Genomic DNA, 57,121 nt, shown 5'->3' with positions numbered 1-57,121 from the left:
CCTGCCCTTGCCAGGTTGACGCAAGCCGCCAATCCCACCATCAGCCCTGCAGCGGCAAAGACCTTGATCTTGAACGTCGTGACATTGATGCCGACCAGGCGGAGAACCTTCTCGTTGCCTCCAACGGCTCGCAACTGTTGACCAAAAACAGTCCTCTCATAAAAGGCCCACATAAACAGCGCGACAATCGCCGCGAGGATGAAGATCGCGGGGAATTTGCCCATCGACAGAAGCCAAGGTGCTGCGACAGACGAGATGTTGGTGCCGCCTGACACGCTATCGTCCGTTATATAAATCGCCGTGCCGTCTGATGCGATAATCACAACGGCGCGCACGATGATCAGCATTGCCAATGTTGTCACAAATGATGGGATCTTGAGCAGTGAAATAATCAGGCCGTTGACCATGCCAACAAGGCCACCTGCGACAATTCCCAGGATCAAGCCCACATCCCCGAACCAGAGCATTCCAAGTGCACCCAGAAACGCCGAAAATGCCAGGCTTGACCCGATGGAGATATCAATTGAACCAGTTGTCACGATCATCAACTGCGCGAATGCCAGTAACATCAAGACAGGCGTTTGCTGCGCAATGAACGTCCAGTTGCGCATCGACATGAAGCGGTCGCCCGAGATCGCCCAGAACAACAAGATTACCAGAACAATGGCAATGAAAGGCACATAGTCTCGCAACATTTCGGCGCGTTTGGGCGTCAGGAATGGGCGGGAGGCGGTTGTTTCGGTCATGTCGTTCTCCTCATTCGCCGAGAGTTATGGCCTTCACGAGCCGGTCCGAGGTAATCTCGTCGCGTTTGAATTCGCGCGATGTGACCCCGTGATGGGTCACTACGATACGGTCAGCCAGGCGGCGCACCTGATCGAGATTGTGGCTTACCAAAAGGAATGACGTGCCCTGCTTGTCGCGCACATCCTCAACCAATCGCTCAACTTCCGCCGTTTCATTCGGTCCAAGTGCGGCGGTCGGTTCGTCAAGGATTACGATGTCGCTCCCCCAGGCAATTGCGCGCCCGATCGCGATACTTTGTTGTTGTCCTCCGGACATGGAGGAGATTGGTTGCGACAGATCCTGAACGGTGGTGACATTGAGCTGCGCGAGGGCTTCACGGGTTTTTTCGCGCATCTTTCGTTCATCCACAAAAATCCCCCATTTGCGGGGGATGCGCCCCAGAAACAGGTTGTAGGGCGCCGTCATATTGGGAACCAGTGCCAGATCCTGATAAACGACTTCGATCCCGCATTCCTGCATATGCGAAACACTGTGCTCAGCCCGGGATACTTCCTTGCCATTGATGATGATCTGTCCGCCGTCCGGAACATGGGCCCCAGCCACAACCTTCATCAACGTTGATTTTCCGGCACCATTTCCGCCCACGATCGCGACAACTTCACCGCGATGAAGATCAAAGGAGCCGTCACGCAATGCCTGGACACCACCAAATGACTTCGAAACGTGTTTCACCGAAAGAAGAGGTTGAGCCGTCTGGTCATTCATAGTGGGTTCTCCTTCATTCCTATCCGCTTGCTTCAGCAACAAGGGCTTCTGGCTCGGCTCTGGGAGAACCGAGATAGGTTTGTGCAAGTACGTCCAGAAAGGCCCCGCGCAGCACAGTATCTTCACTTTGCTGGCTCAGCTCGATGTCGACGGCATCGTAGATGCTTGGCAAAACCGTCGCTTTTACATGGGTCTTGATGTGTTCCAGAAACCTTTGACCGAACCCGGCATATTCATCTCCGATCACAACCAAATCCGGATTGACGAAGTTGATGCAGTTGGTGATGCCTTGCGCCAGATAGCGTGCAACCCTGTGCACCTCTTCGCTGGCAAGCCCGTCTTCCGCTGCGTATGCGTCAAGGACCTGAGAAAAATCAGCGTCTGAAGTCAATGTTGTACTGCTGACGTTCTCTGCGCGCTCCCGTATGGCACGCAGTAGCGCAATGCGCGACGTGAAGAGTTCCAGACAGCCTCTATTTCCACATTTGCACTGCTCGCCATCAACGCTGATGGACGTATGCCCCAATTCACCTGCAAGACCTTGCGCACCCCGGTGCACATGGCCATCCACGACAAGCGCCGAGCCGATCCCCTGACCGGCAGACACGTACAACATGACCTTGGCCCCCAGCGCCCGGCCATGATGGCGCCATTCAGTCAAGGCTGCTGCCTTGGCGTCGTGTGTGGAGTGAACAGGAATGTCAGGATAGCGGGAGCGCAGCTCGGGGATCAGATCGAAGCCCTGCCATTGAGGGCTTTCAGTCATGAGGATGACACGTTCATCGCGCTCCAGGAACGGGCCAGGAACAGCCACGCCAATGCCATCGACCTGTTTCAAATTGCCAATCTGGCGATCCAGTGTCTCGGAGATCTCCTTGAAAGTCTGCTTGGCGGACCCGTCCCGTGCGATGGGGAATTCACTGGTCTCCAGCAGGTCACCGCGCAGATTAAATGCAGCAATGGAAAAGCTACGGCGTTGCAATCTAAGACAGAGGATGTATCGCCCGGAACCAACAAAGCTGAGGTTGATCGATCGCCGACCACGCCCCCCACGAACAAGTCCCACTTCCTCAACGATGCCATTGTCAATAAGTGGTGCTATCGCACGTGTGACAGTCGCCTGATCCAATCCGGTGGCTACGCTGATTTCCTTGCGCGAGCATTCTCCCATGTCGTGCAAAGCTGCAAGGATGGCGCGCCTGTTGTGGCCTTGAATACCTTCGATCGACAAGCCTTTTTGAGCAAGTTTCATGTCCGAACCCCAATTTTTTCAATTTGGCTCAAACATAGCGAGTTTTGCTTGCAACCTGCAATCAACTCTCGGGTGCTACGCATCGACGCCCTCCTGAAACAGGATGTCGGCGAATGTAGCACTTTGTCGGATCCTCTCCGCGTTGGGCATGTCGGTCTTGGTGATCTTTTCCCGCGTCTCGACTTCACCTCTGCCGCCACGCTCGTGGCGTCGCTTCAAGCGCTGCTTCAGGAGTTCATCCGGCGTGTCTACAAAGATACGCAGGTCGAAATGCGATGCCGCTCGAATCCAAGGCGCTTCATTCATCAGAATGTAGTTGCCCTCGACTATGCAAAGGGCCTCGTTTCCTTCGATCCTGGCGCCTTCTGGGACCGGGTCATGTATGTGCCGGGAATATCGCGGCCACCAAAACGCATCTCCCCTGGACAAACGTTCCACCGCGTGGGCAAACGCGTTGCCATCAAACGTATCGATACGGCCTTTCACGCTTCTAAGCCCTTCGGCCTCAAGCTGGGCGTTTGTTTTGTGAAACCCGTCCATCGGGCAGTAGGCAGCGATGTGCCCGGCAGCGCGTAGATCCTCGGACAGCCGCTCGGACAGCGTAGACTTACCCGTCGCCGGAGGCCCTGCAATTGCTACAATGAGCGGCGGTTGACCTGCACTTATCCGCTTTTCAATTGCGCCCAGAAGGCTGGCATAGTCGGCGAGGTGCTCAGGCATCCATCCAACTCCGCGTACCCGCATGGGTGCATGACTTACCCGCGATCTGGTTGGCGATATTCAACGCATCTACAAATGACCCGGTCTCGAGATACGCGTGGCAGAAAGCGCCGTGATAAATGTCTCCTGCGCCCAAGCTATCGACAACGTCCACCTCCAAAGCGGGTATCTCGCCCCGTCGTCCCTGATCATGCCAGACGACCCCAGCGTGACCCCGTGTCATTGCCCAGCGTTGGATGTCCAGTTCCTCACACATATTGGCAAAGGCGCGCAGTCCCTCGGGACAAAACACGTCGCTGACAATTGGAATATCGGCCAGCTTTAGAAAATCCGGTGACCAGTCTTTCCAGCCGCCGCCATCCAAAATGATTGGCCCTTCAAACGCACGTAAGGCGTCAGCGTGCGCCGCAACAAAATGCCGTTCGTACTGGTCGATCTGAATCAACCCGTATCCTTCCGTCAGGATCAGACCTTCTTGAGAACGCACCTTTTCGCACTCATCCCCTGCGCCATTGACAATCATCCTGGCCCCAAGGCTCCGGGTTGAAACAACTGTCGAAAGAGGGATGCGATAGTCCGGGTCATTACTGATGTCGTGCACCGTAACGTTCCTGTCCTTCAGATCGGACGTCAGCATTGTCTTCATTGGGCCCGGCGCGCCCAGCGATGTGGCCAGCGCCGCCGTTCCACCAAGATGGGCGAACGTAACGGCAGCGTTCAAAGCAGACCCGCCCGGGATCACATCATTGCTCAAAGCCTTGGTCTTCCCGTCCGGACCCGGAAAATCCTCAACAAGCGCGGTGACATCCATCACCGAGCGGCCTATGAACAGCGCCCGGCTCACGCGGCCTTCCGGGATGGATCGAGCCCGCCATCAGCATACCGCTTTGCCATTTCTGCAACTGGGATCGGCTTGATTTTACGCCCGTGGCCCGCCACCCCGAACCTCTCGAACCTGTCACGGACCAGCGTTTCAAGCTCCGCCATCCCGGCCAAGATAAACGCCCGAGGATCGAAATTCGATGGGTTGTCCCGGGAGAAGCGCCGCATTGCGCCGGACATGGCCATGCGGCAATCGGTGTCGATGTTGATTTTTCGAACACCATGCCGGATCCCGCGTTCGATCTCTTCGACGGGGACGCCCCAGGTTTGTGGCATTTCACCGCCAGAGGCGTTTATCAAGTCCTGCAAACCCTGTGGCACAGAGCTCGACCCATGCATGACAAGATGGGTATTCGGCACGCGACGATGGATCGCCTCAATCTGGCTGATGGCCAGGATGTCGCCATCCGGTTCCCTTGTGAATTTATAAGCGCCATGAGACGTCCCACAGGCTATCGCTAGCGCATCGACCTTGGTTGTAGCAACAAACTCCGCTGCCTGATCGGGATCGGTCAATAGCTGATCGTGATCCAGTTTGCCCTCTGCCCCGGACCCGTCTTCTTCACCCGCCTCGCCGGTTTCAAGCGATCCAAGAACACCCAGCTCTCCTTCGATTGAGGCACCCGTCCAATGTGCGATCTGTGCAACGCGAGCCGTGATATCGACGTTGTGGGCATAGCTGGCGGGTGTCTTGCCGTCGCCCATCAGGGAGCCATCCATCATGGCCGAGGTGAACCCCGCAGCGATGGCGCTGACGCAGGCCTGCTCATCATGGCCGTGGTCCTGATGCAGACAGATTGGGTTGTCGGGATACATGGACGCCAGTGCGTTCACTATAGCGACGATCATCCGATCTCCGGCATAGGCCCTGCGAACATTCAAGCTGGCTTGCAGGATCACCGGTGCATCGCAGGCGCGCGCAGCGTTCATGATCGCAAGGCCCTGCTCCATATTGGAGATGTTGAACGCCGGCACACCAAATCCTTGATCCGCCGCATAATCAAGCAATTGTCTGAGGGTTATGAGGGGCATGGCGAGGCCTTTACTTGCGGAAGTTGAGATTGTGGAATTTCGCCGAGCCTTCCTGAACAAAGAGACCCCAGGCATCGGTATTGGAGATGTCATAGACCCTGAAGGATGCAACAACCTGCCCGGCCACAAAGCACTCGATGGCCGACCCGTTGCGCAGGATCTGGACCCGGTAACACCCATCCTCCGGTGTGAAGGCGAGCGGACGCTCGACCAATGGGCTGTCGATCTCCTGACGGACCTCAATGCCATGCCGCTCATTGAGCACCAGGCTGTCCCAAAGTGGATCCATCGCGGCAGGCCAGCGATCAAACAGGACGCGCTCCTTCATGGGCTCGATTGAAAGGCTGTAACCGCTGTCCAGATGATCGCCGCCTCGGGGTTCGATGAGAATACCCACAGCTTCGGTGGCGGGATCAGGTTCAATCACTACATCGAGCAACACGTCATCCCGGTTCGGACCGTCGATGAACGCGTATCCGTATGATCCTGTCGCATCACACCGAGGGTCTGCATCGCCGGTCCAGTCTCCCAACATGGGGCGCAGCTTGTGGGGCACGGTCTCTGCGTAACTCTGGTCCACGTTATCGGGCAATTTGCAGGTCAGCGTGCCGTCTGGCAGCGAGACAAGTTCGCGCGGGCTGCCCAGTTCTCCGCCCCAAACCCAGCTGCGCTTGGGGCCATGATGCTTGCGGAACGGTATCCATGCGAAACTCATGCGACGGTCGCCATCGCTGGCCGATTTGGCAGCGTAAAATCGACGCCCGTCAAGACTGTCGAGCTTGCGGCTTTCCCAAGGACCATCCGGGGATTTTGACACCCGATACACTGTTTGCATTCGTTCCGAGTAGCGGCTTTCAACCAGATACCACCAGTCGCCCAACTTGAAGATTTCCGGGCATTCCGGGCAATGCGTCAACATCGAGGACGCCAGCGGCGGGCCAACCTCCCAGCATTCCAGATCATCGGACGTGGCAACGGCAACACAGCCCCGGCGAAACTGCGGACCTTCCTTGAGGCGCGCTGAGATCAGCATCTTGAAGCACCCTGCCTCTTCGTCGCGGTAGACAAAGGGGTCGCGCCAATCGACGGTTTCGTACCAGCGGTGATCGGGGAAGATCATCGGGTTGGATCCGGATTTCTCCCAGGACTTGAGATCAGTCGATGTTGCCTTGCAAATTGACTGCGGTGAAGCAGATTGACGATTGTAACCTGTGTAGAAGAAGTGAAACACGCCCTTGTGCTCAATGACAGAGCCGGTCCAGATCCCATCGCCGTCGCACTCACCGTGCGCGCCGGGGCCAAAAGCGTCGGGCATCACCTCCCAGTTTACGAGGTCATCTGACCGAAGATAAGCGGTCGAGACGCGCGCCCGCTCAACATATTCCCACGCGCCCACAGGGGGTTGGGAAAAAAACAGATGCCACGTGCCATCGTGGTAGAATGGCATTGTATCACCAGCGGCAGCACCGCGCTCCGGAGCGTATCCGAAAAGTCTCATCTGCGGACCTCGAAAAGAGTTTGGTTTTTTAGTCCCCCGACCCATTGAACCGGGGGAGGGCTCGCTGCGTGCAAGGGGAGTTATTGCACGTAGTCTTGCCAGTTTGCCTGCCACGCGTCGATGAAACCGGGCAAATCAGCGTCGGGATTATGGACCTTGCTGAGGCTGCGAACGGTTTCCGGTGAAAGAATACATCCGTTCAGAAGACTGTTGGCATAGGTATCCACATTGTCGGCTGTTACCGGAATGAGGCCGACCCGCGGCTGGGTGTCTTCAATCGGGTGACCGTGCAAGTAGTCATAGAGTTGGATAAGGCCGAACCCGCCAACCATCCAATGGCCACCGATCGAGAAACTCAGTTTGCCATCCTTGATGAATTGAGCGACCTGCTCGTCAATGTCGGTGGTTATGATGGCGATGTCGTCACGCCCTGCCTGTTCCACCGCAAATTGACTGCCGAGACCGGCGACCGCGCCAAGCACGATGATCGCGTCAATCTCGCCGGGTCCGAAGCGGGCAATGAACTGCTCGGCATATTTCTGGCCATTCTCCCGGTTCAGACGATCCCAACTTTCAGCGATCACTTCGACCCCTGCCGCGTCCAATTCCGATTGAACTCCCGCCCAGATTTCTTCCGCAGAAGTCACACCTTTCTGGTTCCAGACCATCGCGACTTTCTTGTGTCCGAGATCTGCGGTGGCTTTGCCGATTGCCTGACCCCAAGTGTCATTGTTCTGGGTCACCTGCGCGATGAAATCCTCACCTTCATAGTCATCGTCATAGCTGGACACCACCAGTCGACCGACGGCAATACCAGGAATATCATTCTCTTCGAGAAGACGCGCGACCTGGATACCGGCCGGCGACGTCAGCGGGTTGAAGATCAGCCCGTCCGGGCCGCTTGCGATGATGGATTCAGCTTGCGCCGCGTGCTGTTCTTCCGAGTTCTGATCGTCAAACTCCTTCAGCTCGACACCCAGCGCTTCAGCGACGCAGCGTTCAAAACGATGGCGGTTGATAACCCAAGGGTTTGTTTCCGGCTGGCCAAGGTCAGCGATTACCAGATCGGTACGAGCTTCGCTTTGAGCCGTTGCCACGCTCGCAAGCGGCAACATGGCTGCTGTCACAAGCAAAGGCTTGAGCATCTTGTAGGTCATGATCTCCTCCCTGGAGAGTTTTTCGCGTTGATTGCGGAGAGGTAAACTCCTATTTAATGCGTACTGCAATTAAATGCAGTTTGCAAGTATATATCCAATCCGCTGAACCAACCCGGGAACTTTGAGGTTGCGAAGTGGCAAAAATCCAGGCTTTACGGCTCAAGCAGTCAAGGCATCAAGTTCCGCGCGAACCACGCGGTACGGCAGGACCCGGTGTCCTGACTCAGGTTCCGAGCGGTGTGGATGCCCTGGGCGTGGTCCTCGTAATAATCGGCGTAGTCGTTCACAAATCCGCGCAGATGTCGTCTGCACCTGTCAACGGCGACTGAAATCGGCCATTCGCTGCAACCTGAAGAACGAGCAGGTTGGGCTCGAAGCAGTCATTCGCTGCAACTTGCTTGAACGACTGCTACGCGGACTCTCCAGACATTGGCCTTTGGGCATGTTGCTGACGCAGCATCCGTTTGCATCTGCGGCACGTTCGATGTGGCAGCGCAGCGCAAATCACCGAAGCAGCCGCTCGACAGCGCGGATTTGGCTGAGACCGAAACTGTAGTTTCGCCGCAGCCTGGTCTGACAACTCAGACGCGGATGGGGTGGATGGCGCCTGCAGCCAACCGTCGCGCTTTGCGGCATACTGTAGAAGTCATCTTCTGACAGGAAAGGAACCCCACCATGGAAGTTACAACAGTTGGACTGGATCTTGGTAAGGACGTCTTCCAAGCTCACGGCATCACCGCAGACGGGGCGATTGTTTTCAATCGAACAATTCGACGCAAGCAGTTGCTTAAGTTCTTCGAGAAATTGCCGAGTTGCCTTGTCGGGAAAGAAGCCTGCGGGTCGGCCCATCACTGGGCGCGCGAGCTGACCGAAATTGGTCATGATGTGCGGCTCATGCCTGCGGCCTATGTCAAACCGTATGTCACGCGCCAGCCCGTGCCTGCGGCGAAGCCAAGCTAGCCCGTGCAGAACTTGGGGTCGAGTTTATAGTGGACGCGGCCTACGATTGATCTGTTGCGGGTTTCGGCTTCGCTCAATCGCACCGGCAACAACGTCAACCAGATTGCGCGGCGCTTGAACGAGGCGAGCGGTGTGCTGTAAGCGAAGTGCTGCGATTTTGTAGATTGGCGCACCTGTCATCAGATTGGGACCTTCTCAATCTGATGACAGGAGGTTCCGATGGTGGAACATTATGTACCCGCGCTGCGCAAGTGCTTTCTCGAAGACATGCGGACCGCGGGGCTCAATACCTGTCGATCAAGTATTCCGAGCGCCTTGACGAGGCGAAGGTCGGTGCCTCGGTCGGCAGTAGCGGGGACAGTTACGATAACGCCCTCTACAAGGCTGAGGTCATCGAACACGAAGGCCCGTGGAGTGGCAAGAAAGACGTGGAAATGGCAACCCTCAATTGGGTCAATTGGTGCAACGAAAAGCGCCTCTTCGGCCCGCTCGGGTATATCTCACCCGCACCAGCAGAAAGGAACTTCTACAACGCAGATTGCGCGGCTAAGATCGCCGTAGAATGACAAACTCAAACGTCTCCGGTAAACTCGGTCTGGTTCAGTAACCATAGAAGCCGGTAGTCGTTTAGAACTCTTTGGAGAGAGCCATGATCGTCTCGGTACGCTTGACACCATCGATTTTATAGATCTGCTCCAGCACGAGATTCAGACGCGGCTTTTCGATGGGATTGATGAGCAGCGCGAAGTCGTGGTCTCCTACGATTCTTAGACAACTTGCAACCTCTGGCATGGTCGCAAATTCGCGTGCTGCTGCTTCCCCCTTGCTGCGGATTTCCATGTTTATCAGTACAATTGCCCCTATGCCGCCTGTTTCAACGGTCGAAGGTTCCTTGATTGTGTAGCCAAGAATCTGCTGAGTTTGCTCCAGTCTTGAAAGCCTTGCCTGCACCGCAGTGCGCGAACGGCCAACCTTCCTCGAAAGATCGGTGACGGGCACACGCGAGTCCCTGCGCAGCGCTTCAAGTATTTGCTCGTCGATCTTATCACGCATTGATATCCAAGCCCGTCCCAAATTGCAGATTGCCTAGTGTATAGGCATATTGCCTATGATTTCAATCGATTTAACAATCGACAGGACGGGCCGTTTTGACTGACATCTTCGTTATGGACAACGCAACACTATTGAACTCGATTTCGTCCCGTGCGCGGGCTTTGGAAGCCTCCAAGATCCGCGAGGTTGCAGAGCTTGGCATGAAGCAAGACGGCGTGTTGCCGCTCTGGTTCGGTGAAGGCGCCTGGCCGACCAATTCACTGATTGTGGACGCTGCAATTGCCGCGCTCAAGGCTGGCAATCATATGTACCAGCCGAACAATGGCGCGATGGCGCTGCGGCAAGCGATTTGTGCTTATAGCAACGAACTTCTGGGCAGCCGTCTGAAACCGGCTCAGGTCACAGTCACCCCTTCCGGAATGCAAGGCCTCATGCTGACGGCTGAATTTCTTGTGACTCCCGGCGACCGGGTTATCGCAGTGGAGCCGGGCTGGCCCAATATCATCGGTGCTTTCAAGGCGACCGGTGCAGAGATTGCGAGCGTGGCAATCGTGCCGAAGGGCGGTCATTGGGCGCTCGACGTGGAAGAGCTGATCGCGGCGCTGACACCGGGCACCAAAGCGGTGGTGATTAACTCGCCCAACAACCCCACCGGCTGGACCATGTCGGCCGAGGAGCAGCGTCTGGTGTTGGAGCATTGCCGCCGGCACGGCATCTGGATCGTTGCCGATGACGTTTATTCCCGGCTCTACCGCCATGGGCGTCACGCGCCCTCATTCCTGTCGATTGCAGAGCCTGAGGATCAGCTGATCTCTGTGAACTCGTTTTCAAAATGCTGGTCGATGACCGGATGGCGGCTTGGCTGGATCGTGGCTCCCGCCGCGTTCGAGGGGAAGCTGGGTCAGTTGACCGAGTTCAACACGTCCTGCACAGCCGGCTTTGTCCAGGAGGCGGGTATTGCAGCCCTGCGCGGCGGCGAAGAGGAAATTGCCAGCCTGTTGAGCAAAATCCAGGCAGGGTATGAAATCACGGCAGAACGCCTCAACGCTTTTTCGCGGGTGGAGTTCATTGAGCCTGATGGTGCTTTCTACTGCTTCTTCCGAGTTGACGGGCTGACTGACAGCTTCGCTGCGGCTGGTGAAATCCTTGAGCAGACCAAGGTCGGGCTAGCGCCGGGCGTGGCGTTCGGTCCGCAGGGAGAAGGTTATTTGCGGCTCTGCTACGCGCAGCCGGCAGAAGTGCTGGAAGAGGCCTTCAAGCGGCTCGAGCCGTTCCTCTCGAAGTGATGCCTCAATATCGGGGAGGAAAGACATGACGTATCAACTCAGCCTTGAGGGTAAAACCGCGCTGATTACTGCCGCTGGGCAGGGTATCGGGCGTGCCAGCGCCGAGGCCTTTGCCCAGGCTGGCGCCTCGGTCATTGCCACAGACATCAATGAGACTTCGCTAGCTGAGCTCAATGCGATTGACGGCATTACCGCATGGAAACTGGATGCAACCGATCCCGAAGACATCAAGCGGGTACTGCCTGAAGCTGGTAGGCTGGATGTGCTGTTCAATTGCGCTGGATTTGTCCATACCGGCAGCATCCTGGATAGCACCGAGGAAGATTGGGACTTTGCCTTCGATCTGAATGCCAAGGCCATGTACCGCCTGTGTAAGGCAGTCCTTCCGGGCATGCTTGAACAGGGCAAGGGGTCGATCATCAACATGTCCTCGGTGGCATCCTCCTTGAAGGGCGTTCCAAACCGCTTTGTTTATTGCGCGTCCAAGGCAGCGGTCATCGGCATGACCAAGGCGATCGCTGCTGACTACGTAACCCAAGGCATCCGTTGCAATGCGATCTGCCCTGGCACCGTAGATAGCCCATCGCTGCACGACCGGTTGCGGGCCACGGGCGATTGCGAGGCGGCGCGGGAGCAATTCATCGCGCGCCAGCCTATGGGGCGCGTTGGCGATGCAGACGAAATTGCAGCGCTTGCAGTTTACCTTGCCTCGGATGCCAGCGGATTCACCACGGGCCAGGCCCATATCATCGACGGCGGCTGGGCCCTCTGAACGGAGACTATCATGAAACTTTTGCGTTATGGCCCGAAAGGGCACGAAAAACCCGGTATCGTCGACGCTGACGGTGTTGTCCGCGATCTGTCCGGCTTGGTGGATGACATTGCCGGTGAGGTTCTGACGGATCAAGGCCTGGCCGGCATTGCCGAAGCTGACCTGTCGTCGCTGCCTGCCGTTGAGGTCGACCGTTATGGGCCCTGCGTCGGCGGTGTTGGCAAGTTCATCTGTATTGGGCTCAATTACTCCGACCATGCCGAGGAAAGTGGGCTGGAGGTGCCGCCGGAGCCGGTGATCTTTGCCAAGGCGACTTCGGCAATTTGCGGTCCCAACGACACGGTAGAAATCCCCCGCGGCTCGAAGGCCACCGACTGGGAAGTTGAACTGGGCGTCGTAATTGGCAAAGAGGCAAAATATGTCGATGAGGCAGAAGCTCTCGAACATGTTGCGGGCTACTGCGTGATCAACGACATTTCCGAACGTGATTTCCAGAACAAGCGCGCAGGGCAGTGGACCAAGGGCAAATCTGCCGACACGTTCGGTCCTATTGGACCTTGGCTGGTGACCCGCGACGAGGTTTCTGACCCGCAGAATCTGCCGATGTATCTGGAAGTGAACGGAGAGCGCCGCCAGGACGGAAGCACGAACACAATGGTGTTCGGGGTGGCTCACATCGTCTCTTACCTGTCACAGTTCATGAGCCTGCAGCCAGGCGACATCATCTCCACCGGCACACCTCCGGGTGTGGGCATGGGGATCAAGCCTGAGCCCGTATACCTTAAGGCGGGCGACAAGATGGAACTCGGCATCGAAGGCCTGGGCGTGCAGCGCCAGGACGTTGTGCAGTGCTGACCTTCTCCCCGGCGCCAGGCCGTTCACCCCATTGGCGCTGTTCCTGGGCCAGCTATATTGGTTGCCCGGTCCATCTTTTCCCGAGGCCTACATCCATATCGGTCTCAAAAGGCAAGCCCAGTGAATGAAGGCTGCCTGTAGCCGTGATTTTCATCAGGAGGACAAAGTGATGGAAAACCAAGTTGCAATCGTAACCGGCGGTGCGCAGGGAATAGGCCTGGCTGCGGCTCGGCTTCTGATCGAAAAAGGTGCGAAGGTCGTCAGCTGGGACATTGATGCAAGCAACGGGGACGCAATGGCTGCTCTGGGCGGCAATGCTTTCGCGGTGGACTGCGATATCACCGATCTGTCTTCGGTGGAAGCGGCCTACAAGCGTACTTGCGAGGCAGCGGGAATTCCTTCGATTTTGATCAACAGTGCTGGGATCGCAGGTCCCAACGAACCGCTGGACACCTACGATCCCGAAGCTTGGCGCAAGATCATCGACATTAACCTGAACGGCACATTCTATGTGAACCGCGTCTGCGTTCCTGGAATGCGAGAGCAAGGCTATGGACGCATCCTGAATGTCGCGTCCATCGCAGGCAAAGACGGCAATCCTAATGCTTCCGCCTATTCGGCTTCCAAGGCCGCGGTGATCGGCTTGACTAAGTCCTTGGGCAAGGAACTGGCTGGCTACGATATTGCAGTAAACTGCGTGACGCCGGCTGCGGCCCGGACCCGGATTTTCGACCAGATGAGCCAGGAGCACATTGACTATATGCTTTCCAAAATCCCTCGTGGCCGGTTCCTGGAAGTCGAAGAGGCCGCGAAGATGATCGTTTGGGCGGTTTCACCTGAAAACTCCTTCACCACTGGAGCTGTATTCGATCTGTCTGGCGGCCGGGCCACCTACTAACTCTTGTAAATTAAGTCACTTGGAGGAAAACCCATGACAGATAATGACAAAAAAGCCGCTCTCACCGAACGCCTTGCAAAATGCTACAGCGGTGCAGTTTATGACGCCCTGCGCGAGAGAGGGATAGACAATACTGTTCTGCCCAAAGACATCCGGCCGATTGACGATACTCATGTTCTTGCTGGTCCCGTTTTCACAATTTCAGGAACACCAAAACCTGGGATTAGTGCTGATGATGCTCTGCTGGCTTGGACGGGTTTCCTTTCAACAGCGCCGTCTGGCCATGTCGTAGTTTGCAATGGCCACACTGACGACATCGCGATGATGGGGGAACTGTCTGCCGAGACGCTCCAGATGCGCGGTGTGCGCGGATATGTGACCAATGGCGGGTGTCGGGACAGCAATTTCATTCGTAACATCGGTTTCCCCGTTTTCCATCGCTTCTACACCGCCCGCGATGTGGTGGGCGCATGGTCGGTCGACAAAATGGAAGTCCCTGTGCAGATCGGTGACGTTGTCGTTAAGCCCGGGGATTTTCTGATTGCCGACATTGATGGGGCCATCCTTATCCCAGGTGAAATCGCAGAAGAGATCGTGGTTGAGGTCGAGGAAGTGATGAACACCGAGAACAAGGTCCGCTCGGCTATCCGTAGCGGGACGGATCCGAAAGAAGCCTACCTGACCTACGGGCGCTTCTGAGCGGTCAAACTGGCGTAACAGCACTTGGAGATACGAATATGCATATCGGTTTGCCTGACCAGGGCTGTTTTGTTTTGCGGGTCTGGAATCCAGCGGTTTCAGGGCCTTCGGTTTGCCACTTGCGCGACGGATGCATTGTCGATGTGACCTCGCGTGAAGTGGCAACAGTACGCGACCTGCTTGAGCAGGACGATCCGGCGGGCTGGATCAAGTCTGCCTCAGGCGAAGCAGTTTGCACGCTGGGCGAGCTCGAGGAGAGTTCCGTCGAACGGCCTGATCCTAAATTACCCTATTTTCTGGCGCCCTGCGATCTGCAGCCAGTTAAAGCATGTGGCGTGACCTTTGTATCCTCAATGTTGGAGCGGGTGATTGAAGAGCAGGCACTCGGTGATCCTACCAAGGCCAAGGTGATCCGCGGGCGCTGCGAGACTATTTTAGGCGATAGCCTGACCGGGATTGTTCCCGGGTCAGACCAAGCAATTCAATTGAAGAACGCGCTTCTCGCCGAGGAAGCCTGGTCGCAATACCTTGAAGTCGGAATTGGCCCGGATGCAGAAGTTTTCTCCAAGGCTCAAGCGCTGTCTTCGGTTGGCTGGGGTGCAAGCGTCGGCCTGCATCCAATGTCGCGCTGGAATAACCCGGAACCGGAGGTGGTTCTGGCGATAAACAGCCGGGGTGAGGTCAAGGGTGCCACGCTCGGCAACGACGTGAACCTTCGCGATGTCGAAGGCCGCTCGGCGCTGCTGCTTGGAAAGGCAAAAGACAACAATGCTGCCAGCTCGGTAGGACCTGCCATTCGCCTCTTTGATGGAACCTATTCGATCGCGGATGTGCGTAAAGCGGAACTTGATTTGCGGGTTACCGGGGAGGATGGCTTTGTGATGGACGGTCACAGCACAATGGCCGAGATCAGCCGCGACCCGCTTGACCTGGTTGGGCAGGCTTATGGTGCGCACCACCAGTATCCCGATGGTTTCATGCTGATGATGGGAACCCTTTTCGCTCCAACCCAGGACCGTGATCACCCCGGGGGTGGTTTCACGCACAAAATGGGCGACGTCGTGACCATTTCAAACTCTGATCTGGGTGCTTTGGTCAATACCGTGCGCCTTTCTACCGAATGCCCGCCCTGGGACTTCGCAGCCTCGCATCTGATGCGCAATTTGGCCCGCCGTGGCCTGCTCTGAACGGAGACACTCATGCTAAACGGAAAACATCTGATTGCCGGCGAATGGCTAGGCAGCGCCAGCACTTTTTCATCACAGCCTGCTCACGGCTCCGCCCATAACTTTGCTGTCGGAACGGTGGATCTTGTCGGACGTGCCTGTGAGGCGGCTGAAGAGGCTTTCTGGTCCTATGGCTACTCTGGCGTGGAAAAACGTGCGGCGTTCCTGCACCGGATTGCGGATGAAATTGACGCCCTTGGAGATGAAATCACTGAGATCGGAAGCCAGGAGACAGGTTTGCCCGAGGCTCGCTTGACCGGTGAGCGCGGTCGGACTGTCGGCCAGCTGCGCTTGTTCGCAGAGCATATCCTGAAAGGCGATTATCTGGACCGTCGCCATGACAGCGCCTTGCCTGACCGGCAGCCGCTGCCGCGGCCTGAGCTGTATATGGTTCAGCGGCCCATTGGCCCGGTTGCGGTCTTTGGTGCTTCGAATTTTCCACTGGCCTTCTCGACCGCAGGGGGTGACACCGCAGCAGCATTGGCCGCAGGCTGCCCTGTAGTGGTCAAAGGCCACTCAGCGCACCCGGGAACGGGGGAGCTGGTGGCTCAAGCCATCGACAAGGCCGTGAAGGCGATGGATCTGCACCCTGGCGTGTTCAACCTGATCCAAGGAGGCAAGCGGAACGTAGGAGCTGCGCTGGTTCAGCATCCATTGGTTAGGGCGGTTGGCTTTACCGGTTCGCTGGGTGGCGGGCGGGCCCTGTTCGATCTGTGCGCATCCCGCGAAGAGCCTATCCCGTTCTTTGGCGAACTTGGCTCAGTCAATCCGATGTTCCTGCTGCCACGATCTCTCTCCTCCCGTGCTGAGGCAATGGGCGAGGGCTGGTCCGGCTCCTTGACTATGGGAGCCGGCCAGTTCTGCACCAATCCAGGGATTGCCGTCGTGCAGTCGGGCGCAGATGCCGAACGTTTTGTTGCGGCAGCTACCAAGGCATTGGAGCAGGTTGGCGCGCAGACAATGCTGACTGACGGGATCGCCGCAGCCTATCGCGATGGGCGCGACCGGATCCGCGCCAATTCCAGCGTGCAGGGAATCCTCACCACCACCTGCGTCCTGCGCAATGCAACGCCGTACCTTTTCCGCGTCACTGCGCGTGAGTGGTTGGCAAATGATGCGTTGGCCGAGGAAGTCTTCGGTCCGCTGGGCCTGGTTGTCGAAGCAGAAGATGCGGCCGAAATGACTGCTGTTGCGAAGGGACTTAAAGGGCAGCTGACCTGCACCGTCCATATGAGTGAAGACGACACTGCCCAGGCGCAGGCCTTGATGCCAATCCTTGAGCGCAAGGCGGGGCGAGTTTTGGTCAACGGCTTTCCGACCGGCGTCGAAGTATCTGACACGATGGTCCATGGCGGCCCCTATCCGGCCTCGACAAATTTTGGTGCGACCTCGGTGGGTACTCTGTCGATCCGACGTTTCCTTCGGCCTGTATGCTTCCAAAACATGCCAGAGGCACTGCTGCCTCAAGATCTGAAATGAACGTCCAAGGATAATATTATGGCTAAAATGTACAAAGGCATCTGGCCGGTTGCCCCGACCCCTTTTCATGACGATGGAACACTCGACCTTGAGGGTATGAAGCGCGTGCTCGACTTCATGATCGATGCGGGCGTCGATGGCATCTGCATCCTTGCGAATTACTCCGAGCAGTTTGTGCTGTCTGATGAAGAGCGCGAAGTGCTGACTCGATTGTCGCTGGAACATGTGGCGCACCGGGTGCCGGTGATCGTGACTGTCAGCCACTTCGCAACCCAGATTGCGGTGGAGCGCGCGCGTCTCGCGAAATCGCTTGGCGCCAGCATGGTGATGCTGATGCCCCCCTATCACGGGACAACGCTGCGGGGGACGCCGGAGCAAATTTTTCAGCAGTTTGAAGCGGTCGGCGAGGTGGGCATCCCGATCATGGTGCAGGATGCGCCGATGGCCGGCAATGATCTGACTGTGCCGCTTCTGGTCAGGATGGCCCGCGAAATCGAGATGGTGAAGCTCTTTAAGATCGAGTGCATTCCGGCAACCGGTAAGCTGCGCGAGCTTATTGCTGCAGGCGGTGACGCGATTCAAGGCCCCTTCGACGGTGAAGAAGGTATCACATTGATGGCCGACTTGGATGCCGGAGCTACTGGCACCATGACCTCTGCCACAATTCCCGACAAGATCAAGCCCATTCTGGCTTTGCACGCCGAAGGCAACCGCGAAGGTGCATCCGAAGTCTACCGTCAGGTGCTGCCGGTGATCAACTTCGAAAACCGCCAGTGCCTTTGGCGCGCCTCAAAGGCCGCGATGATGGAGGGGGGGTGATCAATTCCGACTGCTGCCGCCACCCGATTGCACCGTTGCATCCTGAGACCCTTGCGGGGCTCTTGGATATTCTTCGGCCGATTGATCCGCTCGTCCTGTCCTGGGGCAAGTGAAGTAAGACTGGGCGGTTGCATCGTTGAACCAAAAACATAGGCCGCAACTGCCCCGCTCGGCCAACTATGGCATGATGAGAACAGTTCTTGGATTGGTGCCTTGCGGGAGGAGCCGGTGATTTTCACGTTCGCGACATAGGCCGCTCCCACATTCTTCTCAACCCAACGAGACCGTATACTGCACTTGGTCGAAATCAATACGATAGAACGCGACATACTTTAACGATGTGAGCTAACGCTATCAGTCAGGATCAATTCTGTCGGGACGAGAGTGAGTTTAGTTGGCGCTGTCGGATCCGAGATACGGCTTAGCAGATGTTGAATGACAACTCTCCCCATCTCTTGCAGATCAATGCTTGTCGTACTCAGCGGCGGATTGGTGTGTTGCAACTCATCGATCCCCTCGTTCGCGATCAACGAGAAATCTTCTCCGATTTTTTTTCCCAACCTCTGCAAACCGGCTTTCAGTCCAAGGGTGACGATAGCATTATATCCGATGGCAGCAGTCGGCGGATCTTCGACATCCAGAATTCTCGCCGCTGCTTCGTATCCCTGAGCACGAACAGGGCGGCATTCGAAAACAAGCGCACGATCGAACTCTTGACCCGCTTCGTCAAATGCTTGCCTGATGCCTTTCATGCGACGGTTAAATGGGGAAATATTGACTGTGCCGCCAACAGCGGCAATGCGTCTGTGACCAAGGTTAAGCAGATGTTTTGCCGCCGTGTAACCCGCAAGTGTCTCATCAGCCACGACTGAATCGATGGGATAGCCACTGATCTCTCGCGAGACACACACTATTGGGGGGCTGAATTTCTTCATCTCTTCCAGGTCGGTCGCCTGAGTTCCAATCGCAGGAACCAGGACGATGCCATCTGCATTGTACTCAGACATTTTCCTGATGAATTCGGATTGTCTCTCCACTTTTTCATCCGTATTGCACAGGAAGACCGTTTTTCCTACTTTGGCAAGTTCACCTTCAATCGCTCCCAGAATCTCGCTGAAGGACGGGTCGGACACGTTGTTAAGCACGATACCCACCGTGTCGGTCTTTGACTTCCTCAATCCTGCCGCGGAACGCTGATAGACATAGCCAGATTCGCGCAGCGCTTCTTTGACCCTGGCGCGCGTCTGGTCCGAGATTCGGCTGTTTTCCTTCATCGCCAAAGAAACAGTTGCAGTGGAAAGTCCTAACTGTTTTGCGATTTGACTAAGGGTCGGCTTCTGCATTCTTATTATTTTTCCTATGGTTATGGTTGCCTAGGGTAGTAATTTCCAACGTTCTTTCGGGCAAGTTGCCCATGAGAAGTCAGAGTTAATCGATTTAATTTGATTTGTAAAAGTTAATCGATTAACTTGAAGCGGCACCGACGGAAAGCAGTTTACGCATTCCGGAGCGCAAGCGCAGTTTCAACGGGAGGAAAACTATGAAACTCGGAAAATATGCATTCGGCATAATCTCGGGTCTGGCGTTGTCAGGCCTACTTGCAACAACAGCCCTCGCCGACACGGTCAGGCTGAAATTGGCCGGGACCTATCCAGTCAACCACTTCGGCCATGAGATTGTCGAAAACATGATCAAAGAGATTGAAGACGCAGACGTAGGCGTGAAAATCTCCTATTTCCCGGCCTCACAGTTGGGATCCGGCGAAGAACTGATCGAGGATGCCATTCGCGGCAATATCGACCTTGTACAAGCGTTCATCTACGCTCAGGCCGATCCTCGGCTGGAAGTCATGAACCTGCCAGGGTTGGTGACGACTTTTGACGAATTGAAAGCGGTCTACGGCAACCCGGACTCCAAGTTTAACCAGATCCTGGCCGGGATCATGGACGACCTGGGGCTGGTCTATCTTGCCAATACCGGCGAAGGGTTGGTCGGTATTGTCGCGAACGAAAAACCTACCGATTATGCCGGTTTCGGTGATAAGGGCGTGAACATCCGCGTCTGGAGTTCAGAGGTCGCCAAAAAGACCACCGAAAGCCTCGGGTATCGGACGACAACGATGAACTGGGCGGAGGTTCTGCCAGCGCTTCAATCTGGCGTCATCGACGGAGCGATCTGCTGTACGCCGGAATGGGCCTATTCGACCTTCGCGGCCGCCGGCGTGGGGAAATACTTTATTCCCGTGAACACGGCTATCGAAGCGTCATCATTCTATGCCAGTGGCAAGTCCTGGGAGAAGTTGAACCAGGAACAGCGCGACGTTATCCGGGCTGCCGCCGAGAGAGCCGCCAACGTTGCGATCAACACATCCTGGGACCGCAATCAAGGCTTCGTCGAAAAGCTGAAGGAAGCTGGCTGGGAAATTCTTGAGTACAGCCCTGAAGAGCGCGCTGCGATGGTTGCCCACATCCAGGAAAACGTCTGGCCGGAACTGGCGGACGTGGTTGGGCAGGACCTTATCGACGAGCTGACCGCCAAGTAACCAAGATTTTCTTTGGTTGCTCATTAATTGGGGATGCCGTGATTGTCTGGCATCCCCCTCTTAACGGGGAGTGAACTTTCGATGGTACTATTTGAAGATGCATTGCCACCCGGTCTGAGCCGGTTCGTTCGGCTGATGGTTTGGATCAAGTCGGTCCTGGTGAGCGTCGCTCTACCGATACTGCCGATCACATTCTTTTTCGTTGTGCTGTTTCGCTATGTTCTGGAACGCGATCTTTTTGCCTACGAAGAATGGCTCATGCCGATCTGCTTCTGGATCTTCTTCTTGGGCAGTGCGCTTGGCACTTACTACGACAAGCAGATCAATGCTGATCTTCTTGATACAGTCACCGAAAATTCAACACTGCTGTGGCTTCGCAAGCTCGTGATCCAGATCATCGAGTTGTCGATAACGCTGGTACTTGTTTACTGGGCCTGGCTGATGATTGCGGATGAGATCGCGGCATATCCTGGATGGAAAACCACCATCGCCCTGAAGATTCCGTTTATTGTTCCACGCTTTGGAATTTTCGTGGGGTTCGTGTTCATGGCGTTCTACAGCGCCTTGTCGATCTTCCTGATGCTGCGCGTGGGCCCCGATCGATATGCCGAGGCCATGGAGAATGCGCGACGGGCAGAGCCCGATGAGGAGGAGGTTGTGACATGGTAATCCTCATCGCCATAATCCTTATCTGCGTTCTGCTGGCAATCGGCGTCTCGGTTCCATTGGCCTTTGGCGGTGTGCTGATCCTTCTGGCCTATACCGGAGGGTACGATGTCTCTGGGTTCTTCGCGACGGGCCACTGGAAGATGAATTCAGTTATCCTGCTGGCCATTCCTCTTTTCATCATGGCTGGCGATATTATGCAGCGGGGCAAAATTGCAAAACCGATCGTTGAGATTGCCGAGCTCATGTTCGGCCATCTCCGCGGCGGGCTAAGTGCTGCCTCGGTCGTGGCCAGTGCGATGTTCGGCGCAATCTCGGGCAGTGGTGCGGCCACATTGACTTGCATCGGTTCGATCATCATGCCGCATCTGCGCAAGGCACGGTATCCCGCAGGCATTTCCGGCGCATTGGTGATCTGTGCAAGCCCCTTAGGCCTATTGATCCCGCCAAGCGGCGCGCAGTTGCTCTATGCCTGGGTCGGTCAGTTGAACGTTCTTGAATGTTTCCTCGCAACGGTCGTACCAGGGCTGATCCTTACGACCCTGTTGATCATCGTGAATTTCGTGATCCTTCGGAAGGATACCGAAATTCAGGTTACCGAAGTTCCGGACCGTTTCTTCCGTGCACTTGCTGGTAAAACAGCCATCGCAACACCGGCGATCCTGATGCCACTGATCATTCTGGGCGGCATTTATGGTGGCATCATGACGCCCACCGAAGCCGCTGGCGTCGCCGTAATTTATGCCATTCCGGTGGGCTTCTTCGTCTACCGCGGCCTGACACTCAAAACCTTCTATGAAAGTATGAAACACTCGGCGATCACGATCGGCGTGGTCATGGTCATGATCTTCACAGTCTTAATCGCCAGCCGCTTCCTGATTTTCGAAGATATTCCCGGTCTCGCCGAGGATCTGATCTATTCCATTTCAGATAACCCAATAATGATTTTCCTGATGCTCAATCTGGTCATGCTTCTGATTGGTATGCTGATGGACGATATCAGCGGAATCATCCTGAGCGCATCGCTTCTGCTACCCATCGCTGTTGGAGCTGGAATGGATCCAATCCACTTTGCCGCAGTTCTTGGTGTTAATCTTGGCATGGGCAACATCACGCCGCCAACGGCACCGCTTCTGTATCTCGGATCGCAAGTGACAGACGTGCCGGTCCGACAACTGATCTGGCCGACACTGATTTTCATCGTGTTTGCTTGGCTGCCAACTTTGCTGATCACCACATTTATCCCTGGGATCGCTCTTTGGTTGCCGAACATGTTCTTCGGCTCCTAGCAACACGAAAACACCAGCCAGAATAGAAAGAAGTTGGTATGCAAAACTCTGTTCCTTCAAACCGGGCGACGGTTGTCGTGGCTGAAATTCTGGCTCCGAAAGCCAATTTTGATTTCGCTGCCCACGCTCATATCACGGACAAGTCGTGATGGCGGACGCGCTCATAATCGGCGGTGGGCTGATTGGCATCACAACGGCCCACCGATTGGCCAAACGCGGCTGCTCGGTCGTGCTGGTGGAGGCCAACGAGGATGTCGGTCTTGGTGCCAACTTTGCAAACGGTGCGATGCTGGTGCCTTCACAAACTATGCCATGGAATTCGCCAGGGATATTGTCCACGCTTTTGAGGTCAATCGTGACACAAAATTCCGCAGTGCGGATCAAGCCGAAAGCTATCCCGTCCCTGTTCAAATGGGGCCTGCAATTTCTCAAGAACTCAAAGCCGCATCTGCACGAACTCCATACGCGCCGATTGCTCGAACTGGCGCTCTTTTCCATGGATGTCTTTGAGGAATACTACAAAGGATACGCAGACCAATTCGAACCCAAAAAATGTGGCACCATCAAAATCTACCGCGACCAACCAGGTCTGGAAGCCCAGATCAGATCCAATCGTCACCTCAGTGAGGTTGGGCTAGATTGGGAGGCACTAACGCCTGATCAAACTGTTGAGGCTGAGCCGCACCTTCAAGCGCTGGCCCCGCAGCTGGCAGGCGGAATTCGTTTTTCCGCTGATGTGGTGGCGGAATCGCGAAAATTCTGTCAAATCCTCCGCGATGACCTCGTCGCTTCCGGTCAGATAATACATGTTAGTTGCCAAGCCAATGAACTGCTGATGTCAGGCGAAAAGGTCATCGGCGCGCGTACAACAATCGGAGATATTCGGGCGAAGAATACCATTCTGGCCCTTGGGGCCAATACAAGAAAATTGGCTGCAAACGACGCAAGATCAATCTTGGTGCGCCCCGTGAAAGGGTACTCGGTCACATACGATACAACCGGCGTCAACGACCTGCCTTCGTATCCCGTTATCGACGAAGGGATGCATGTCGGGATTGTTCCAATAAATGGCAAATTGCGCGCTGTTGGAATTGCCGAGTTCGCCGGGCATGACGACACTCTAAGCCCCAAAATAATCCGGCAACTCGATCGCCTGACCAAATCCGTTTACCCCAACCTTGCGCAGACGCTTGACGGCTGCAAGCGCGAGCCGTGGACTGGATTCCGCCCGATGAGTGCTGACGGTTTGCCCTATATCGGCGAAGCATCCAGCAAGGGGCTTTGGGTCAATACCGGGCACGGCCATCTGGGTTGGACCCTCGCCACCGGGTCGGCAGAGTTGCTTGCTGACCTCATCATGGGCAAGCCAACAGCCTTGGACGCATCCAGCTATGCAGTAACTCGATCACACTAGACAGAAGATAAACCTAATGGAAGACAAGGTCATGAAAATAAAAGATATTCGCCTCACACGGCTCTTTTCCAAGTTCAAGACGCCCTATGTCTGGGCCATGGGCAAGAATCTTGGTCAAACAACAATCCTGATTGAGGTCGAAACGGATGCGGGCGTCGTCGGCTACGGCGAAACCGCCCCGACGATGACGTCCCCAGAGGCGATCCATGCGCTCTTACTAACCGCTAAAACGGTCCTGATAGGGCAGCCCATCACTCAGATCACCGATTTGATGAAACAGCTCTTTACGCAAAATTTTGGACATCACTATGCCAGCCAATCTCATCCAAGAATAGGCAATTTTGCGTTTGCAGGTGTTGAATTGGCCCTTTGGGATGCACTTGGCAAATCGTTGGATCTGCCGGTTCATGCCCTGTTGGGTGGGAAGATCCATGACACGGTGAGTTTCATGGGGTTTGTCCAGGGAGACAGTACGGAAGAGGTTGCAGCACATGCCGGTCAGTTGGCGTCGGACGGCTTTGAAGTGATTTACCTCAAGGCCGGATACACCAACGATAAAGATATGGCCAATGTCGAAGCTGTCAGAAAGGCAATTGGCAACAAGCGACTTCGGATCGACCCGAATGAGGCCTGGGACTTGATGGAGGCCCAGGTGATGATCAATAAGCTCGCCAAGTATGATCTCGAGATGGTTGAACAGCCGGTGTCGGCGATTGCCGGCGTTCCGGCATTGAAGGCATTGAAACAATCCTGCTCAGTCCCAATTGCCGCCGACCAGTCCGTGTACACACTAGAGGAGGCTCACTCGATGTGCTCCAGCGGTGCGGCAAGCCTGCTGACTGTGGGTCTGCACGAAACTGGAGGTATTCTTGGGTTCCGCCGCGTCGCTGCGATAGCTCAGGTATTCGACATCAACGTGTGTATTCACGGTGTTTGGGAGACCGGAATTACCACCTGCGCCTCGATACAAGCTGCGTCGGGTGTTCCGAATTTGGATGATGGCAATCAGATCATGTGGCAGCTCCTGCAAGAGGACATCGTCGAAAGCCCGGATCTGACGCCAAATGCCGGGAAAATTCCGGTCATGTCCGCCCCTGGCCTTGGATTTACCCTGAACGAGGACGCCGTTGGTCGGGCCGCAGAAGCCTACGACAAGAAGAATGGTTTGGAGGTAACATGATAGCATTGCAAGACAATTCACCTGCGGTCGTATCGCCCGGCATTTATCCAATGCTCTATGCGTTCTTTGACGATCGCGGTGTATTGCGCCAGGATCCGTTTCGGCGTCAGGTGGATGCGGCTTTGGGCACCCAGGCTGCCGGAGTTGCGATTCTGGGGTTGGGTACGGAGGTCTCGAAGCTCTCATTCGATGAGCGCGTCGAGGTCCTTGAAGTCGTCGCGAAGCGCATTGATGGACGCAAGCCGCTCTTAGCGACCGTCTATGGCGATACGATCACCGAGCAGATTGAGTTTTCGAAGCGAGCAATTCAAAGCGGTGCGTCGGCGCTGATGCTCCAGCCTCCCTCGCAGAAAATGGACGATGCAAAGCTGGCGGGCTTCTTCTCCGAGATTATCTCGGCGGTCGATTGCCCGATTGGGGTCCAGAATGCGCCGGAGTTCCTTGGCTTCGGACTAAGCAACCAGAGCTTGATCGCGCTTGCGAATGACCACAAAAATTTCACCATCGCGAAACTGGAATGCAACGCCGTCGATCTTGAGTCTGTTGCGTCAGAGCTCGGGGATAGCGTGATGCTTTTCAATGGCCGCTGCGGACTGGAATTACCTGACAACCTGCGCGCGGGTGCCAGTGGGCTGATCCCGGCGATTGATACGGTAGATAAGACCAGCGAAATTTTCGCTGAATTCACTGCTGGGACCGAAGAGCGGGCCGATAAGCTATATGCCGATCTATTGCCGGTTCTCTGCTTTATCATGCAGGGAATTCCACATTTCCTGACCTATGGAAAGATGCTGGCCGCAGCGCGTTTGGGAATTGAGCTTGGCGGCAGTCGAGAACCCTCATTGCCAGCGACTGATTTCGGCGCAGCATGCATCCACCGGTTCTCGAAACACTTGGGACCGTTGAATTGAGATATTCCGCAACATCACCAGCCATGAACAATGGCCCAAACACCAAAAGAAGAAAGTCATGAAAAATACTGCGCTACACATTTCGATTTCGTTCCGTGCCCGGCTGAGGAGGCTTTTCTAATGACCGTCGTAAACCTATCGCTAAGTGAGATACATGATCTCGCACTAGAAGCATTCACCCAAAATGGATGCGACCCTCAAAACGCCGGGGCCCTGACCCGGACGGTTGTTGCTGCTGAGCGAGACGGGTCTCATTCCCACGGCTTGTTCAGGGTGCCCGGATATGTGGCATCCCTACGTAGTGGGAAGGTCAACGGCGCCGCCGATCCGCAGATTTCCAACAAATCACCTGTAATTGTTAACGCGAATGGCGACGATGGGTATGCCCCCTTGGCAATCGAGCGAGGTATTCCAGCGCTGGCGAAAGCAGCGAGTGAGTTCGGTATCGCAGCAATGACTCTTACCCACACGCATCATTTTGCCGCCCTTTGGCCAGAAGTTGAGGCATTGGCCGAACAAAATTTGGCAGGGATGGCTTGTGTAAGTTATATGCCAAATGTCGCACCACATGGTTCAAACAAGCCTTTATTTGGTACCAATCCGCTCGCTTTTGCCTGGCCACGGAAAAACAAACCACCATTTGTATTCGACATGGCAACTTCCGCAATGGCCGGCGGCGATGTAGCAATTGCCGCAAGAGATGGCCATTCGGTCCCCCTTGGAACCGGATTGGATGAAAATGGCAATGAAACCACCGATCCGGCAGCAATCTTGAAAGGCGTTTTGCTTCCCTTCGGAGGGCACAAGGGTTCTGCTATTGCAACGATGGTTGAACTCTTGGCGGCTGGTGCGACCGGTGAACGGTTTAGCTATGAAGCGCAAGATGCCGACAACGGTGATGGTGGCCCTCCCCGTGGGGGAGAGTTTTTCCTGGCATTTTCGCCATCACTACTGGCCGGTGAAGGTTGGGAGGGCCATTGCGAAGAGTTTTTCGAAAAATACGAGGCAATTCCGGGATCTCGTCTGCCGGGCGCAAGGCGCCACAACAACCGCAATGATACAACCAACCGTGCCATAGATGCGAAACTTGTCGCCACCATTCAAGAGCTTTGTAGTCGTCCCGATTCGTGAATCAGGCACAAGATCGCCATTTGGTTGCCTGAGTTGTCTTTTGGAGGGTGTCGCATTTGATCGCGTTTACCCGCCCGATACGCAAGTATCGGGCACGCGTCCGCCCACCCGGGCGAACGCCCAGCACTGTAAGCGATACTTGAACTGCGACTCCTATTGGCGTTGAAGGTGATTGACGAATTGGAAGTTAATCGATTAACTTATGAGCATTAAGCGTTCCAGAACATGGGATTCGGCATTGCCCACATCAGCGTTGAAACTGGCCGGTTCCACGAACTGGGTGCCAAATGGGCACCCATGCCATAAAGGAAAAGAATGCCATGAGGTACTCAGGGCTAAGAGTCATTAGAGAGGCCTTGAATGGCCAAAAAGGTTGGAAGCCTGCTTGGCGCAATCCGGAACCCAAACCCAATTACGACATCATTGTCATTGGCGGCGGAGGCCACGGGTTGGCGACTGCACATTACCTAGCGACGAAATATGGTGAGAAAAGCATCGCAGTGGTCGAAAAAGGCTGGATTGGGTCCGGCAATGCCGGGCGTAACACGACAATTGTGCGTGGTGACTACACTTTGCCTCCAAATACCCGCTTCTACGATCACAGTGTTGGCCTGTGGGAAAAGATGGAGCGGGAGTTGAACTTCAATGTCATGCACTCACAGCGTGGCTTGTTGTTCGTGCACCACAACGACTCAGAGAGGGACGACCACTATCGCAAAACCAACATCATGCGGATGCAAGGCACAGATGGCGAGATTTTGGGGCCTGAGCAGGTGCGCAAGATGTACCCCTCGATGAATTTCGACGGACGTTTCCCTATCACGGGTGCCTATCTTCACCGGCGCGGTGGCACCGCCCGCCATGACGCTGTGGTCTGGGGATATGCGCGGTCGGCCGACAGGCGCGGAGTAGATATCCTTCAGAATTGCGAAGTTATGGGGTTCCGGATTGAGCAAGGTAAGGTCCTGGGGATTGAGACAACCCGCGGGTTCATCGGCGCAAGGAAGGTTGGTGTCTCGGTAGCTGGAAATACCAGCCGAGTGATGGACATGGCGGGCATTCGTACCCCAATCGAAAGCCATGTTCTTCAGGCTTTCGTGTCTGAAGGGCTCAAGCCCATCATTCCCGGCCAAGTCAATTATGGCGCAGGTCACTTCTATATTTCGCAGTCGGACAAAGGCGGCCTGGTTATGGGAGGCGACCTGGATCAGTACAATTCCTGCGCCCAGCGGGGCAACCTGCCGGTCTTTGAATCGGTGATTGAAGCCGCTGTGACCTTGTTCCCAATGCTGTCGCGCGCTCGTCTTTTGCGGGCATGGGGCGGTTTGCAGGATATGTCCATGGATGGCCATGCGGTGATCGACGAAACGCCGATCAAGGGTCTCTATTTGAACGGCGGCTGGTGCTACGGCGGATTCAAAGCAACACCCGCAGCCGGCGAATGCTTTGCTCATCTTCTAAGCACAGAACAGCCGCATGAACTTGCCAAGCCCTATCGTCTTGACCGGTTCCGGACCGGCTACCTGCTTGATGAAAAGGGCCAAGGCCCGAACCCGAACCGGCAGTAAGGAGCGGTCAAATGATTATCAATCACCCTCTTTTGGGGCCGCGTGACCGGCAGGAATTCACCTATCTCGGCGATGCTTGCCTGATTGACCGTCCCGACTGGCAGGCCGGGAACGCGATGGATCAGTTTTACGAATACGTCTACCTGCGTGATGATCCAGCCGGGGAGCACCGCGAGCTTTGGTATCACGAGCATGGCGACCGCTCGTGGCTAGTCGTAACACGCAACACGGTGACGCATGAAATCACTAATGTCGAACTGGCCAGCGATGTGGCCCGCAAGCAGGGGCGCAGCAAATGACCCAATCCAACCGTTTGAATGGCGGCCTGATCAACCGCGGAAAGCCACTGAACTTCAATTTCGATGGGCGTGCCTATCTGGGGTATGAGGGCGACACGCTGGCGTCTGCCCTGATGGCCAATGGCGTGCGTTTCCTGGGTCGATCGTTCAAGTATCACCGTCCGCGTGGTATTTTCACCGCTGGCTCCGAGGAGCCAAACGCGCTGGTCGAATTGCGCAGTGGAGCCCGGCAGGAACCAAACACACGCGCTACAGTAGCGGAGCTGTACGAAGGGCTGGTTGCTTGCTCACAGAATTACAAGGGCAGCTTACGTTACGACCTGCTTGCCCTGAACGATTTGTTCTCGGATATTCTGAGCGCCGGTTTCTATTACAAGACGTTCATGTGGCCGGCGGCTTTCTGGGAGAAAGTCTATGAACCCATCATCCGCTCAGCTGCAGGCCTTGGTCGCCTGTCTGGGGAAGATGACCCGGATGAATATGAAAAGGGCTTCCTCCATTGCGATCTGCTGGTGATTGGGGGTGGGCCCGCTGGCCTGATGGCGGCACTGACCGCGGGCCGTGCAAGCGCAAACGTCATCCTCGCGGATGAAGATAGCCGTTTTGGCGGGCGCCTGAACGTCGAACAGGAAGATGTCGACGGAAAGCCTGCGGTCGAATGGGTTGAGCAGACTGTGGCCGAGCTAACCGCGATGGACAATGTGCGCCTGATGCCGCGAAGCACGGCGATGGGGGCCTTTGACCACGGGGTTTACGGTGTGGTTGAGAGGGTGCAGGACCATCTGCAAACCCCTGTGGCAGGGAAGCCGCGGCAGACATTGTGGCGGGTTTATTCAAAGCGCGCGATCCTTTGTGCCGGGGCAACCGAGCGTCCAATTGCTTTCCCGGACAACGACCGTCCGGGGGTGATGCTGGCAGGATCGATGCGGGCCTATGCCAACCGCTGGGCTGCAACCCCCGCGCGGAAGGTGGCGGTCTTCACCAACAATGATGATGGCCATCGCACTGCGGTAGACCTGATGGCAAAAGGTGTTGATGTCACAGCCATCGTCGATGCCCGGCTGGATGCGCCGACACTGACGGATGTGCGGCTGATCAGTGGCGCGCATGTTATCGGCACCAAGGGGCGGCATGGCCTGAGCAGCATCCGGGTCCGTCAAGCGGATGGCCACGAGGAAACGCTAGCCTGTGGCGCCTTGGGCGTGTCTGGCGGCTGGAATCCCAACGTCCACCTGACCTGCCACCAGGGCGGCCGTCCTGTCTGGATTGAGAGTATTGCAGCTTTCGTTCCCGGCCGGAACATCCCAGTTGGCATGTCGGTGGCGGGTGCGGCCAAAGGCCTGTTTTCGACTGAAGACGCATTGCGCAGCGGGGCGGAAGAAGCTGTGGCTGCCCTGGAAAGCCTGGGTATCGCCGCCAGCGCATTGAAGCTGCCGCGCGCCGATAACGGCGCCTATAACCTCCAGCCACTTTACCATGTGCCCCATGGCAAGGGCCGGGCTTGGCTGGACCAGCAGAACGACGTGACCGTCAAGGACGTTAAGCTGGCACATCAGGAGAACTACCGATCGGTCGAGCATCTCAAACGCTACACTACTCTCGGCATGGCCACTGACCAGGGCAAAACTGCTAACGTCAATGCTTTGGCAATAATGGCCGAGCTGACCGGCAAATCGATCCCCGAAACGGGAACGACGATTTTCCGGCCGCCCTATACACCGGTTGCACTGGGCACAATCGGCGGGCGCACGGTGGGCAAACACTTCCACCCGACGCGCGAAACCCCGACTGACAAATGGGCCAGGGAACACAATGCGCCCTTTGACACTGCTGGCGACTGGATGCGGGCGCGTTGGTTTCCGCAGCCGGGCGAGACCCATTGGCGCCAGTCCGCTGACCGAGAGGCCTGTAACGTGCGCAAGAATGTGGGCATCTGCGATGTGACCACACTGGGAAAAATCGACGTTCAGGGCGCGGATGCCGCGTCATTCCTGAACAGGGTCTATGCCAATGGTTTTGCCAAGCTGGCAGTGGGTAAGGTGCGCTATGGCATCATGCTGCGCGAAGATGGCGCCTGTTACGATGACGGCACCGCTGCACGGTTGGCGGAAGAACACTTCGTCATCACGACCACTACAGCCAATGCCGGGGCGGTTCTGAGAAACATGGAATTCGCCCGTCAATGCCTGTGGCCGGACATGGACGTGCAGCTGATCTCAACCACCGAGGCCTGGGCGCAGTTTGCTGTTGCCGGACCGAAATCGCGCGAGCTGCTGCAGCGGATTGTGGACTCTGAGTTCGATATCTCAAACGAGGCATTCCCGTTCATGGCCTGCGGTTCCGTGACGCTGTGCGGCGGCCTGAGGGCACGTCTGTTTCGGATCTCATTCTCGGGTGAACTGGCCTATGAATTGGCTGTTCCCACCCGTTATGGAGATGCGCTGTGGCGCCGAATGCTAGAGTTGGGGCAAGATCTTGGAGTAGCTCCCTATGGTCTTGAAGCGCTCGACATCATGCGCATTGAAAAAGGCCACCCGACGGGTCGCGAACTCGACGGCAGGGCCACCGCACTGATGCTGGGTATGGGGCGCATGGTGTCCCGCAAAAAAGACAGCATCGGCAGCACAATGGACCAGCGGGAGGGGGTGACTGATCCCAATGGATTGCGCCTTGTCGGTCTGAAGCCCGTGAACCAAAGCGAAGTGATAACCGCCGGTTCCCAGTTGGTGAATGAAACTGCGCCTGTTCATATCGACAGCGAACAGGGGCATGTGACATCAGCCTGTATCTCGCCACATCTGGGGCACTCCATCGGAATGGCCTTTCTCAAAGGCGGTGATCAGCGCATGGGCGAGATTATCCGCGTAGTCGATCCCGTGCGGGGAACCGATGTAAAGGCTCAGGTCATTCCCACACATTTCTTTGACCCGGAAGGAGGGCGCCTGCGTGCTTGATCTTCAATCCATCACCCCGCTTTGGGGAGAAACGCCGCGTGTCGACCGATTCAATGGGCTGACAATCACTGAGGTTCCGAACCGGGCGCTTGCCTCGCTTGCATTGCGTAGGGGGCGCGAAGACGAAGGCCGGAAAGCGGCCGAGGCCATGCTGGGATTAGCTTTGCCTGCGGTCGGGAAGCACGCCGCAGCGGGCTCATACGCGGCTAGCTGGTTTGCGCAGGATCAGTGGCTGATCTCCGCAGAAATCCCGGAGCATGAACTTATGTCCTACCAACTCGCGGATGCCGTGGAGGGCCTAGCCTCGGTAACAGAGCAAACAGACGGCTGGTGCCGTTTTGATCTGGAGGGTGCGTGCCGGGGTGTGTTTGAACGTTTGAGCGGCGTCAATCTGGCTGCGATGGAGCCCGGGAGCGCCACACGCGCGCTGCTGGAGCACCTTAGCTGTGTGATCATCTGCTTTGAAACTGCCAGCCACTACGCGGTTCTTGGCCCGCGCTCTTACGCGCGCTCTCTGCACCATGCTTTGGAGACTGCCGCCCGTTCGGCCCTTTGAAATATCGGCTTACTTTCTGAACTAACCCGCCGCTACTGCGACCGCGGCGGAACCACGTACAGGAGACTTCCCATGACAACTGCTTGATCTTTTGGCCCTAGGTACCAAAGCTTAGGGTTAACCACGCAGTTGTCCAGTTTCGGCTTCGTCCGCGACTTGTGAATTCCACGTGTGATTCTCGCTGCAGCCTGTATGAATGACCGTTGCTTCCGCTGCATAGCGGCACCGAACTTGTTGCTCACTTGGCATTCCTGACGCTGCGAGTGCAAGCAGCGAGAAAATCCAAGGAACAGGTTGGGCTCGCACCGGACTTTCTCTGCGACGGGCCCGAATTGGTCGAATGAGCCCATTCCCGACTTTACCGGTCCAACAGAGCGCTGCATACGCATTCAGCTGGTCGTAGTCCGAAAGCGGACTTGAAAGTTCTGCACCAAGTGCGGAAAGCGAAAAATTCGCTGCAGGTGCGAGATCAAATCGCGTTGTGAAACAAAGCAGACGTCATGTCTAGCGACTTCCGCTGGAAATCTTAGATTACTCAAGTACATTCCAGTCAAATGCACGCTGAGATTGAATTTACGCATAGAGAACGAGGTAATTGAATGGGGGACAGCCAAATCCAAGACGAGAGTATTCGGATCGCGCATCTAACCATGTTGCAAGGCGTCATTACGAGAATGGGGGCAAACTCGTTTACCCTCAAAGCTCTTGCTGCGACGTTTGGGAGCGCGGCGGTTGCAGTCATGGCCACCGTGGAGACGCCTTCGCCATATTATGCGGTTGCAGCCATAGTGCCGATGATCATTTTTTGGCTGATGGATGCGCAGTATTTACGCCTCGAGCGAGCTTATCGAAAGCTATACGACCACGTGCGAAGAGGGGAAGAAATCGAAGCCTATAGCCTCGAAGCAACACCGTTCATGCAGGATACATCTTCAGTTCTTCGGCTGGCGCTTTCGTGGTCCGTGAGCTGGTTTTATTTGGCGATTTTTCTGTCGCTGGGCGCGGTCGCATCATTGATTTTTTGTGGGGTATAAATGGCTAGTATTTTCGGGGCTATACCCGCTCAAACCGCCAAGCGGCGGGTTTTCTTTTCCTTCCATTATCAGAACGACATCTGGCGAGTGAACCAGGTGCGAAACTCATGGCGCTACAACCATGAGAACACGCGCGAGTCAGAGGGGTTCTACGATGGAAGCATTTGGGAGAACTCTCGTCGAACAGGGCCAGATTCTCTTAAGAGCTTGATCCGAGAGGGAATCAAAAACACATCAGTGACTTGCGTTCTTGTTGGGGCGGCAACTTATGAGAGAAGGTGGGTTCGTTACGAAATCGCCAGATCAGTAATCAAAGGGAACGGGTTGTTGGCCGTTAGGATTCATCTCATGGGCAACCAGCAAGGATACGCTTCTCAAGCGGGGCCTAATCCGCTTGATTACATGGGGGTGTACAATACGGGCAACGCAATACGCTTGGCCGAGAGGATGAACGGGAAATGGGTGAAGTATGAGGACTATACTCAGGCGGTAGATCTTCCCGCAACTTGGATCAAGCCACACGACAACACTGTAATCAAGCTTTCTCGTTATGCCGGATTGTATTGCTATAGGACGAATGGTGGTGGCGCGAATTTTGCATCTTGGGTGAGGCAGGCAGCCGCTGACGTGGGTAGATAGATATGATCAGTCAATCTACTATTCGCACTTATGCCAGTCGTGCTGGTTCTCAAAGGTCAGATTTTGTTGTGAATCGAGCCGTGCGAGAAGGAAAGCAAACTGCTTTTCTCTCACATAGTCATCGGGATGCAGAGCTGGCGAAAGGGTTGCAAGGCTTTTTACAGTCGCAGGGGTGGCTCGTTTACATCGATTGGGAAGACAGATCGATGCCATCGCGCCCTAACCGCGAGACCGCGCAAAAGATCAAGGAACGCATCAAGCGGCTTGATTGGTTTTTGTATCTGGCGACGGCCAATTCATCTTCAAGTCGATGGTGCCCGTGGGAGATCGGATACGCAGATGGGGTTAAGCATATAGACAAGATTGTGATTGTGCCGACGCGAGATAGCTCGGGGCGCAATCACGGCAACGAATATCTCGAATTATATCGTCACGTAGAATCTGCGAGGGAAGGCGGATACGGGCTTTTCAGGCCAGACAATCGTGGCGTGTTGCTAAACAAGGTTACTAGTTAAGCACACCTGACAGTCCGCTCTAATACATTGAACAGCTTGCAATCTCGGAGACTAGGTCCAGACGCGTCGCCTCCACACTCGGTGCCACCGATCTCCATTCGGAATATCTGCACAGTGCATGAACGGCAGGAATACCGTGTGTACACAGCATCCTGTTTTCTGGTCGAAGGTCAGTTATGGGCCGTTGACCGCGTTAGACGTCCCCTGCATCATTTGAAAAACAACAGGCGCAGAGATGACCAAGAGTATAACTCAAGATGACAGGGAACTTCTTTTGGTGGAGTACCAACCTCTTAGGGAGGAAGTTAATCGAACCGTTGACCGAATGACGGCTAATGAACTTGCCTGCTCTGCGTTTGTATTTTCGATCATACTGTTTCAATTTTCTACGGACAATGTAACGTCTATACCAAACTGGATCGTGGTTCCGTTTGGAGCATCCTTGGCGATTGTCGTAGCGTTCGTGGGGTACGAACGTTCCAAGGTGTTTAGGCGCCATATGGACCAAGTTGAAAATTACCTGGCGGACATAGAACGAGCGCTCAGCGGTCAGTTCGGCTGGACCAATCATTATCGAGACGTCATACAGCCGTCTGATGCAAGACAGACCGGTTCTCGCCGAGTGCTATGGCACATTCTACGGTTCGTAGCACTGGCAAATTTTGTTTTCCAGAGTGCCGCACTTCTTAATCCGGTGGCCTAGCCTCCAAAACTTTCAGGATAGTTTTCTACAACAATGAATGACTGCTGTGCAGAATGCAATCGCAGCATTCGACCGCGCCGCTCTACGTCGGTTACGGGCCGCACGGAGCTATGCAAAGTCTACTTTTGCACCGTTGCTGCCATTGGTGATGATCAGTGCCGCCACCGCAGCGAAGGTCTGCTTGGTGGCCTTCCTGCCAAGTAGCCTGTGGCACGGCGATCGAGGGTCATCGGTCTGGATGCACGTTCTTAACGGGATTGGGCGGCAGTTTTATTGGGATTCAGGCGTCAATTCACTGAGAATACGCAGTTGAGCGCTAGGCTAGAACAACTTGGCCTATTTTGATCATTTTCGCATCGACCCCAAGTTCTGGTATCAAGTAGCCGTTTTTGGTCCTGAACACATTCCGCAAATACTGATTTCCGTCAGTGTCCATAAACAGACACCGTAAGTTGTAGCAATCGCCCCAAACCCCTGCAATTGCAACTAGTGGAATGCCTATCGGTAGCGAGTCGACTCTTTCAAATTCTCTGTAGTCAATCCCGCAGGCGCAGGATTGGCGGAAGCTCATGGTGAAGCGTTCGTGATGAGTGGGCATCGTCATTCCTTCAGATCAAAGATGGAAGCCGTAGTCTTGGTCTCGTTCAAGCAGCCCATGATTCAGCTCTCTTGCAGCAGAGTTTCGGCGGCTCTCGCTAGCTTCAAACTCGTCTGCAAGTTCTCTTCCAGCGTGGTGTAGTTCTGTTCTTCGGTCAGCAAGTCGGCCAATGTAGCTACGGACTTGAGATGTGATTTCATCAGCAGCTCGATGCACTGCGTTAAGCCATTTAGCCTGGCCTCGATCCCGGTCGTCGAGCGTTCTTCCAAATTGCGCAATTCCGAGGCGGAGGTCTCGCAAGCCGTCACCAACTGCTCGACGCACGCGAGCAAATCTCGCTCCAAGGCTGTCAGGGATTGGTCCATCTAGTTTGGCTCCACTCTGATGCAAGAAACCAATCGGCTCGCCACCGAACAGGTGCGCATGCTTGATGTTTCTGGCGGCAGGATCAAATAAGTCGCTCCCTCGTGAAGTACCGCCTGGATGCCCAACCTCTCTAGCTGCGTCGAGGCGGCTATCGTTGAGAGTTTCCAGCTCCACAGAAAAGTCAGTCCTAAGGTTGCTGCGATCAACACCATACAGGCCGTTATCACCGCCCAAGGTGAGATCTGAATCAGGAATTTGATCTTGTCGATGTGACTCTGCCAGGTCGTCCCGCTCCAATCCAAAAACGTGCGGGTATCGGCTTCGATTGTATTCCGCGCGAGTGTTACACATGCTTGAATATCGCTCCTGAAGCTCTGCAATTGAGAATCCATCAAGGCGGCGTGCTCTTTTCGGATCTTGTCCAAGTCCGCGTTCAATTTCTCGCTCAGCCGGGTCGGCTTGCCAGTCGTCATGGAAAATCTCTCCTTTCAATCGCCAGCGTTCGCCTGTGTCGGGGTCTTTGGCCGTGATGTAATTTTTGCTTACGCGGGGGATATCGAAACCTGCGTCGGTCAGGGCATCGACCATGCTTGCGCGGTCGGTGATGGTGCCGATGCTGATCTGGTCTAAGATCCATTCGTGGAGTTCTTCGCGGCCCTGTGCCCTAGTTGGGGCCTCAACGGTGGCTTGAACCTCCTGTGTGCGTTCCAGATCCATCGGATCGGCCCAGTCGTGCGTCTTGTTCATTAAGTCGCGCAGACTGTCATAGGCTGTCCGATAGCCAGGTGGTGCGATGTTGAGGCTTTTACCGGTTGTCAGCTCCAAACGCGGTGTACAGAAATGCAGCTCAACTCGGTCTTCGTGGCTGTGCCGGACCCAGAGCAAGTCGAATTGCTCACTGTCCATACCAGCGAATGCCAGTGCCTCGAAGGCGTTCATGACTTCGACCTGCTGGGCTACGGTGGGTGCGTCCTCGCTGGCAAAGCTGATGACGCCCGCGCGGTAGGTCCACTGATTGCGACTGGCGTCGATCAGGGCCTCGGTGCGGGTGGAATCGCCGCGCAGCACTTCAGGCAAAGGATCGCGTATGACCGTCATGGGCTGGCCATCAGCATCGCGGATTAGATCGCGATTGGAGTCATAGGCCAAGACCTCACGCGTGACGAGATAGCCAACTGGACCAGCACCCGCGCCTTTGCCATTGGGAAAGAACTTGATCAGCATTGTCGTGCCTCATCAAGGATCTTGGTAAGCTGGCGTTCAATCACAACCAGTTGTCGGGCGACGGCCAGCGTATCCATGTCAACCCGACCAATCAGAAGCGCCCGATTCACAACCCGCGCAACCTGGTTGAGGTTACCGCCAATGCGCCCTAGTGCCAGGACCAGAGCGGGGTCGACGCGAGGCGCAGGCTTGCGACGACGTGCTTCCGTCAGACCCAAGGCTTCGCGCAAGAGGGTCGCGGCAGACACTCCGGCAGCTTCGGCTTTGGCGCGAAGCTCAGCCTTCTCAGCAACGCTACATCGAAAGACGAAGGTCTCGGTGAGCGGCGCTTTGGCGGGCGGCGTGCCTCCGCCGGTGGGGTTCGAAGGGGAGGCTTGCCACCCCTCGCAAGGTCCCGTGTCAGCAGCGCCAGCGTATGACATGGGTCGCCTTGCTCTTTGCTCAGACCGCATGGCACAGTTCCTGCTTCGATGGTGCAAACAGGGTCCAGCCTTCGGTGATGAGCCAGCTGCGCAACACGGGCCACTCGTTCTTGTTCGTTGGAGGGAACCTGCCGGGGAGCCAGTAGCCGCGCTCGTTGTTTTCGATGGCTTCAGGAAGTACCCGGTCGATCCAAGCACCAAACATTCGTTCGGTGAACTGCTCCCATTGGCGGCAGCCGAAAGATTGGCGCGAGACGAATTCGGGTTGCGCACTGCCCACGCGCGCCGAGTCGGATGGCCCACCATTCGGCAGATCCGGCTCAAGCGCGAGGTTTTGTTCTATGGATTGTTCTTTCTTTATATAGGAAAGATCACCCATGCGCCCTTTGTCTCTCACGGGCGAACCCTTTCGCCCTTCTGAAAGGCTCATCGGTGCATCCTTTTTCCTCCGGCGAAACGGGATGATTTTTGTTGGGGAGCGAAGGTCGTATTCTGTGTGATTGCCTGCGCCACGCCCTTCAGTTCGAAACAGCCAACCGAACTCGACAAGCTGTTTGAGGCAGCGTTTGATGGTTGCTAGCGACATTCCGACCAGGAACTCATCAAGCGTTTTTAGTGAGGGATTGAGTTGGCCGGTCCTGTCGTTGGCGAACTGTACCGAAAGCGCTGAGGCAACTACCTTAGTTGACGAGTTGAGGTCAGCGCATTGCAGAACGGCCTTGAGCCATTCAAAGCGATTGAGCCTAGACATATGCGCCTCCCGCGATTGCGGACCGGCTGCGAATTTGGTATTCTGTTCGTGCGGATAAATTTGCATTACCGTTGAGGTGGGTGGCCGCCCCCTCAGCGGTTTTTCTTTCACTTTTCTTCGGAAACCAGACCCTGAAAACAGAATAATCCGGACAAAATCCGGGTATGCTGCGGTGGCGGCGCAGTTCATTCGTATTTAACTGATTGATTTTATTGGTCGGAGTGAGAGGATTCGAACCTCCGACCCCTGCCTCCCGAAGACAGTGCTCTACCAGGCTGAGCTACACTCCGACCGTGGCGGGTGATTTATACCTGAGGGTTTGGATGTGCAAGAGGGATTCTGGGTCTGGTTTGTGATTAGTAACAGGCTTTGGACAGGCTCAAAATCCCTGTGATTAGCCCCATGTCAGATCAGGCGGTCAGTGCGATAAAGTCGGATTTTTGTGCCGCCGTGATCCACTACCGGCCCTGCCGGAAGCAAAGGAAGGCGTGTGGCATGGGCCAGGGATGGGGTGCTTGTTACGATGCCAACGCGCCAGCCTTTGAAGCGTGACATCAGAACCTTGCCGAAACTCCCATACAAGGATCGCAGACGTTTTTCATCGCCTATCCTGGTGCCATAAGGGGGGTTTACGATCACTAACCCCTCAGCACCTTGCGGGGGCTTCAGATCGCTGACGGAGTGGCAATGAAATGTTGTATTGGTCGAAACACCGGCTTGTTCCGCGTTAGCTTTTGCGGCCTCGATCGCACCTGCATTCCTGTCGGAGCCGAAGAACTGAACCTCGGGGGCAGGGGAGGGTGACCCGGCGCGCATGTCGGACCAGATGTCGGGATCAAAACTCCTTAGGCTTTCGAATGCAAAATTACGCGTGCGACCGGGAAGCAGGCCCAACGAGATCTCGGCAGCCTCGATGACGAAAGTGCCCGACCCGCACATGGGATCCAGCACCGGTTCGGTCCCGTGATAGCCACATTCGCGCAGGAACATGGCCGCCATTGTCTCGCGCATGGGGGCCTTGGCGACGGAAGTCTTGTGACCTCGCTTGTGCAGGGGATCTCCGGAGGTGTCGATCGAGAATGTGCAGATGTCTTTCTCAATCCGCAAAAGCACGCGCAGGGCTGCATCTGTCGAGATTGGAGTCCCCAGTGTCTCGGCCAGCGCTCGTTCGATCCTTTGGCGCGCGGCACCCGCATGATAGATGCGTGATTTGCGGCTTGTCGCCTCGACTTTTACCGGCACTTCCGGGCGCAGGAAATCTGACCACGGAAATTTTCTGGCGCGTTTGTCCAGTTGTGCAAGATGGACAGCGGGAAAGCTGCCAATCCGAACCAGAACTTTATTTGCGCCCCGAAGGCAAAGGTTGGCACGCCAGACTTCGGGCCACCCGCCCCGACAAACCACGCCACCAGCAATGACCTTGGCATCGGCGAATCCCTGTTCGGTGGCCTCGGCATGCAGCGGCGCCTCTAGTCCGGGCGTTGCTACCAGAAAAATTTCCAGATCGTTCGTTTGTTCCATCAAGGGTGCTTACACCGGACATGATCGGGGCGCGACAGGCAATTTCAGCGAAAGTGATACAAGAAAGTGAATACCGTGAGGGAATTTTGACGGTTACAGGTTTGCTTTTGGTATCATCCCCGCGTAAAGGGGCCACAATCAGAGGGACGGCCGCGGATTTCAGTCGCAATTCGACGCTTTTGCGACGACTGCTTGGAATTCTCGCGTTATTGTCTGACACTAGATAGGTGTTGGCTCAGCCGGCACAGGTAAAGAGGCTTGGAAGACCGTAGCGACATGCAAACTTTCAAACTGAAAAAAGGGTTGGAGTTGCCGGTGCAAGGCGCACCGGAGCAAACCATCCATCCGGGTCCAGAATTCAAGACTGTTGGGGTTTTGGGGGGCGATTACCTTGGCTTGAAACCGCGAATGCTGGTTCAGGAGGGGGATGACGTTCAACGTGGCACTCCGCTATTCTGTCACAAGGACGCACCCGAGGCGATGATGGTCGCCCCGCTAAGTGGTAAGATCGTTGCCATCAACCGTGGTGCGCGCCGGGTTTTGCAGAGCGTTGTGATCGAGGTTGCGGATGCCAACGACACGGGTATCGATTTCTCGGGTGTTGGTGATGCGGACAGCGCCGAGGGTGTCACCGCCAAGCTATGCGCCGCGGGGCTGTGGACCGCTTTCCGTACGCGTCCCTATTCCAAGATGCCAGTTCCGGGCACCAAGCCAGCAGCGATTTTCGTCACAGCCATGGATAGCGAACCACTGGCCGGAGATGCAGAACTCATCATCAATGACGCGGGCAAAGCATTTGCGGATGGTCTGGTAGCCGTATCCAAGTTGACCGAGGGCAAAACCTATTTGTGCCAGCAGGACGGTGCTTCAGTTCCGGGTAGCGATCTGCCAGACGTTGAGGCGGCGGCATTCTCTGGTCCGCATCCTGCGGGTTTGGCCGGAACCCACATCCATTTCCTCGAACCGCTTGCGGGCGAAAAGCAGGTCTGGACCATCGGGTATCAGGATGTCATCGCCATTGGCCGCCTGATGCAGACGGGCCATCTGGACCCTAATCTGGTGATCGCCCTGACTGGCCCGGGTGCCCGTCAGCCGCGCCTGATCCGTACGGTGATGGGAGCGTCGACCGAAGACCTGACCCGGGATGAGGTTGATGTGGACGGCACGGCACGGATCATTTCGGGCTCGATCCTATCTGGTCAGCATGCGGATGGCCCAACGGCCTATCTGGGGCGTTTTGCAAGGCAGATCAGCATCATCCGCGAGGACCACGACCAGATTCCGATGGGTTGGATCCGCCCGATGCCTTCGAAATTTGCAGTTCAGCCGGTGCTGGGTTCTGCTTTCGCCAAAAAGCTGTACGCGCTCAGTTCGAATCTGAATGGGGGGCGCCGCGCCATGGTGCCCACGGGTACGTTCGAAGAGCTGATGCCGCAGGACTATCTGCCGACGCAACTGCTGCGGGCACTACTGGTGATGGACACCGATACCGCGCAAGCTCTGGGCGCGCTCGAGCTGGACGAAGAGGATCTGGGCCTTGTCGGCTTTGCCTGTCCGGCAAAATATGAATACGGGCTGGCGTTGCGCGACTGCCTGAACAAGATTGAAAAGGAGGGCTGATCCAAATGGGTTTGCGCAGCTTCTTCGATCGGATCGAGCCGAACTTTACCAAGGGCGGCAAGTACGAAAAGTATTTCCCCATCTACGAGATGGTCGAAAGCTTTATCTACACTCCGAAAACCGTGACCTCTGTGGCCCCGCATGCGCGGTCTTACGTGGATATGAAGCGGATCATGACCTATGTCGTGATCGCGACCATTCCCTGTATCCTTTGGGGGATGTGGAACACCGGCTATCAGGCCAACTCGGCTATCGCCAGCCTCGGGCCGGACTCTGCCGCCGGTTGGCGCATCGCTCTGCTGCAGATGTTTGGTATCTCGCTGGACCCCAGCAGTGTCTTTGCAAATGTGATGCACGGGTTGATGTATTTTCTGCCTATCTACATCGTCACACTGGTCGCAGGCGGCATATTCGAGGTCATCTTTGCCACCGTGCGCGGTCATGAGGTGAACGAAGGTTTCCTCGTAACATCAATGCTTTACACGCTGATTATGCCGGCCACTACACCCTTGTGGCAGGTGGCTTTGGGCATCATCTTCGGTGTGGTTATCGGCAAAGAGGTATTTGGCGGCACCGGCAAGAACTTCCTTAACCCCGCGTTGGTTGGTCGTGCGTTTTTGTACTTCGCTTATCCTGCGCAGATGTCGGGTGACTCGGTCTGGACCCCGGTTGACGGGTTCTCGGGTGCAACCGCGCTGGCGGTGTCAGCGGCCGAGGGCGTACAGGCTCTTGCTGCCGAAGGGATCACATGGTCCAGCGCTTTTTACGGCACCATTCAGGGCAGCTTTGGCGAGACCTCGACCTTGGCCTGCTTGATCGGTATGGCCTTCTTGCTGATGACCAAGATTGCCAATTACCGCCTGATCGTTGGCTGTCTGACCGGGACCATCGGATTTACTCTGCTGCTGAACCTGATCGGGTCGGATACCAACCCGATGTTCGCGATGCCGTGGTATTGGCATGTGGTTCTGGGTGGGTATGCATTTGGCTTGGCCTTCATGGTGACCGAACCGGTTTCCGCCAGCCACACCAACCTGGGCCGCTATATCTATGGCGCCTTGATCGGTGTGATGGTTGTGATGATACGCGTGATTAATCCGGCCTTCCCCGAAGGCATGATGCTGGCCATCCTGTTCGGCAATGTCTTTGCACCGCTGATCGACTATTTCGTCGTGCAGGCCAATATCAAACGGAGGGCGCGTCGCCATGTCTGATCCGCAACCTCAAGAACCCAAGGGCGCATTGGCTCGCTTTCTGGCCGCCTCGCCGGATTCGGTTGGCAAGACGATCTTCGTCGCCGTTGCCGTCTGTCTTGTTGCCTCGATGGTGGTCTCCGCCGCTGCAGTCAGCCTGCGCCCGGTGCAAGAAGCCAACGCGCTGAAGGACAAACAGGTTAACGTTTTGCAGGTGGCTGGTGTCTTCGAGCCGGGCATAGATGTGACCGAAGCCTTCGCTGCGTTCGAGCCGCATGTGCTCGAGCTTGCCACCGGCGAATTTGTCGACGATCAGTTCGATCCGGCAACCTTTGATGACCAGGCTGCTGCAAGTGATCCTGAACTCAGCGTAGCATTGGACACTGACCCGGCGGGTATTGGTCGTCAGGCCAAGTACCGAGTGATCTATCTGTTGCGCGATGATGCGGGCGATTTAGACAAAGTGATCCTGCCGCTGCATGGTTATGGCCTGTGGTCGACGCTCTATGGTTTTATCGCTCTAGAAAATAACGGCAACGACATCTACGGCCTGCAGTTCTATCAGCATGGTGAGACCCCCGGCCTTGGCGCCGAGGTGGACAACCCGCGATGGAAAGGTCTGTGGAATGGCAAGAAATTGCGCGATGATGCGGGCGATCTGCAAATCACCGTCGCCAAGTCGCAACCCGCCGCCGGTCCCGATTTCTATGTCGACGCGCTGGCAGGGGCCACGCTGACCTCGGTTGGTGTCGATAACCTGGTGAAATTCTGGATGGGTGACGCGGGCTTTGCCCCGTTCCTGGCCAAACTGCAAGCAGGAGAGTTCTGATGTCTCAGACCAAGAAAGAGATGCTGGTCGACCCGCTTGTCGACAACAACCCAATCACGCTGCAGGTTCTGGGCATCTGTTCCGCACTGGCCGTGACCTCGTCGTTGCAGGTGGCCTTTGTGATGGCGCTGGCGGTGACCTTCGTGACCGCCTTCTCGTCGATGTTCATCTCGATGCTGCGCAACCAGATACCCGGCTCGATCCGGATCATCGTTCAGATGGTGATCATCGCGTCGCTGGTGATCCTGGTGGATCAGGTTCTCAAGGCCTATGCCTTCCAGATTTCAAAGACCCTGTCGGTTTTCGTCGGGCTGATCATCACAAACTGTATCGTGATGGGCCGCGCCGAGGCGTTTGCGATGAAGAACCCCCCCGTCGCGTCCTTTATCGACGGTGTTGGCAACGGCATGGGCTATGGTCTGATCCTGTTGCTCGTCGGCTTTATCCGCGAACTGCTGGGGGCCGGGTCGCTGTTCGGCGTCACCATCTTGCAGACCGTGAACAACGGCGGCTGGTACGTACCTAACGGTATGCTGCTGTTGCCACCTTCGGCGTTCTTTATCATCGGCCTGATCATCTGGGCCTTCCGAACATGGAAGCCGAACCAGGTCGAAGAACGTGAATACAAAATCCAGCAGGTAGAGGCGCACTGATGGAAGGGCTTATCTCACTGGCCGTAAAGGCCATCTTTGTCGAAAACCTTGCGCTCAGCTTCTTTCTTGGCATGTGTACCTTCATCGCCGTGTCCAAGAAGATCTCGACCGCTCTGGGTCTTGGGATCTCGGTCATGGTCGTGCAGGCGATCACCGTTCCCGCCAACAACCTGTTGCTGACCTATCTGCTGAAACCGGGCGCGCTGGCCTGGGCCGGGTTCCCGGATGTGGACCTGACCTTCCTTGGCCTGATCTCATATATCGGCGTGATCGCGGCGATGGTTCAGATCCTCGAGATGGTCTTGGACAAGTATTTCCCGCCGCTCTACAACGCGCTGGGTATTTTCCTGCCGCTGATCACGGTGAATTGCGCCATTCTGGGTGGGTCGCTGTTCATGGTCGAGCGGGATTACAACTTTGCCGAGGCGACAACCTATGGTCTGTCTTCCGGCTTTGGCTGGGCGCTGGCGATTACCGCAATGGCGGGCGTACGCGAAAAGCTGAAATATTCGGACATTCCCGATGGCCTACAGGGTCTGGGGATCACCTTTATCACCGCGGGTCTGATGGCGATGGCCTTCATGTCCTTCTCGGGCGTGAAACTGTAAGGGGGCGGCAATGGAAACCTTTAGCCTTGGCGTCGTTCTTTTCACGCTGATCGTTCTGGCGCTTGTCGCCCTTATCATGGCCGCTCGGTCACGGCTGGTGTCGACGGGCAATGTCAACATCACCATCAATGGTGAGAAAACCGTGTCCGTGCCCGCCGGTGGCAAGCTGCTGCAAACGCTGGCGGCTGAGAAACTGTTCGTACCGTCCGCCTGTGGCGGCGGTGGCACCTGTGCGCAATGCCGCGTGCGCGTGCATTCCGGCGGTGGCTCGATCCTGCCTACCGAGGAAAGCCATATCACCAAGCGCGAGGCCGCTTGCGGTGACCGCCTGTCCTGTCAGGTTGCGGTCAAGCAGGACATGGATATCGAAGTCCCTGAAGAGGTCTTTGGCGTCAAGAAATGGGAATGCACCGTCCGATCGAACGAGAACGTTGCCACCTTTATCAAGGCGCTGACGCTGGACCTGCCCGAAGGCGAGGATGTGAACTTCCGCGCCGGTGGCTACATTCAGATCGAGGCCCCGGCGCACCAGTTGAAATACACTGATTTCGATGTCGAAGACGAGTACCGCGAAGATTGGGATCGCTTCAATCTGTGGCAGTACGACTCGGTCGTTGCCGAGCCCATCGAACGCGCCTATTCCATGGCCAACTACCCGGACGAAAAGGGCATGATCATGCTGAACGTCCGGGTTGCCTCACCGCCTCCGGGTTCCGAAGGGATACCGGCGGGCCAGATGTCGTCGTATATCTTCAACCTGAAACCGGGTGACAAGGTCACGATCTCGGGTCCATTCGGTGAATTCTTCGCCCGCGAGACCGGAAGAGAGATGGTGTTCATCGGTGGTGGTGCTGGTATGGCGCCCATGCGCAGCCATATTTTCGACCAGCTCAAACGGCTTGAGAATCGCGACCGCAAGATCACCTTCTGGTACGGTGCCCGGTCCAAGAAAGAGATGTTCTTTGTCGAGGATTTCGACAGCCTCGCGGAAGAGTTCGACAATTTCGAATGGCATGTCGCCCTGTCGGATGCCCAGCCCGAGGACGACTGGAAAGGCTATACCGGCTTTATCCATAACGTGCTGTTCGACGAATACCTCAAGAACCACCCGGCACCCGAGGATTGCGAGTTCTACATGTGCGGACCGCCGATCATGAACCAGTCGGTCATCAACATGCTGCTGGATCTGGGTGTGGACCGCGAAGATATCATGCTCGACGATTTCGGCGGGTAATCAGTTATCCGGCGCCCTGTGGCGCCGGTTTCATTTTAGGTCCTTTGGTTCGATTACAGGCGCAGGTCGCTTGCCTCGCGTGGCAGGCAGGATTTGATGTCGAAGACTACGCTGTTTTCTTTGCCATAGGCTCGAAACTGCAAAGGATCGAGTGCCCGATATTCCGCATGCGCGACGGCCAGGACGACCCCGTCATAGAGCCCTGGCTCAGGTTGGTCGATCAGGTCCAGGTCGTATTCTTCTTGCGCAGCTTTGGGGTCGGCATGAGGGTCGTGGACATCGACGCTGATGCCATAGCTTTGCAATTCTTCGATAATGTCGAAGACACGGGTGTTGCGCAGGTCGGGGCAGTTTTCCTTGAACGTCAGGCCCATCACCAGAACACGGGCGGCGCCAACATTGATACCGCAACGGGTCATACGTTTGACCAGTTGCGACACCACATAGCTGCCCATCCTGTCATTCAGGCGCCGCCCTGCAAGGATGATCTGCGGGTGATGGCCCACGGCCTCGGCCTTGTGCGTCAGGTAGTAAGGATCCACGCCGATGCAATGCCCGCCGACCAGACCGGGGCGGAAGGGCAGGAAGTTCCACTTGGTTCCGGCTGCGCGCAGCACAGCCTCGGTATCGATGCCCATGCGACCGAAGATCATCGCCAACTCGTTCACCAGAGCGATATTCAGGTCGCGCTGGGTGTTTTCGATCACCTTCGCGGCCTCAGCCACGCGGATGCTTTCGGCCTTGTAGGTTCCAGCGGTGATGATCCGGGCATAGAGCGCGTCAACCAGATCAGCGACCTGCGGGGTTGAACCAGCGGTGACTTTGCAGATGTCCGCGATACGGTGGGTCTTGTCACCGGGGTTGATCCGCTCGGGGCTGTAGCCTGCAAAGAAATCCGTGTTGAAAGTCAGGCCCGAGGCGCGTTCCAGCACCGGAACGCAATCTTCTTCGGTTGCGCCGGGATAGACGGTGGATTCGTAGATCACCAAATCACCGGGTTTCAATACGTGGCCAACTGTTTCCGACGCAGCCAGAAGGGGGGCTAAATCAGGCTGCTTACCTGCGGTGATCGGCGTGGGGACGGTTACGACATAGGTATCGCAATCGGCAATCTCCGAGGGGTTGGTTGTGAATTTCAGGCCGCCCGCCGCGCTCAGATCATGTGGCTCAACCTCATGCGTTGCATCTACGCCAGCGCGTAGTGCCTCGACCCGCGCCGCATTGATGTCAAATCCGATCACCTTGCCAATTTTGCCGAAGGCCACGGCCAGGGGCAGGCCGACATAACCCAGCCCGATCACAGCAATCTTTCGGGAATTGGGGTCGGTTTCAAGCATATGCGTCACTTACCATGATAGTCGCGGAACCATTCGACAAACTGGGCGATTCCATCTTTGAAATTTGTCTGCGGACGATAGCCGGTCAGCTTTTGCAGCAGATCACTATTCGCCCAAGTGGCAGGAACATCACCCATCTGCATAGGCATGTAATTGCGGATGGCTTTCTTGCCGATAGCTTCCTCAATGGCTTCGATAAAATCCATCAGCCGCACTTTGTCGCCATTGCCGATATTCACCACGCGCCAGGGCGCCGCCGGCGACAGGCTGTCACCTTCTTCAATCTCATCTGCGCTGTCCGGCCGCACCGGAGGGACGTCGATCAGCAGTCGGATACCGCGGACAAGGTCTTCGACATTGGTGAAATCCCGATACATGTCGCCGTGGTTATAGATATCGATCGGGCGGTCATCCAGGATGGCGTCCACAAATTTGTAGAGCGCAAGATCGGGTCGCCCCCAGGTTCCATACACGGTGAAGAACCGAAACATGGTCGTGGGCAGGTTCCACAAATGAGCATAGGAATGGCCCATCGCCTCGTTTGCCTTTTTGGTTGCGGCGTAAATCGTCAGCGGTGTGTCGGCCTTTTCGACCTCAGTAAAGGGCATGACCTCGTTGGCGCCATAAACCGAGGATGTCGAAGCCATCAGAAGGTGGTCTACCTTATGCTCGCGCGCGATTTCCATGACGTTGAACGTGCCGACCACGTTGGAATTGATATAGCTGCGCGGGTCCTCAAGGCTATAGCGGACACCAGCCTGCGCCGCGAGATGCACGATCACTTCGGGCTGGAACTCCTCAGCGACCTTTGCAAGCTGGTCGTAGTTTTCCAAAAGATCCTCGGTTGCGGAAAACCCAGGGGATTGCAAGAGCATCTGATGGCGGCGCTGCTTGAGCGAGACGTCGTAATAATCCGTCATCCCATCGTAGCCGTGAACCTGAAACCCCTCGGCCAGTAGTAGTTTTGCCAGGTGAAAACCGATGAACCCTGCTGTGCCTGTGACTAATACGCGCTTCATTTAACCCTCGACCCAAACCAAAACCGTTTGAAACATCAGGGATACTTTCAGCCCCTCAAGGTCAAGGGGATTTTCCCACAAACCGCGCCATTGGGGCAATCCGGTACCCGAATTCACTTGCGGATTGTTGTTGCCCGCCAGTCAGGGTAGGAAATTGCGATGGTGTGGGATTGGATCAAAACCAGGTGGAAAAAACCTCAGGCGGCACAGAATTCAGTTTCTGACATCGCGCCTGACCAGAGGTTTTATGCCGTTGGGGATATCCACGGGCGATTGGATCTGTTGCAGACTTTGCTGGCAAGGCTGGATCCAGATTGCCCCACAATCTTTGTCGGGGACTACATTGATCGTGGCAATTACAGCGCCCAGGTGCTGCACCAGTTACGGCACCTTAGCCGGGTCCGAGGCAATGATTTCATTTGCCTGCTGGGTAATCACGAGGAGATGCTGTTGCGGTTCACCGATGACCCAAAACGGGTCGGCAGGCTTTGGCTGCAAAACGGTGGCCTACAAACGCTCGCCTCATTTGGAATTACCGGTGTGGATGAAGACACGGTTGGTGCGGATGCTGTCTCGGTGGCTGACAGATTGCGACGCGCAATGGGCGATGATTTGCTGTCTTGGCTGCACGACCGTCCCCTGACCTGGACCAGCGGAAACGTTACCGTGGTGCACGCAGGTCTGGACCCGGGCAAGGCTTTGGACGACCAAACACGCCAGGTTTGCCTGTGGGGCCACCCAAATTTTTCACGGCAAATGCGCGAAGATGGTCAGTGGGTTGTCCATGGTCATACGATCACGTCAGAGCCCCGCGCTGAGAATGGTGTTGTTTCGATCGACACCGGCGCCTTCTTCAGTGGCAGGCTGACCGCCACTAATGTTCGCGCCGGCGAGGTCCGGTTCATCGCAACCGACGAGCAGCCGGAATAGCTGTCAACCGACGATCATCTGCTTCATGCGAAGGGCTTCATACTCCAGCTCTTTGAGGCGGAAATGCACGACATCACCGATCGTGATCACGCCACGAAGATGGCCATCGCTGAGGACGGGCATGTGGCGAAAGCGCCCCTCCGTCATGGTTTTCAGCACATCGTTCAACAGATCCTCGGGCGCGCAGGTCTGTACGCTGCGGGTCATCAGATCTTCGACAGATTGGGGCAGGGTCTGGCCCGGAGTATCGGCCATACGGCGCACAATATCACGCTCGGACAGGATACCCTGAAGCGTACCATTCTGATCTGTCACCACCACAGCGCCGATCCGCTTTTCCTTGAGGATATTCACCACCGAATGAATTGTGTCTTTCGGGCGCACGGAAAAAACCGCGTCCCCTTTGCCAACAAGCAGCTTTTCGACTGTTGTCTGTGTATGAGAAAGGTTCGATTCAACCGACTGGCTATGCGAGGCAGCCGCGGCCTTGTCGCCGCGTGTCGGTGGCTGGTAAGAGCTTGGGGCCATGGGCAATCTCCTCTTGCTTTGCTTTTCACCTTACCGCAGCCATATGACCTGTATAGGGTACAAATGCCCAATCCGGGGAAATCTGCCAAAAACCAAGGAAATCCGGCCCGTTGTCCAACTTTTATCTGACCCCCCCTGTTGCCGTGCTGATATTTTTTGCGGTTGTCGTTTGTGGCCATAATTTTCGCATGACCTGGAAACAGCAGGCTCCGGGATGGCAGAAGAAAGCATGGCTGTTCGGGGTGCCCGCCGGAATCGGTTTGTTGGCGCTAGGCTTCCTGCCGCTGAAAGCCTGATGCAGGTTTGACTCTGATTGGGGCCGCTGTCATATGCCGGGCACGCTTTTCCTCAGGAGGGACCCATATGCGTTTCTTGCCAGTCCTGGCTGTCGCCACACTTATTTCCGGCTGCTTGTTCGACAAAGAGCCCGAGGTGGTACGCCTGTCAGGCGAAACGATGGGGACGACATTCAACATCACGGCCATCGGTGTCGATGTTGATGAAGAAGCGCTGGCGGGTGCGGTCGAACAGACGCTGGCCGAAGTTAACGCAAAGATGTCGAACTGGGACCCGAATTCCGAGGTTTCGACCTTCTCGGACTCGGGCAGCACTGAACCTGTTGCCGTTTCGAATGAATTTGCGCTGGTGCTTGATGCCGCGAATGATGTGCACGAGAAATCCGGGGGTACATTCGACGTGACTCTCGGCCCGCTGATTGAGCTTTGGGGCTTTGGTCCGCGCAAACCGGAAGATCCGGTGCCCGCAGATGCTGACATCCAGGCGGCTTTGGGCAAGGTCGGACAGGCCAGATTGCTGCAACTGGATCGCGATGCCGGAACTTTGGCGAAGGCCGATGCCGGAGTCGGCATTAACCTGTCCGCCATTGCCAAGGGGTATGGCATCGACGCCGTGGCCGAAACGCTGCGCACGGCTGGGATTGAAGACTATATGGTCGAGATAGGCGGCGATCTGGTCACAAGAGGCGAAAACGACAAGGGTGAGACTTGGCGGATCGGGATCGAAAAACCCCAGGCCGATGCGCAGAATCTGCAGTTGATCGTACAACTTGATGATCTGGGTATGGCGACATCCGGCGATTACAAGAATTTCTTTGAACAAGATGGTGTGCGGTATTCGCATATCATTGACCCAACTACTGGCCGCCCGATCACGCATCGGACCACTTCGGTCACGGTACTGGCCGAAAATGCTATGATGGCAGATGCTTGGGCGACAGCGATGTTGGCCTTGGGTCAGGAAAAGGGTTTGAAACTTGCCGAGACGCATAAACTTGCCGTGTATTTCATCTCGCGGGATGTGACAGGCGGTGAGGATGCCTATATCACGGTACACAGCACAGCGTTCAAAGAGGCGTTGGGCACCAACTGACGGGTTGAGCTGAGATGAGCACTTTTATTCTGGCCTTCATTCTGCTGCTGATCATCATGGTTGGCATGTCGCTGGGTGTAATGTTGATGGGTAAGACCATCAAGGGCAGCTGCGGTGGCCTGAATGCGATCTCGGGTGCGGATAAATGTGTGGTCTGTCAAAAGGACGTGGACCCTAACAGCCCCTTGCGCGACAAGCTTCAGTGCAAACGCGCCCAAAAGATGCTTGAGCAGATGGAACGGCAGGCCTAATAACTTAGCGCTTCGTTTGGTGGTTGGAATTGGCTAAGCAGGTCCCTGAATAACGGGGGCGCAGATTTGGCCAAAGCAAGAAACATCCTGTTCATCATGTTCGACCAGCTGCGCTGGGACTATCTGAGCTGTTACGGACATCCACATCTGCACACCCCCAACATAGACCGCTTGGTTGCGCGTGGTGTGCGGTTTGACAAGGCCTATATTCAGTCACCTATTTGCGGTTCCTCCCGTATGTCGACCTATACCGGGCGCTATGTGCATTCGCATGGGGCTTCTTGGAATGGAATCCCGCTGAAAGTGGGTGAGATGACCATGGGTGATCATCTGCGCAAGGCTGGGATGGACTGTTGGCTGGTGGGCAAAACCCATATGCGCGCGGATGCCGAAGGCATGGCGCGGCTGGGGCTGGAACCGGACAGTCTGATTGGTGCGCGCGTGGCCGAATGCGGGTTCGACGTGTTCGAGCGTGATGACGGAATGCTGCCCGAAGGGCCGGATGGGTATTATGACCCGGACGGGGCCAAGGAATACAACAAATACCTATCGGCCAAAGGATATGACAGCGACAACCCCTGGCATGACTTCGCCAATTCAGGTCTCGACGCTGAGGGCAATGTTCTGTCGGGCTGGTTTCTCAAGAACTCTTCCCAGCCGGCGAATATTGCCGAGGAAGACAGCGAAACGCCCTATCTGACCGGGCGCGGGATCGAATTCATGGAAACCCATGACGGCCCCTGGTGTTGCCACCTGAGCTTTATCAAACCGCATTGGCCCTATGTGGTGCCAGAACCCTATGCCTCAATGTACGGACCGGAACATATCCTGCCCGTGGTCCGGTCTGAGGTGGAACGCCAGAAAGCGCATCCGGTGCTCCGAGCATTCATGGACACCAAGGTTGGCGAGGCGTTCTCGCGGCAGGATGTGCGCGACGCCGTGATCCCCGCTTATATGGGTCTGATCAAGCAGGCCGACGACCAGATGGGCCGGCTGTTCGCATGGCTGGAAAAGACGGGTCGGATGGAGGACACGATGATCGTGTTAACCTCGGACCACGGGGATTTTCTGGGCGATCACTGGATGGGTGAGAAGACCTTTTTCCAGGACGCATCGGTCAAGGTGCCGTTGATCATCTATGACCCATCCCCCGAGGCTGAGGCGACCCGTGGCACTGTGAGCGACGCGCTGGTCGAGTCCATCGACCTCGCCCCAACATTCTTGGACATAGCCGGAGGCGAAGCGTCGGGTCACATTCTGGAAGGTCACTCCTTGTTGCCGATCTTGCGTGGCCATCAGGTCGAGACACCTCGGGATGTGGTAGTCAGTGAGTATGACTATTCCGCCTCGCCCATGGCGGAAAAGCTGAATGCCTCGGTTCGGGATGCAGTGATGTTCATGGTGGCCAACAAGAATTGGAAGCTGATCCATTGCGAAGGCGGGCATCGGCCACTGCTGTTCGATCTTGAAAACGACCCGAATGAACTAACCGACCTTGGCAACAGTGCTGAACACGCGGATATCATCGCCAAGATGTATGACCATCTGTTCACTTGGGCGCGTCGCCCGTCGCAGCGCACAACACGTTCCGAACAGCAACTGATCGAAATGCGCACCAATAGTCGGGGCAGAGGGGTGGTTATTGGAATCTATGACGAAAACGACGCGCCACTGGATTTGACCGTGAAATACAGAGGCCGCAAAGCTCGCCCCTATCTGGACCATACCGGCAAGGAATAGCCTTTGTAACATGAATTCTGACCTGATCAGGGCAAAAGGCGGTTCACCCTGCGCGGGGCAGGCGATACAAGACCAACCAAGAGCAGCAAACCCGGAGAGCCGAATGACCGCCCCGAAACCCGTCGTCCTGTGTATTCTTGATGGCTGGGGCCTGTCCGAGGACACCGAGGCCAATGCGCCTTACCTTGCCGACACGCCAACATTTGATGCGATCATGGCCAAGGGCCCACACGCCAAGCTGATCACCCATGGTCCGGATGTTGGTCTGCCAAGTGGTCAGATGGGCAATTCCGAAGTCGGTCACACAAATATTGGGGCTGGCCGCGTTGTTGCGATGGATTTGGGCCAGATTGATCTGGCGATTGAGGACGGTTCTTTCTTTGCCAACTCCGCGCTGCAGAACTTTATCGGTAAGGTAAAGGCTGCAGGTGGCACCGCGCATCTGTTGGGGGTGGTCTCGGACGGGGGAGTGCATGGCCACCTGAGCCATATCATTGCTGCGGCAAAGGCGATAACGGATGCTGGTGTGCCCGTTGCCTTGCACGCGGTTACGGATGGCCGGGATGTGGCCCCGAAATCAGCGCTGACCTATATCACAGAGCTTGAGGAGCGCTTGCCCGACGGCGCCCGTGTTGCCTCGGTCTGCGGGCGCTATTTTGCCATGGACCGCGACAACCGATGGGAACGTGTCAGCGAAGCCTATGGTGCAATGATCAAAGGGCAGGGGCGCAGCGCTGTTTCGGCGCGCAATGCCGTGGATCAGGCCTATCAGCAGTCGGAAACGGACGAATTTATCGTCCCGACAGTTCTCACCGGGTATGACGGCATATCAGACGGAGACGGTTTCTTCTGCCTCAACTTCCGCGCCGACCGGGCTCGTGAAATCCTGCGGGCGATTGGCGAACCCGGCTTTGACGATTTCGACACCGGCCCGCGCCCGCAGCTTTCAGCCCTGCTGGGCATGGTCGAATACTCCGACGGGCACAGCGCCTATATGACCACGGTGTTCCCCAAGCGCGAAATCGTGAATACCCTGGGTGAATGGGTGGCGAAACATGGGCTCAGCCAATTCCGTCTGGCCGAGACCGAGAAATACCCGCATGTGACCTTCTTCCTCAATGGCGGCAAGGAAACGCCCGAGGCGCACGAAGACCGCTTTATGCCGAAATCGCCAAAAGTGGCGACCTACGACCTACAACCCGAGATGTCATCGGCCGAAGTGACCGCAAAATTCGTCGAAGCCATCGGGGCGGGCTATGATCTGATCATAACCAATTATGCCAATCCGGATATGGTTGGGCATACCGGCGACCTGCAAGCGGCAATCCGCGCCTGTGAGGCTGTGGATCAAGGGCTGGCGCAAGTCGTCGCCGCGTTAGAAAAAGTGGGGGGCGCAATGATTGTAACGGCCGATCATGGAAATTGCGAGATGATGGTCGATCCCGAAACCGGTGGGCCGCATACAGCCCATACGCTGAATCCCGTGCCTGTGGCGTTGGTCGGGGGACCAGCAGGGGTGTCCTTGCGAGATGGTCGCCTGTCCGATCTGGCGCCCACACTGCTGGAACTGATGGCGTTGGATCAGCCCCCTGAAATGACTGGAAAGAGCCTGCTTTCATGACGCTTCGTGCGCTGCTTCTGGCGATTTTCTTTGCATCCAGGGCGGTTGCCCAGACCGACCCCGCAACCGCCGCATTGAATGCAGCGCAGATGCTTGAGCAGGCATCAGTATCGTTGACCGAGGCCGAAAGCGCCCGCGACCGGGTCCGTGCCCTGACCGAAACCATACAGGCGTATGAGGCTGGTCTGTCGGCCATGCGGGATGGCCTACGACGGGCGGCAACACGCGAAGCCCAGTTAACAGCCGAATTGCGCAGTCGGGAAAAGGATGTGGCACAGCTGTTGGGCGTATTGCAAACGATCGAAACCACGGCGCCTCCGGTTCTGATGTTGCACCCGTCGGGGCCGTTGGGCTCGGCCCGGGCCGGTATGATGTTGTCCGAGGTCACACCGGGCCTGAACGCAAAAGCGCAGTCCCTCGCGCGTGATCTTCAGGAAGTACGCACATTGCGACTGCTGCAGCAAAGCGCCTCGGAAACCCTGGTCGAGGGGCTGACCGGCGTACAGAATGCCCGCACCCAGTTGAGCACCGCCATCGCAGACCGAACGGATTTGCCGCGGCGCTTTGTCGAGGACCCGATCCGCACTGCTATCCTGATCTCATCGACTGAAACGCTTGACGGTTTTGCCAGCGGGCTTTCCCAGATCTCCGAAGGGCAAATCGCCGAAACGGATGCGGATATATCAAGTATCAAGGGTCAAATTGCGCTGCCGACGCAGGGCATCATCCTGCACCGGGCAAATGAAACCGATGCGGCCGGTGTCAAACGCCCTGGTATCGTATTGGGCACCCGACCGCGCGCAATAGTCACCTCGCCAACGGCGGCCACGATACGGTATCGCGGGCCACTACTGGAGTTGGGGAATCTGGTGATCCTCGAGCCGCAACCGGGGCTTCTATTTGTCTTTTCCGGGCTACAAGAGGTCTACGGAGAAGCCGGTCAGGTGATTCCCCGGGGGACGCCAGTCGGATTGATGCCTGCAGAATCGAAGGAAATCGGCGCAATTTTGTCAACAAGCGGTGATGGCACTGGAACTGACCGATCAGAAACGCTCTATATAGAGGTAAGACAGGATAACAGCCCCGTGGACCCGGAATCGTGGTTTCGGACCGACAAGGATGGATAAACGAGTATGAAGAAATTTGTGATGGCCGGTTTGGCTGGAACTATAGCAGGCCTGATTGTAACGACGCAGATCGCCGGTCCGTTGCTTGCCCAAGAAGCCGAAAACAAGGCCAGTGTCTATGAACAGCTGGATCTGTTTGGCGATATTTTCGAACGCATCCGCGCGCAATATGTCGAAGAGGTTGAGCCCGAAGACCTGATTGAGGCGGCCATTGACGGTATGCTGACCTCGCTGGATCCGCATTCCAGCTATCTGTCGCCGGATGATGCCGAACAAATGCGGGTCCAGACCCGTGGCGAGTTTGGCGGTCTGGGTATCGAAGTCACGCAGGAAGAGGGCTTTGTCAAAGTTGTCTCGCCGATCGATGATACGCCTGCGGATGAGGCCGGGATCGAAGCCGGAGATTTCATCACCCATGTCGATGGCGAAAGCATACTGGGCCTGACCCTGGACAAAGCGGTCGATCTGATGCGCGGGCCGGTGGGCTCGGAAATCGTGATCACCGTTGTCCGCGAGGGTGAACAGGAACCTTTTGACGTGCCTATCATCCGCGACACAATCAAACTGACGGCAGTACGCGCGCGCACCGAAGGGACAAGTGTGGTTCTGCGTGTGACCACCTTTAACGACCAAACCTATCCCAACTTGCAGGAAGGTCT

General features: G+C 56.2%; 52 protein-coding genes, 1 tRNA gene and 4 pseudogenes (2 of these 57 cut by a window edge). 39 read left to right on the top strand and 18 right to left on the bottom strand.

The window, feature by feature from the left end; genetic code table 11:
* The 8 genes from AC2FHX_RS13110 to AC2FHX_RS13075 all read right to left on the bottom strand — a co-directional run.
* Nucleotides 1-746 carry the 5' portion of an ABC transporter permease gene (locus tag AC2FHX_RS13110; RefSeq protein ID WP_299664546.1) on the bottom strand. The gene continues 256 nt to the left of window position 1, outside the view, so 746 of the gene's 1,002 nt are visible here — the first part of the coding sequence; it begins with the start codon at nt 744-746; the stop codon falls past the left edge of the window.
* Nucleotides 747-756: 10 nt separating this feature from the next.
* Nucleotides 757-1,512, bottom strand: a complete 756-nt coding sequence (locus AC2FHX_RS13105; RefSeq protein WP_299664544.1) for an ATP-binding cassette domain-containing protein — start codon at nt 1,510-1,512, stop codon at nt 757-759.
* A 19-nt stretch (nt 1,513-1,531) separates the two neighbouring features.
* On the bottom strand, nt 1,532-2,764 hold the full coding sequence (locus AC2FHX_RS13100) for an ROK family transcriptional regulator (protein WP_299664541.1): 1,233 nt from the start codon (nt 2,762-2,764) through the stop codon (nt 1,532-1,534).
* 75 nt (nt 2,765-2,839) lie between these two features.
* A complete protein-coding gene (locus AC2FHX_RS13095; protein ID WP_299664539.1) occupies nt 2,840-3,484 on the bottom strand; it encodes an AAA family ATPase in 645 nt (214 codons plus the stop codon).
* A complete protein-coding gene (locus AC2FHX_RS13090) occupies nt 3,477-4,328 on the bottom strand; it encodes a PfkB family carbohydrate kinase (RefSeq protein ID WP_299664537.1) in 852 nt (283 codons plus the stop codon). The genes AC2FHX_RS13095 and AC2FHX_RS13090 overlap by 8 nt, the downstream gene beginning before the upstream one ends.
* The gene (gene fba, locus AC2FHX_RS13085) at nt 4,325-5,398 is read right to left on the bottom strand and encodes a class II fructose-bisphosphate aldolase (RefSeq protein ID WP_496676969.1); all 1,074 of its coding nucleotides are present in this window, start codon (nt 5,396-5,398) and stop codon (nt 4,325-4,327) included. Before fba ends, AC2FHX_RS13090 begins: the two co-directional genes overlap by 4 nt.
* 10 nt (nt 5,399-5,408) lie before the next feature.
* Nucleotides 5,409-6,896 (bottom strand): family 43 glycosylhydrolase, encoded by a 1,488-nt coding sequence (locus AC2FHX_RS13080; RefSeq protein WP_496676972.1) that lies wholly within the window; start codon nt 6,894-6,896, stop codon nt 5,409-5,411.
* Nucleotides 6,897-6,976: 80 nt separating this feature from the next.
* Nucleotides 6,977-8,053 carry a sugar ABC transporter substrate-binding protein gene (locus AC2FHX_RS13075; RefSeq protein WP_299664530.1) on the bottom strand — a complete coding sequence of 359 codons (1,077 nt, stop codon included), beginning with the start codon at nt 8,051-8,053 and terminating at the stop codon, nt 6,977-6,979.
* 675 nt (nt 8,054-8,728) lie between these two features.
* Here AC2FHX_RS13075 and AC2FHX_RS13070 point away from each other — a divergent pair.
* From AC2FHX_RS13070 to AC2FHX_RS13055, 4 genes and pseudogenes are all read left to right on the top strand, one after another.
* Nucleotides 8,729-8,983 (top strand): annotated as a pseudogene (locus AC2FHX_RS13070) (IS110 family transposase); the annotation flags it as partial.
* Nucleotides 8,977-9,063 (top strand): annotated as a pseudogene (locus AC2FHX_RS13065) (RidA family protein); the annotation flags it as partial. The pseudogenes AC2FHX_RS13070 and AC2FHX_RS13065, both read left to right, overlap by 7 nt.
* 4 nt (nt 9,064-9,067) lie before the next feature.
* The gene (gene mobC / locus AC2FHX_RS13060) at nt 9,068-9,154 is read left to right on the top strand and encodes a plasmid mobilization relaxosome protein MobC (RefSeq protein ID WP_367575553.1); all 87 of its coding nucleotides are present in this window, start codon (nt 9,068-9,070) and stop codon (nt 9,152-9,154) included.
* A 125-nt stretch (nt 9,155-9,279) separates the two neighbouring features.
* Nucleotides 9,280-9,579, top strand: a pseudogene (locus AC2FHX_RS13055) (IS3 family transposase); the annotation flags it as partial.
* 61 nt (nt 9,580-9,640) lie between these two features.
* Here the strand turns inward: AC2FHX_RS13055 and AC2FHX_RS13050 are convergent.
* Nucleotides 9,641-10,066: an Lrp/AsnC family transcriptional regulator gene (locus AC2FHX_RS13050; RefSeq protein ID WP_496676975.1), complete on the bottom strand. Its 426-nt coding sequence runs from the start codon at nt 10,064-10,066 to the stop codon at nt 9,641-9,643.
* Between the two features lie 113 nt (nt 10,067-10,179).
* On the opposite strand from AC2FHX_RS13050, the gene AC2FHX_RS13045 reads away from it, so the two are divergent.
* The 8 genes and pseudogenes from AC2FHX_RS13045 to AC2FHX_RS13010 all read left to right on the top strand — a co-directional run bounded on the left by AC2FHX_RS13045 (nt 10,180) and on the right by AC2FHX_RS13010 (nt 18,213).
* The gene (locus AC2FHX_RS13045) at nt 10,180-11,352 is read left to right on the top strand and encodes a pyridoxal phosphate-dependent aminotransferase (RefSeq protein ID WP_496676978.1); all 1,173 of its coding nucleotides are present in this window, start codon (nt 10,180-10,182) and stop codon (nt 11,350-11,352) included.
* 25 nt (nt 11,353-11,377) lie between these two features.
* Nucleotides 11,378-12,124 (top strand): SDR family oxidoreductase, encoded by a 747-nt coding sequence (locus tag AC2FHX_RS13040; RefSeq protein ID WP_496676981.1) that lies wholly within the window; start codon nt 11,378-11,380, stop codon nt 12,122-12,124.
* 12 nt (nt 12,125-12,136) lie between these two features.
* On the top strand, nt 12,137-12,979 hold the full coding sequence (locus AC2FHX_RS13035) for a fumarylacetoacetate hydrolase family protein (RefSeq protein ID WP_106607288.1): 843 nt from the start codon (nt 12,137-12,139) through the stop codon (nt 12,977-12,979).
* 169 nt (nt 12,980-13,148) lie between these two features.
* Complete coding sequence (locus AC2FHX_RS13030; RefSeq protein ID WP_106607586.1) at nt 13,149-13,877, top strand: SDR family NAD(P)-dependent oxidoreductase; 729 nt, start codon at nt 13,149-13,151, stop codon at nt 13,875-13,877.
* 33 nt (nt 13,878-13,910) lie between these two features.
* Nucleotides 13,911-14,576, top strand: a complete 666-nt coding sequence (locus tag AC2FHX_RS13025; protein ID WP_106607287.1) for an RraA family protein — start codon at nt 13,911-13,913, stop codon at nt 14,574-14,576.
* Between the two features lie 38 nt (nt 14,577-14,614).
* Nucleotides 14,615-15,763 (top strand): fumarylacetoacetate hydrolase family protein, encoded by a 1,149-nt coding sequence (locus AC2FHX_RS13020; protein WP_106607286.1) that lies wholly within the window; start codon nt 14,615-14,617, stop codon nt 15,761-15,763.
* A 12-nt stretch (nt 15,764-15,775) separates the two neighbouring features.
* A complete protein-coding gene (locus AC2FHX_RS13015) occupies nt 15,776-17,281 on the top strand; it encodes an aldehyde dehydrogenase (NADP(+)) (RefSeq protein WP_142638776.1) in 1,506 nt (501 codons plus the stop codon).
* A gap of 18 nt (nt 17,282-17,299) precedes the next feature.
* Nucleotides 17,300-18,213, top strand: a pseudogene (locus AC2FHX_RS13010) (dihydrodipicolinate synthase family protein).
* A gap of 219 nt (nt 18,214-18,432) precedes the next feature.
* On the opposite strand, the gene AC2FHX_RS13005 reads toward AC2FHX_RS13010, so the two are convergent.
* Nucleotides 18,433-19,443 (bottom strand): LacI family DNA-binding transcriptional regulator, encoded by a 1,011-nt coding sequence (locus tag AC2FHX_RS13005; protein ID WP_106607283.1) that lies wholly within the window; start codon nt 19,441-19,443, stop codon nt 18,433-18,435.
* Between the two features lie 197 nt (nt 19,444-19,640).
* On the opposite strand from AC2FHX_RS13005, the gene dctP reads away from it, so the two are divergent.
* From dctP to AC2FHX_RS12935, 14 genes are all read left to right on the top strand, one after another.
* Nucleotides 19,641-20,642, top strand: coding sequence for a TRAP transporter substrate-binding protein DctP (dctP, locus tag AC2FHX_RS13000; protein WP_496676989.1), 1,002 nt, complete (start codon nt 19,641-19,643; stop codon nt 20,640-20,642).
* Nucleotides 20,643-20,723: 81 nt separating this feature from the next.
* Nucleotides 20,724-21,311, top strand: coding sequence for a TRAP transporter small permease (locus AC2FHX_RS12995; RefSeq protein WP_496676992.1), 588 nt, complete (start codon nt 20,724-20,726; stop codon nt 21,309-21,311).
* A complete protein-coding gene (locus tag AC2FHX_RS12990) occupies nt 21,305-22,597 on the top strand; it encodes a TRAP transporter large permease (protein WP_496676995.1) in 1,293 nt (430 codons plus the stop codon). Before AC2FHX_RS12995 ends, AC2FHX_RS12990 begins: the two co-directional genes overlap by 7 nt.
* A gap of 148 nt (nt 22,598-22,745) precedes the next feature.
* A complete protein-coding gene (locus tag AC2FHX_RS12985; RefSeq protein WP_496676997.1) occupies nt 22,746-24,011 on the top strand; it encodes an FAD-dependent oxidoreductase in 1,266 nt (421 codons plus the stop codon).
* A 31-nt stretch (nt 24,012-24,042) separates the two neighbouring features.
* Complete coding sequence (locus AC2FHX_RS12980; protein ID WP_496677000.1) at nt 24,043-25,191, top strand: mandelate racemase/muconate lactonizing enzyme family protein; 1,149 nt, start codon at nt 24,043-24,045, stop codon at nt 25,189-25,191.
* Nucleotides 25,192-25,241: 50 nt separating this feature from the next.
* The gene (locus AC2FHX_RS12975; protein WP_496701830.1) at nt 25,242-26,102 is read left to right on the top strand and encodes a dihydrodipicolinate synthase family protein; all 861 of its coding nucleotides are present in this window, start codon (nt 25,242-25,244) and stop codon (nt 26,100-26,102) included.
* Nucleotides 26,103-26,132: 30 nt separating this feature from the next.
* The gene (locus AC2FHX_RS12970) at nt 26,133-27,233 is read left to right on the top strand and encodes an Ldh family oxidoreductase (protein WP_496677006.1); all 1,101 of its coding nucleotides are present in this window, start codon (nt 26,133-26,135) and stop codon (nt 27,231-27,233) included.
* A gap of 320 nt (nt 27,234-27,553) precedes the next feature.
* Nucleotides 27,554-28,801, top strand: coding sequence for a sarcosine oxidase subunit beta family protein (locus tag AC2FHX_RS12965; RefSeq protein WP_106607585.1), 1,248 nt, complete (start codon nt 27,554-27,556; stop codon nt 28,799-28,801).
* Between the two features lie 11 nt (nt 28,802-28,812).
* A complete protein-coding gene (locus AC2FHX_RS12960) occupies nt 28,813-29,100 on the top strand; it encodes a sarcosine oxidase subunit delta (protein WP_106607275.1) in 288 nt (95 codons plus the stop codon).
* Nucleotides 29,097-32,054, top strand: coding sequence for a sarcosine oxidase subunit alpha family protein (locus AC2FHX_RS12955; RefSeq protein ID WP_496677010.1), 2,958 nt, complete (start codon nt 29,097-29,099; stop codon nt 32,052-32,054). The genes AC2FHX_RS12960 and AC2FHX_RS12955 overlap by 4 nt, the downstream gene beginning before the upstream one ends.
* Nucleotides 32,047-32,610 (top strand): sarcosine oxidase subunit gamma, encoded by a 564-nt coding sequence (locus AC2FHX_RS12950; protein ID WP_142638799.1) that lies wholly within the window; start codon nt 32,047-32,049, stop codon nt 32,608-32,610. The genes AC2FHX_RS12955 and AC2FHX_RS12950 overlap by 8 nt, the downstream gene beginning before the upstream one ends.
* Before the next feature lie 599 nt (nt 32,611-33,209).
* A complete protein-coding gene (locus AC2FHX_RS12945; protein WP_480600795.1) occupies nt 33,210-33,644 on the top strand; it encodes a hypothetical protein in 435 nt (144 codons plus the stop codon).
* Complete coding sequence (locus AC2FHX_RS12940) at nt 33,645-34,283, top strand: TIR domain-containing protein (RefSeq protein ID WP_496677014.1); 639 nt, start codon at nt 33,645-33,647, stop codon at nt 34,281-34,283.
* A 2-nt stretch (nt 34,284-34,285) separates the two neighbouring features.
* A complete protein-coding gene (locus AC2FHX_RS12935; protein WP_496677018.1) occupies nt 34,286-34,798 on the top strand; it encodes a toll/interleukin-1 receptor domain-containing protein in 513 nt (170 codons plus the stop codon).
* A 1,316-nt stretch (nt 34,799-36,114) separates the two neighbouring features.
* Here the strand turns inward: AC2FHX_RS12935 and AC2FHX_RS12930 are convergent.
* The 5 genes from AC2FHX_RS12930 to AC2FHX_RS12910 form a co-directional block, all read right to left on the bottom strand.
* The gene (locus tag AC2FHX_RS12930) at nt 36,115-37,689 is read right to left on the bottom strand and encodes a relaxase family protein (protein WP_496677021.1); all 1,575 of its coding nucleotides are present in this window, start codon (nt 37,687-37,689) and stop codon (nt 36,115-36,117) included.
* Entirely contained in the window at nt 37,683-38,111 is a 429-nt protein-coding gene (locus AC2FHX_RS12925) for a plasmid mobilization protein (protein ID WP_082643591.1), read from the bottom strand. The genes AC2FHX_RS12930 and AC2FHX_RS12925 overlap by 7 nt, the downstream gene beginning before the upstream one ends.
* Before the next feature lie 19 nt (nt 38,112-38,130).
* A complete protein-coding gene (locus AC2FHX_RS12920; protein WP_496677025.1) occupies nt 38,131-39,051 on the bottom strand; it encodes a hypothetical protein in 921 nt (306 codons plus the stop codon).
* A gap of 24 nt (nt 39,052-39,075) precedes the next feature.
* A tRNA-Pro gene (locus AC2FHX_RS12915) sits at nt 39,076-39,152 on the bottom strand.
* Between the two features lie 115 nt (nt 39,153-39,267).
* Nucleotides 39,268-40,383 carry a THUMP domain-containing class I SAM-dependent RNA methyltransferase gene (locus AC2FHX_RS12910; protein ID WP_496701835.1) on the bottom strand — a complete coding sequence of 372 codons (1,116 nt, stop codon included), beginning with the start codon at nt 40,381-40,383 and terminating at the stop codon, nt 39,268-39,270.
* A gap of 276 nt (nt 40,384-40,659) precedes the next feature.
* Here AC2FHX_RS12910 and AC2FHX_RS12905 point away from each other — a divergent pair, with 276 nt between their 5' ends.
* Genes AC2FHX_RS12905 through nqrF form a run of 6 tightly spaced genes read left to right on the top strand, consistent with a single transcriptional unit; the run spans nt 40,660 to nt 46,520 of the window.
* Entirely contained in the window at nt 40,660-42,003 is a 1,344-nt protein-coding gene (locus AC2FHX_RS12905) for a Na(+)-translocating NADH-quinone reductase subunit A (protein WP_496677031.1), read from the top strand.
* Between the two features lie 5 nt (nt 42,004-42,008).
* The gene (locus AC2FHX_RS12900) at nt 42,009-43,217 is read left to right on the top strand and encodes an NADH:ubiquinone reductase (Na(+)-transporting) subunit B (RefSeq protein ID WP_496701836.1); all 1,209 of its coding nucleotides are present in this window, start codon (nt 42,009-42,011) and stop codon (nt 43,215-43,217) included.
* On the top strand, nt 43,210-44,025 hold the full coding sequence (locus AC2FHX_RS12895; protein WP_496701838.1) for a Na(+)-translocating NADH-quinone reductase subunit C: 816 nt from the start codon (nt 43,210-43,212) through the stop codon (nt 44,023-44,025). The genes AC2FHX_RS12900 and AC2FHX_RS12895 overlap by 8 nt, the downstream gene beginning before the upstream one ends.
* A complete protein-coding gene (locus AC2FHX_RS12890; protein WP_496701840.1) occupies nt 44,025-44,678 on the top strand; it encodes an NADH:ubiquinone reductase (Na(+)-transporting) subunit D in 654 nt (217 codons plus the stop codon). Before AC2FHX_RS12895 ends, AC2FHX_RS12890 begins: the two co-directional genes overlap by 1 nt.
* Nucleotides 44,678-45,286 carry an NADH:ubiquinone reductase (Na(+)-transporting) subunit E gene (nqrE, locus tag AC2FHX_RS12885; RefSeq protein ID WP_142636377.1) on the top strand — a complete coding sequence of 203 codons (609 nt, stop codon included), beginning with the start codon at nt 44,678-44,680 and terminating at the stop codon, nt 45,284-45,286. The genes AC2FHX_RS12890 and nqrE overlap by 1 nt, the downstream gene beginning before the upstream one ends.
* Nucleotides 45,287-45,296: 10 nt before the next feature.
* Nucleotides 45,297-46,520, top strand: coding sequence for an NADH:ubiquinone reductase (Na(+)-transporting) subunit F (gene nqrF, locus AC2FHX_RS12880; protein WP_496701842.1), 1,224 nt, complete (start codon nt 45,297-45,299; stop codon nt 46,518-46,520).
* A 53-nt stretch (nt 46,521-46,573) separates the two neighbouring features.
* On the opposite strand, the gene tviB is transcribed toward nqrF, so the two are convergent.
* Both tviB and AC2FHX_RS12870 read right to left on the bottom strand, forming a co-directional pair.
* A complete protein-coding gene (tviB, locus tag AC2FHX_RS12875) occupies nt 46,574-47,857 on the bottom strand; it encodes a Vi polysaccharide biosynthesis UDP-N-acetylglucosamine C-6 dehydrogenase TviB (RefSeq protein ID WP_496701843.1) in 1,284 nt (427 codons plus the stop codon).
* A 5-nt stretch (nt 47,858-47,862) separates the two neighbouring features.
* A complete protein-coding gene (locus AC2FHX_RS12870; protein WP_271948911.1) occupies nt 47,863-48,876 on the bottom strand; it encodes a GDP-mannose 4,6-dehydratase in 1,014 nt (337 codons plus the stop codon).
* Between the two features lie 159 nt (nt 48,877-49,035).
* Here AC2FHX_RS12870 and AC2FHX_RS12865 point away from each other — a divergent pair, with 159 nt between their 5' ends.
* Nucleotides 49,036-49,806, top strand: coding sequence for a metallophosphoesterase family protein (locus AC2FHX_RS12865; protein WP_281972906.1), 771 nt, complete (start codon nt 49,036-49,038; stop codon nt 49,804-49,806).
* 3 nt (nt 49,807-49,809) lie between these two features.
* On the opposite strand, the gene AC2FHX_RS12860 is transcribed toward AC2FHX_RS12865, so the two are convergent.
* Nucleotides 49,810-50,334: a CBS domain-containing protein gene (locus tag AC2FHX_RS12860; protein WP_142636370.1), complete on the bottom strand. Its 525-nt coding sequence runs from the start codon at nt 50,332-50,334 to the stop codon at nt 49,810-49,812.
* A gap of 363 nt (nt 50,335-50,697) precedes the next feature.
* Here AC2FHX_RS12860 and AC2FHX_RS12855 point away from each other — a divergent pair, with 363 nt between their 5' ends.
* The 6 genes from AC2FHX_RS12855 to AC2FHX_RS12830 all read left to right on the top strand — a co-directional run.
* Complete coding sequence (locus tag AC2FHX_RS12855) at nt 50,698-51,723, top strand: FAD:protein FMN transferase (RefSeq protein ID WP_496677047.1); 1,026 nt, start codon at nt 50,698-50,700, stop codon at nt 51,721-51,723.
* 14 nt (nt 51,724-51,737) lie between these two features.
* Entirely contained in the window at nt 51,738-51,974 is a 237-nt protein-coding gene (gene nqrM, locus AC2FHX_RS12850) for a (Na+)-NQR maturation NqrM (protein WP_271948901.1), read from the top strand.
* Between the two features lie 66 nt (nt 51,975-52,040).
* The gene (locus AC2FHX_RS12845) at nt 52,041-53,714 is read left to right on the top strand and encodes a sulfatase-like hydrolase/transferase (protein ID WP_496701846.1); all 1,674 of its coding nucleotides are present in this window, start codon (nt 52,041-52,043) and stop codon (nt 53,712-53,714) included.
* Between the two features lie 103 nt (nt 53,715-53,817).
* Complete coding sequence (gene gpmI, locus AC2FHX_RS12840) at nt 53,818-55,335, top strand: 2,3-bisphosphoglycerate-independent phosphoglycerate mutase (RefSeq protein WP_496701848.1); 1,518 nt, start codon at nt 53,818-53,820, stop codon at nt 55,333-55,335.
* Nucleotides 55,332-56,462, top strand: a complete 1,131-nt coding sequence (locus AC2FHX_RS12835; RefSeq protein ID WP_281995101.1) for a murein hydrolase activator EnvC family protein — start codon at nt 55,332-55,334, stop codon at nt 56,460-56,462. The genes gpmI and AC2FHX_RS12835 overlap by 4 nt, the downstream gene beginning before the upstream one ends.
* A 6-nt stretch (nt 56,463-56,468) precedes the next feature.
* On the top strand, nt 56,469-57,121 hold the beginning of the coding sequence (locus AC2FHX_RS12830; protein ID WP_142636359.1) for a S41 family peptidase. Its footprint extends 688 nt past the window's final position; the window shows 653 of its 1,341 coding nt (coding positions 1-653); the start codon lies at nt 56,469-56,471; its stop codon lies off the right edge, out of view.

The organism is Ruegeria sp. CDSC042 (assembly GCF_059610745.1).
This window is presented reverse-complemented; position numbering and strand designations above follow the sequence as displayed.

What these genes read in the sequence shown, in the direction of transcription:
- AC2FHX_RS13105 (WP_299664544.1), bottom strand. Translation starts at nt 1,512, where the DNA reads ATGAATGACCAGACGGCTCAACCTCTTCTTTCGGTGAAACACGTTTCG.
- AC2FHX_RS13100 (WP_299664541.1), bottom strand. Translation starts at nt 2,764, where the DNA reads ATGAAACTTGCTCAAAAAGGCTTGTCGATCGAAGGTATTCAAGGCCAC.
- AC2FHX_RS13095 (WP_299664539.1), bottom strand. Translation starts at nt 3,484, where the DNA reads ATGCCTGAGCACCTCGCCGACTATGCCAGCCTTCTGGGCGCAATTGAA.
- fba (WP_496676969.1), bottom strand. Translation starts at nt 5,398, where the DNA reads ATGCCCCTCATAACCCTCAGACAATTGCTTGATTATGCGGCGGATCAA.
- AC2FHX_RS13080 (WP_496676972.1), bottom strand. Translation starts at nt 6,896, where the DNA reads ATGAGACTTTTCGGATACGCTCCGGAGCGCGGTGCTGCCGCTGGTGAT.
- AC2FHX_RS13075 (WP_299664530.1), bottom strand. Translation starts at nt 8,053, where the DNA reads ATGACCTACAAGATGCTCAAGCCTTTGCTTGTGACAGCAGCCATGTTG.
- AC2FHX_RS13050 (WP_496676975.1), bottom strand. Translation starts at nt 10,066, where the DNA reads ATGCGTGATAAGATCGACGAGCAAATACTTGAAGCGCTGCGCAGGGAC.
- AC2FHX_RS13045 (WP_496676978.1), top strand. Translation starts at nt 10,180, where the DNA reads ATGGACAACGCAACACTATTGAACTCGATTTCGTCCCGTGCGCGGGCT.
- AC2FHX_RS13040 (WP_496676981.1), top strand. Translation starts at nt 11,378, where the DNA reads ATGACGTATCAACTCAGCCTTGAGGGTAAAACCGCGCTGATTACTGCC.
- AC2FHX_RS13035 (WP_106607288.1), top strand. Translation starts at nt 12,137, where the DNA reads ATGAAACTTTTGCGTTATGGCCCGAAAGGGCACGAAAAACCCGGTATC.
- AC2FHX_RS13030 (WP_106607586.1), top strand. Translation starts at nt 13,149, where the DNA reads ATGGAAAACCAAGTTGCAATCGTAACCGGCGGTGCGCAGGGAATAGGC.
- AC2FHX_RS13025 (WP_106607287.1), top strand. Translation starts at nt 13,911, where the DNA reads ATGACAGATAATGACAAAAAAGCCGCTCTCACCGAACGCCTTGCAAAA.
- AC2FHX_RS13020 (WP_106607286.1), top strand. Translation starts at nt 14,615, where the DNA reads ATGCATATCGGTTTGCCTGACCAGGGCTGTTTTGTTTTGCGGGTCTGG.
- AC2FHX_RS13015 (WP_142638776.1), top strand. Translation starts at nt 15,776, where the DNA reads ATGCTAAACGGAAAACATCTGATTGCCGGCGAATGGCTAGGCAGCGCC.
- AC2FHX_RS13005 (WP_106607283.1), bottom strand. Translation starts at nt 19,443, where the DNA reads ATGCAGAAGCCGACCCTTAGTCAAATCGCAAAACAGTTAGGACTTTCC.
- dctP (WP_496676989.1), top strand. Translation starts at nt 19,641, where the DNA reads ATGAAACTCGGAAAATATGCATTCGGCATAATCTCGGGTCTGGCGTTG.
- AC2FHX_RS12995 (WP_496676992.1), top strand. Translation starts at nt 20,724, where the DNA reads ATGGTACTATTTGAAGATGCATTGCCACCCGGTCTGAGCCGGTTCGTT.
- AC2FHX_RS12990 (WP_496676995.1), top strand. Translation starts at nt 21,305, where the DNA reads ATGGTAATCCTCATCGCCATAATCCTTATCTGCGTTCTGCTGGCAATC.
- AC2FHX_RS12985 (WP_496676997.1), top strand. Translation starts at nt 22,746, where the DNA reads ATGGCGGACGCGCTCATAATCGGCGGTGGGCTGATTGGCATCACAACG.
- AC2FHX_RS12980 (WP_496677000.1), top strand. Translation starts at nt 24,043, where the DNA reads ATGAAAATAAAAGATATTCGCCTCACACGGCTCTTTTCCAAGTTCAAG.
- AC2FHX_RS12975 (WP_496701830.1), top strand. Translation starts at nt 25,242, where the DNA reads ATGCTCTATGCGTTCTTTGACGATCGCGGTGTATTGCGCCAGGATCCG.
- AC2FHX_RS12970 (WP_496677006.1), top strand. Translation starts at nt 26,133, where the DNA reads ATGGCCCAAACACCAAAAGAAGAAAGTCATGAAAAATACTGCGCTACA.
- AC2FHX_RS12965 (WP_106607585.1), top strand. Translation starts at nt 27,554, where the DNA reads ATGAGGTACTCAGGGCTAAGAGTCATTAGAGAGGCCTTGAATGGCCAA.
- AC2FHX_RS12960 (WP_106607275.1), top strand. Translation starts at nt 28,813, where the DNA reads ATGATTATCAATCACCCTCTTTTGGGGCCGCGTGACCGGCAGGAATTC.
- AC2FHX_RS12955 (WP_496677010.1), top strand. Translation starts at nt 29,097, where the DNA reads ATGACCCAATCCAACCGTTTGAATGGCGGCCTGATCAACCGCGGAAAG.
- AC2FHX_RS12945 (WP_480600795.1), top strand. Translation starts at nt 33,210, where the DNA reads ATGGGGGACAGCCAAATCCAAGACGAGAGTATTCGGATCGCGCATCTA.
- AC2FHX_RS12940 (WP_496677014.1), top strand. Translation starts at nt 33,645, where the DNA reads ATGGCTAGTATTTTCGGGGCTATACCCGCTCAAACCGCCAAGCGGCGG.
- AC2FHX_RS12935 (WP_496677018.1), top strand. Translation starts at nt 34,286, where the DNA reads ATGATCAGTCAATCTACTATTCGCACTTATGCCAGTCGTGCTGGTTCT.
- AC2FHX_RS12930 (WP_496677021.1), bottom strand. Translation starts at nt 37,689, where the DNA reads ATGCTGATCAAGTTCTTTCCCAATGGCAAAGGCGCGGGTGCTGGTCCA.
- AC2FHX_RS12925 (WP_082643591.1), bottom strand. Translation starts at nt 38,111, where the DNA reads ATGTCATACGCTGGCGCTGCTGACACGGGACCTTGCGAGGGGTGGCAA.
- AC2FHX_RS12920 (WP_496677025.1), bottom strand. Translation starts at nt 39,051, where the DNA reads ATGAACTGCGCCGCCACCGCAGCATACCCGGATTTTGTCCGGATTATT.
- AC2FHX_RS12910 (WP_496701835.1), bottom strand. Translation starts at nt 40,383, where the DNA reads ATGGAACAAACGAACGATCTGGAAATTTTTCTGGTAGCAACGCCCGGA.
- AC2FHX_RS12905 (WP_496677031.1), top strand. Translation starts at nt 40,660, where the DNA reads ATGCAAACTTTCAAACTGAAAAAAGGGTTGGAGTTGCCGGTGCAAGGC.
- AC2FHX_RS12900 (WP_496701836.1), top strand. Translation starts at nt 42,009, where the DNA reads ATGGGTTTGCGCAGCTTCTTCGATCGGATCGAGCCGAACTTTACCAAG.
- AC2FHX_RS12895 (WP_496701838.1), top strand. Translation starts at nt 43,210, where the DNA reads ATGTCTGATCCGCAACCTCAAGAACCCAAGGGCGCATTGGCTCGCTTT.
- AC2FHX_RS12890 (WP_496701840.1), top strand. Translation starts at nt 44,025, where the DNA reads ATGTCTCAGACCAAGAAAGAGATGCTGGTCGACCCGCTTGTCGACAAC.
- nqrE (WP_142636377.1), top strand. Translation starts at nt 44,678, where the DNA reads ATGGAAGGGCTTATCTCACTGGCCGTAAAGGCCATCTTTGTCGAAAAC.
- nqrF (WP_496701842.1), top strand. Translation starts at nt 45,297, where the DNA reads ATGGAAACCTTTAGCCTTGGCGTCGTTCTTTTCACGCTGATCGTTCTG.
- tviB (WP_496701843.1), bottom strand. Translation starts at nt 47,857, where the DNA reads ATGCTTGAAACCGACCCCAATTCCCGAAAGATTGCTGTGATCGGGCTG.
- AC2FHX_RS12870 (WP_271948911.1), bottom strand. Translation starts at nt 48,876, where the DNA reads ATGAAGCGCGTATTAGTCACAGGCACAGCAGGGTTCATCGGTTTTCAC.
- AC2FHX_RS12865 (WP_281972906.1), top strand. Translation starts at nt 49,036, where the DNA reads ATGGTGTGGGATTGGATCAAAACCAGGTGGAAAAAACCTCAGGCGGCA.
- AC2FHX_RS12860 (WP_142636370.1), bottom strand. Translation starts at nt 50,334, where the DNA reads ATGGCCCCAAGCTCTTACCAGCCACCGACACGCGGCGACAAGGCCGCG.
- AC2FHX_RS12855 (WP_496677047.1), top strand. Translation starts at nt 50,698, where the DNA reads ATGCGTTTCTTGCCAGTCCTGGCTGTCGCCACACTTATTTCCGGCTGC.
- nqrM (WP_271948901.1), top strand. Translation starts at nt 51,738, where the DNA reads ATGAGCACTTTTATTCTGGCCTTCATTCTGCTGCTGATCATCATGGTT.
- gpmI (WP_496701848.1), top strand. Translation starts at nt 53,818, where the DNA reads ATGACCGCCCCGAAACCCGTCGTCCTGTGTATTCTTGATGGCTGGGGC.
- AC2FHX_RS12835 (WP_281995101.1), top strand. Translation starts at nt 55,332, where the DNA reads ATGACGCTTCGTGCGCTGCTTCTGGCGATTTTCTTTGCATCCAGGGCG.